Source organism: Nocardia noduli (assembly GCF_019038455.1).
GTDB classification, from domain to species: Bacteria; Actinomycetota; Actinomycetes; order Mycobacteriales; family Mycobacteriaceae; genus Nocardia; species Nocardia noduli.
This window is the reverse complement of the sequence record NZ_JAFMPL010000047.1, coordinates 1-54,330: the sequence shown is the minus strand read 5'-3', so window position 1 is coordinate 54,330 and position 54,330 is coordinate 1. Positions and strand designations below refer to the sequence as shown.

The window sequence follows — 54,330 nt, the reverse complement described above, 5'->3', positions numbered from 1 at the left end:
ACCGTCCACCCCCACCTCGCCCCCCACGGAGCGAGTCTTACGAGCGACCGTTCGCGGCCGTCTCGCGTCCGAGCGGTCGAGACAATGCGACGCAGTCGCGAGTATCGACCGCTCGGACGCGAGACAAAGAGGGCCGCGAACCCCGCGGCCCCCGGGCCGCCAAATACCAGAAAGGGTCGGAATTGAACGCCAGCCAGCTGGAGCAGAGCGACCCGGGGATCAGCACCGATGTGCTCAGTGCTCCCCTGCGGGTGCGCTTCGACTACACACGGTCGGTCGGTCCGACCATCGGCGCGTTTCTCACCGGTTTGCGTGCCCGCAGGGTCGTCGGTGTGCGCGGTTCGGATGGGCGGGTGCTCGTGCCGCCGTCGGAATACGATCCGGTGACGGCCGAACCGCTGACCGAATTCGTCGACGTCGCCGATGTGGGCACCGTCCAGTCCTGGACCTGGGTGCGCGACACCCTGCCGGGACAGCCGTTCGACCGCCCGTTCGCGTGGGCGCTGATCAAGCTGGACGGCGCGGATTCGGCGCTGCTGCACGCCGTCGATGTGGCCTCGCCGGAGGATATCGTCACCGGACTGCGTGTGCGGGCCAGGTGGGCCGAGCGGACCGAGGGCAGCATCAGGGATATCGTCTGCTTCGAACCGGGTGAAACCTCGACCGCCACACCGGATTCCGATACCGATGCCGAACCGGTCACGATGCTCACCACCCCGGTCGATCTCGACTACAAGCACACGGCTTCGCCCCAGGAGAGCGTCTACCTGCGCGGACTCGCCGAGGGCAAACTCATCGGGGCCCGCACCGACGCCGAGGGCAAGGTGTACTTCCCGCCGCGCGGCGCGAACCCGACCAACGGGCTGCCGACCAACGATTTCATCGAACTCTCCGATCACGGCACCGTCACCACGTACTGCATCGTGAACGTGCCGTTCCTCGGACAGCGCATCAAACCACCGTACGTGGCCGCGTACGTACTGCTCGACGGAGCCGATATCCCGGTGTTGCACCTGGTGCTCGGCTGCGACGCGAGCGAGGTCCGCATGGGTATGCGGGTCAAGGCGGTGTGGCGACCGCGCGAGGAGTGGGGTTTCGGCCTGGAGAACGTCGACCACTTCGAACCGACCGGCGAGCCCGATGCCGACTACGACACTTACAAGCATCACCTCTGAGAGGCGCTGTCCCCATCATGAATGAGCGTTCCACCGACATCGCGGTCGTGGGCTTCGCCCACGCGCCGCACGTGCCGGAAACCTACGGCACCACCAACGGTGTCGAGATGCTGGTGCCCTGTTTCCAGCAGCTCTACACCCGTCTGGGCATCACCAAGACCGATATCGACTTCTGGTGCTCGGGCTCCTCGGATTTCCTTGCCGGGCGCGCCTTTTCGTTCATCTCCGCGATCGATTCGATCGGCGCGGTGCCGCCGATCAACGAATCGCACGTGGAGATGGACGCGGCTTGGGCGCTGTACGAGGCGTTCGTGAAATTGAAGTCGGGACAGGCCACCACGGCGCTGGTCTACGGCTTCGGCAAGTCCTCCGCGGGCACCTTGCGTCAGATCCTGACGATGCAACTGGACCCGTATGTGGTGGCCCCGCTGTGGCCGGATTCGGTGTCCATCGCCGGACTTCAGGCCCGCGCCGGCATCGATGCGGGACGCTGGACCGAACGGGATATGGCCGCGGTCGCCGCGGGTTCCGACGCCGATATCGAAAGTCTGCTCGCCACACCGTATGTGGCCGATCCACTGCGCGCCCACGATGTCGCGCCGATCACCGACGGTGCGGCGGCGATCGTGCTCGCGGTCGGCGACAGGGCCCGCGAACTCTGTGAGCGTCCGGCCTGGATCACCGGAATGGCGCACCGCGTCGACAGTCCGGTGCTCGGCGCACGGGATCTGACCGTCTCGCCTTCGACCTCCGCTGCGGCACAGCAGGTCACCGGCGGTGACACCAGCGGTTTCGATATCGCCGAATTGCACGCGCCCTACAGTCATCAACAGCTCATCCTGACCGAGGCGATCGGCCTGAAACCAGAGACGACAGTGAACCCGTCCGGTGGCGCGCTCGCGGCCAACCCGATGTTCGCCGCGGGGCTGGAGCGCATCGGCTTCGCCGCCGAGGCGATCATCGCGGGCACCGCCAACCGCGCGCTCGCCCATGCGACCAGCGGCGCGGCACTGCAACAGAACCTCGTGACCGTTCTCGATTCGGAGGCGACCCGATGAGCTTTCCCGCCGCCGTGCTCGGCACCGGACAAACGCATCACGTGACGAAACGAACTGATGTATCGATGGCGGGCCTGTGCCGCGAGGCCATCGATCGCGCCCTTCTCGATTCCGGTCTCACCATGGCCGATATCGACGCGGTCGTCGTCGGTAAAGCGCCGGACTTCTTCGAGGGCGTCATGATGCCCGAACTGTTCATGGCCGACGCGCTCGGCGCGACGGGTAAACCGCTGCTGCGCGTGCACACCGCCGGATCGGTCGGTGGTTCGACAGGCGTGGTCGCCGCCAATCTGGTGCAGGCGGGTGTGCACAAGAAGGTGCTCGCGGTCTCCTGGGAGAAGCAGTCCGAATCGAATGCCATGTGGGCGCTCTCGATTCCGGTGCCGTTCACCATGCCGGTCGGAGCGGGCGCGGGCGGATATTTCGCGCCGCACGTCCGTTCCTATATTCGCCGGTCGAACGCGCCGAGCCATATCGGCGCGATGGTCGCGGTGAAGGATCGGCGCAACGGCGCGAAGAATCCGCTCGCCCACCTCCAGCAGGCCGACATCACCCTGGATTCGGTGCTGGCCTCGCAGATGCTGTGGGATCCCATCCGTTTCGACGAGACCTGCCCCTCCTCCGACGGCGCGTGCGCCGTGGTGATCGGCGACGAGGAATCCGCGACCGCGATCGAAGCCACCGGCCAGAAGGTCGCCTGGATTCACGCCACCGCGATGCGCACCGAACCGACGACCTTCGCCGGACGCGATCAGGTCAGTCCGCAGGCCGGCCGTGATGCCGCGGCCGCGCTGTGGGAAGCGGCCGGTATCACCGATCCGCTCGAGGAGATCGACGCCGCCGAGATCTACGTCCCGTTCTCCTGGTTCGAACCGATGTGGCTGGAGAATCTGGGTTTCGCCGCCCCCGGTGACGGCTGGAAGCTGACCGACAAGGGTGAGACCGAGATCGGCGGACGGATCCCGGTGAATCCGTCGGGCGGCGTGCTCTCCTCCAATCCCATCGGCGCCTCGGGCATGATCCGGTTCGCCGAGGCCGCCAAGCAGGTCATGGGTAAGGCGGGTGACTACCAGGTCGCCGGTGCGCGCAAGGCACTCGGTCACGCCTACGGCGGCGGTTCGCAGTACTTCTCGATGTGGGTCGTCGGGTCGGAACGCCGATGAGCGCGGAGCACCCGGCCAGGGTGGCAGGGCGGGCCTCGCAGGCCGCGGTGCGCGCCAAGGACAAGGCGGCCTGGGTGGCGCTGTTCGCCGCCGACGGGATCGTCGAAGATCCCGTCGGGCCTTCGGGTTTCGACCCGGAGGGTAAAGGCCATCGCGGTGCCGAGGCCATCGCGGCATTCTGGGATCTGGCGATCGCGAAAACCGATTCCATCGAATTCCTCTTCGATGACTCGTTCGCCTGCGGGTCGGAGGTGGCCTTCACCGGCACCATCCGCACCCGTATCGGTGGGCATCAGATCGACGCGGAAGGCGTGTTCACCTACAAGGTCGACGACGCGGGCAGGATCGCCGCCCTGCGCGCGTTCTGGGAAGTCGACCGCGCGATGAGCACGACGAAACCCGTCGACTGAGTCCGCTGCCTTCCCCTCCGGCAGCGAAAGGGCCCCGAACCGGATTCCGGTTCGGGGCCCTTTGCTCGCGAGTGTCAGTGCGCGACCGAACCGGTCCCGTAGTTCACCGGGAATTCCTTGATGCCGTTGAGCCAGCCGGAACGCAGCCGCTTCGGAGCGCCGACCTTGGTGATGTCGGGCAGGTGATCGGCGATGGCGTTGAAGATCAAATCGATCTCGAGCCGCGCCAGGTTCGCGCCGATGCAGAAATGCGCGCCGGTGCCGCCGAAGCCGAGGTGCACGTTGTCCTTACGGGTGATGTCGAACTTCTCCGGATTCTCGAAGACGTCCTCGTCGAAATTCGCCGACCGGTAGAGCATGACCACCCGGTCGCCCTTCTTGATCTGTACGCCGCCGAGTTCGGTGTCCTCCAGCGCGGTGCGCTGGAAGGAGGTGACCGGGGTCGCCCACCGGACGATCTCGTCGGCGGCGGTGGCGGGGCGTTCCTTCTTGAACAGTTCCCACTGATCCGGGTTGTCGATGAACGCGTTCATACCGTGGGTGATGGCGTTGCGCGTCGTCTCGTTGCCCGCGACGGCGAGCATGATCACGAAGAAGCCGAATTCCTCTTCGCTGAGTTTGTCGCCGTCGATATCGGCCTCGATCAGCGTGGTGACCAGGTCGTCTGCGGGCTCGGCCTTGCGCGCGGCCGCCATCTGATAGGCGTAGCCGAGCACCTCCGCCGAGGCGGTCACCGGATCGGCGTCGCTCTCGGGGTCGTCGTAGCTGGTCATGTCGTTGGACCAGGTGAAGACCTTCATGCGGTCTTCCTGCGGGATGCCGATCAGCTCGGCGATGGCCTGGAGGGGCAGTTCGCACGCGACCTGAGTGACGAAATCGCCCGCGCCCGATTCGGCCGCCGCCTTCACGATGGATTCGGCGCGCGCCGTCAGCTCCTCGCGCAGGCTGTTGATGGCGCGCGGGGTGAAGCCACGGGAGATGATCTTGCGGAGTTTGGTGTGCTCCGGCGCGTCCTTGTTGAGCAGGACGAAGCGCTGGAGTTCGATCTGTTCGCGGGTGATCTCGTCGTTGAAACGCGGGATCGCGGTGTTCTCGTAGCTGGAGAACACATCGCTGCGCCGCGACACCTCTTTGACGTCGGCGTGCTTGCTGACCACCCAGAAGCCCTCGTCCTGGAAGCCGCCGGTGGTCGGGGACTTGGGATTCCACCAGACGGGCGCGGTTCGACGCAGTTCGGCGTATTCCTCTACCGGAACCCGCTCGGCGTAGATGGCCGGGTCGGTGACGTCGAACCCCTCCGGCACATTCGGAGCTGTTTCGAGCGACTTGCCGGCAGTCGCCAGCGGCTGGGCGTTCCCAGTGTCAACCACCAGATGTCTCCTTCGACAAACTGAAACACGTTCTACAATCATTGCAGCACAGGCGGACGGACTAGTAAAGAAGACCTGGCCGGATACCTGGCACACGTTTCAGTTTCTTGGACCTTACGAAAGGTTGGACATGGGCACACCCGTGATCGTCGAGGCCGCTCGCACCCCGATCGGCAAGCGCGGCGGACAGCTCGCCGGCCTGCACGCCGCCGAACTTCTCGGTCTCGCCCAGCGCGGACTGCTGGACAAGGCGCACCTGGATCCGGCTCTGGTCGAGCAGGTCATCGGCGGCTGCGTCACCCAGGCGGGCGAGCAGTCCAATAACATCGCCCGGGTCGCGTGGCTGCACGCGGGACTGCCGTGGCAGACCGCCGCGACGACCATCGATACGCAATGCGGTTCGGCACAGCAGGCCAACCACCTGATCGCGGGTCTCATCGCCGCCGACGCCATCGAGATCGGCATGGCCTGCGGCGTCGAGGCGATGAGCCGGGTCCCGCTCGGCGCCAATCTCGGCGAGAACGCGGGCCAGCGCAGGCCGGCGTCGTGGAATATCGACCTGCCCAACCAGTTCGAGGCGGCCGAACGTATCGCCAAGCGGCGCGGCATCACCCGCGCCGACGTCGACGAATTCGGCGTGCGGTCGCAGCGCCTCGCCGCCCAGGCGTGGTCGGAGGGCCGTTTCGACCGCGAGGTGCTGACGGTCACCGCACCCGTCGTCGACAAGCAGGGCACGCCGACCGGCGAGAAGGTGGACGTCACCCGGGATCAGGGCTTGCGCCTCACCTCCGTCGAGGCCCTTTCGACCCTGAAACCGGTCCTCGAGGGCGGGATCCACACGGCGGGAACGTCGTCCCAGATCTCCGACGGCGCGGCCGCGGTACTGCTGATGGACGAAAAGGTGGCGCAGCGAGAGGGTTTGCGCCCCCGTGCCCGCATCCTCACCCAGGTCGTGGTCGGCGCGGAGCCCGAGTTCCACCTGGACGGTCCGGTTCAAGCGTGCACCCGCCTTCTGGAACGTTCCGGGATGAAAATCGACGATATTGATCTGTTCGAGATCAACGAGGCATTCGCATCGGTGGCTCTTTCCTGGGTCTCCGTCCACAACCCGGACATCGATCGGGTTAATGTCAACGGTGGCGCGATCGCGATCGGGCATCCCGTCGGCTCGACCGGATCCCGTTTGATCACAACGGCTTTGCACGAGCTGGAGCGAACGGGCCGCAGTACAGCGATGGTGCTCATGTGCGCCGGTGGCGCATTGGCGACAGGAACGATCATCGAACGGCTGTAGGAATCGCCCCAATTCCCCGAAATAGTTGAACGTTCATCTTAAATCCCCCAAAACGTGTCGTACGCCACACAAAGCCCAGTTCACGCAAGTAGATGAGATGTCAGCTATTCTTTCGCTATCATCGACCGGTTGGGGAAGACCTTCTCAACGGGCTAGAACCGGGCCGTACCACGCCTTCACAAGAGACGTTGGGGTGACCCGCAAACGCGTCGGTCGCAGTGACTTCACCGGAGCGACACCTGGAAGCTTCAAGGAAATCCTGAATCAGGCGTAGGTTTTCAGTTACTGAGCCGCTAATATCAATGATACGTATCCGAGATAACGACTGTTAGTACAGCGAAGGGAATTGGGCGGCTCACAATGGCTGATTTCGCGGCGCGGCTGAACAAGCTGTTCGAAACCGTGCATCCCCCGGGGCGCAAGCCGCACACCAACGCAGAGGTGGCGGCTGCACTGACAGCCTCCGGGCATCCGATCTCGAAACCGTATCTCTCACAGTTGCGGTCGGGACAACGGACGAATCCATCGGATGAAACGGTGGCTGCACTGGCCAAGTTCTTCAAGGTCAAACCGGACTACTTCTTCAACGACATCTATGCCGCCAAGATCGATCATGATCTGGAACTGTTGTCCCAGCTGCAAGGCTATGGACTGCGGCGGCTGTCGAGCAGGGCGTTCGATTTGTCCGAAGAATCACAGAACCTCCTCACCTCGATGGCGGAGAAGCTTCGAGCGAGCGAAGGCTTGCCCGAAATCCCGCCTGACGGTACCGAATAGGCGCGTTCTCGCCGATCCGGAACTTCGTGTGCTCTGAAAAGTGCCCGTGACGTTGCGGTTCGGCGGTCGCGCGCTCCGGAGGTTCCGGGCGTGATGCCGGGCTCCCGAGGTCTTCGGACCGAGGGTTCCCGGCAAGTGTTGCATGGAATGCGGGTTCGGCCGATCATCATGGCCGGGCCCGCATTTGCGCTGCCGCTACGCAATTCTCGCGCACAACCAAACGTACGCACATCCTACCTTGCAAACGAATTCGACAACGCACCCCACTCTACTGTTGATCACCGGGCTTGGCCGCGCATTTCGCAAGACCCCGAGAGTCGGGGCAGGAATCGAGTGATGCCACGAACTCCCCGCGCCCCGAACACCTTGCCCGTGATCCTTAATGCGCGGTGCCGGTCGAGAATACGCCGACGCCGTAGCGGCTGTACGTTTCGCCCGATTAGGGACTTTAGTAATCAGCGACGGCAAAACACTCATCCGGATTCTGTCCATGTGGTTGTTCGAACTCGGTGCGGCCCCGGACTTCCCGTGTTCGGCCATGCTCCGAATACCGTACTAGCGGTATACGGAATTGCGCGCGCCGACGCGATCGGCCGACCGGAAGGATCGGGCGATCGCCCGGACCCACCCCCGTGCGCTGACCCCATCGGGCGGGGCGATCCACCGCGCGTCGATCACGATGTCACCCAAAGGGTTACGCGCCCACTCCGCGACACGCGCCGCACGCTCGGGAATCGAGCGCGGCGGCACTCCCGCCGCGACCGACTCGACACCGCCGCCGGACTGTAGGTAGAGCGCGTCCATGATCTGGGCCACCTGATCGGATGCCGTCAGCTGGGCGGAAGTACCGGGCCGACCGTGCGCGATCACCTCCGGGAAGCGTTCGATCATGGTCCGGTGCAGCGGTCCGATCCGCCGCAGTAGCAGCCGGGCCCGCAGCCACAACTCGACCACGATCCATATCGCACCGAATGCGACGAGCAGGGCGGCGACGGCGAATAGCGGCCAGCCCCAATCCGGTTGGCCGGGCGACGCACGGGGCGCGTCGGTGACGGCACGGCGGATCTGCGCCGCCGACAGCGCCGCGACGAGCGCGGCGCCGCTCGTGTAGATCGCGATACCTCGCCCCAGCGTGGTCCAATCCAGATTCCGGACACCGGTGACGACGACGAAAGCGCTGGCGAGCGCGGTGACCAGCCAACCGAACGTGAACGACCAGAACAGCGTGAGCGTCACCGTGACAGCGCCGACCCCGTATATACAGGTGGCGACGCGCCGCAGATTCACCCGCGACACCACCGGCCAGGCCGCCGCCGCGACCACCGATGTGGCGATCGCGAAGAGCTGCCACGCGGCGACGACGACACCGTCCGACAGCGCACCGGAGGCGAGTCCACGCGGAAGGAGATTATCGACGGCGAGGGCGATTTCGGGAACCGCGACGGTGGCGGCGAGCGCGACCGAGGCGACAGCGACGACGATCGCGACCCGTGCCGTCGTCGCGGGTTTCACCATGACCCGTCCCACCCGGGCGCCTGCGGCGATCCAGACCAGCAGGGCTGTCGACCACAGTGTCATCCGAGTGCCTCGTCGAATCGGAGGACCGAGACGCCCGCGCCCCGGCTGTTGAATACCCGCAGCCGCGTCATCAGCATGGCGGCGAAGGTCTCCGCCTCCCATTCGGCGAGTTCGTCGGCGCCGTCGTCCACGATCCGCTGGTGCGCACGCTGACTCAGCATGTAGGCGATGAGATCGTCACTGGCCTCCAGCACCACCTCGGAGGCGGGCACGCCCTCGTGATCGAAGACGATATGGCCCAATTCGTGGGCGAGCGTGTGCTCGCGGGCGGGCAGCGCGGTGGCGAGGACGATCACGTCCCGGTCGGGATAGAACCGGCGCTGCCCGCAGACCCCCGGCCCCAATCGCGCACTCGCGATCTCGATCTCGCGCCGCCGCTCGTCCGCGATCGACGCGACCACCTCGTCGAGGGTGGTGGCATCGGAATCGGCGGCCACCGCGCAGACGGCGTCGACCGCCGCCGCCACCCTGCGGTGCGACCGGGAACCGCTGCGTGTCCTGCTCTCACTCATCTGCCCCTCCTCACGATCTCGGTCCGAAGAATTCGGCGCGCGCGGCATCGACGCGGGCCTGGGCCGCGGCAGCGCCCTGGAAGCTGACCGCGCCGGAACCGACTCCCGCGAGCCCGAGGGCGAGCAGCCCGCCGACCACGGAGAGGATATTCGGCGTCGGCAGCCCGTCTGCCGAACTGGTCGGGCGCACATCGGGATCGAGGCCCGCCGGGATCCGGATGGACGACGCCGGTGGAGCGGCTGGTTGCGGCGGGTCCGGTGGTATCTCCGCGGGGGCCGGTAGTGCGACGACGGAAAGTGCCGAGAAAGGTTGCGGTACCGGGGGGATCTGTACCGGCGGAATGGCAAGTGGTACCGGGGGGATCGACGGCGTCGGCAGTGGAATGAGCAGCAGGAGCAGCGGCGTCGCCGAGCCGACGGCGGCCGAGCCGGTGAGGGCCGAACCCGTCGCGGCCGAACCCGTCGCCGCCGAACCGACCGCCGTCGAACCCGTCGCGGCCGAGCCGACTGCGGCTGAGCCGGTGCCGATGCCCGCGGAACCGACTGCGGCGGAACCGGTGCCGAGCGCGGCGGACCCGGTACCGAGAGCAGATCCGGTACCTGCGGCGGCTGAACCGGTACCGAGTACGACACCGCCCGAACCGGCACCGAGCACCGAACCGATTCCGGCGGAACCTGTTCCGAGAATGGCCGCGAGTCCCGCCGATCCGGACCCGAGGAATATTCCGCTCGAGCCGACGGCCGCTGAACCAGCGGCACCGTGGGTGCCGACCGGATTCACCGACGAGGCAATCGGAGTCGGTTCGGAGTCGTCTGGTGACTGTCCGGGAATGGTCAGTGGCTGCCAGTCCTCGGCGGGCTCGGCGACGGGTGCGCTCTCCCCCGCGCTCGCGCTGGAATCCGCGCTGCCGCTTCCCGGCTGGGCGACGGCCGCCACCGGACCGAGTAGCGCAATACCGGCAACCGTCCCGGCAACCATCGCCACCCGTATCGTGCGACCAATAGCCATGCGCCGGCCTTTCCCCTCATCGTTCGAGCGCAGATCTCCCCGGTCGCCACACCCTCCGGGTTTCGTGGATAGGCGCTCATAGTAAACCCCGGCCACCTGCCGTGCGCACGAGACCGCCCACCGCACTTCACTTCCGCGTGAAAACGACGACGGTCCCCGGCGATGCGAACATCACCGGGGACCGTCGTGGTTGTCGTGCTCAGGCGCCGTACACGGGCTCCGGCGGCACTCCCTTGGCAATCAGGTCGGCTACCACCGGGCCGAGTTCGGCTGGCGCCCAACGCGCGCCGCGATCCACCGCGATGCCGTGGCGCCAGCCGTCGGCGAGTGCGACCTTGCCGCCTTCGATCTCGAAAATCCGGCCGGTCACCGAGGCCGATTGCGCGCTGCCGAGCCAGACAACCAGCGGGGAGATGTTGTCCGGGGCCATGGCGTCGAAACCGCCGTCCTCCGGCGCGGCCATCATCTGGGCGAAAACGGTTTCGGTCATCCTGGTGCGCGCCGAGGGGGCGATAGCGTTGACGGTGACGCCGTAGCGGCCGAACTCGGCGGCGGCGGTCAGGGTCAGACCGGCGATGCCCGCCTTGGCCGCGCCGTAGTTGCCCTGACCGACACTGCCCTGCAATCCGGCGCCGGAACTGGTGTTGACGATGCGGGCGTCGACGGGCCTGCCCGCCTTCGATTCGCCGCGCCAGTATTCGGCGGCGTGCCGCATCGTGGCGAAATGGCCCTTGAGGTGGACGCGCACCACCGCGTCCCATTCGTCCTCGCCGAGGTTGACCAGCATCCGGTCCCGGACGAACCCGGCATTGTTGACCAGCACGTCGAGCCCGCCGAAGGTGTCGACGGCCTGACGCACCAGGGCCCGCGCACCCTCCCAGTCCGCGACGTCGTCACCGTTGGCGACGGCCCGGCCACCCAGTGCCTCGATCTCGCCGACGACCTGCTGGGCGGGCGTCTCGTCGGTCGCCGCGCCGTCCAGGGTCGAGCCGATGTCGTTGACGACCACATTGGCGCCCGCCGCGGCGAAGGCCAGCGCGTGCGCGCGGCCGATGCCGCGACCCGCCCCGGTGACGATCACGGTGCGCCCGGCGCAGATCTGCTCGTCCATACCTGTTGTCCTCTTTCGTATCCGGATACTTCTCAGGCCTTTTCGGGGGTGGACACGGCGCCGACCTCGGCGGTGGACGCGGCGAGGAAGGCGGGCCGTTCACCACCGCCGTGCACGAGCAGTGTCGCGCCGCTGACGTAGGCGGCGAGCGGCGAGGCCAGGAAGGCCGCGCACCGGCCGATATCCTCCGGGGTGGCCATCCGGCGGAGCGGAATGGTCTCGCTGACGGCGTCGATGCCGTCGCGGTCGCCGTAGTGCAATTCGCTGAGTTCGGTTTCGACCATGCCGACGATCAGCGAGTTCACCCGTACCAGCGGCGCCCATTCGACCGAGAGGGATTGGGTCAGGCTGTCCATTCCGGCCTTCGCCGCACCGTAGGCCGCGGTGCCGGGCGAGGCCCGGTGACCGCTGACGCTGGAGATCATCACGATCGAACCGCCTTCGGGCTGATCGCGCATGACCCCGTAGGCGGCCTGCGAAACCAGCAGCGGCGCCATCAGATTCAGCTCGACGATCTTGGTGTTGAAATTCTTGCTCGCCGTGGCCGACGGCGCGAACGGCGCGCCGCCCGCGTTGTTCACCACGTGGTCGAGCCTGCCGTGTCTGGCGACGATGGCGTCGACCAGGCCGCACACCGCGTCGGCGTCGCGCACATCGCAGGGCAGGTAGTCGATCTCGCGCGCGCCGAAGGCGACGGGTCGGTCGGCCGGACGCCGGGCGCAGGCCACCACGGTGGCGCCCGCTTCGAGGAATACCCGGCTGATACCGGCGCCGACTCCGCGCACACCGCCGGTCACGAGGACAACGCGTCCGGCCAGATCGATTTCGAGTGCCACCGTGCTAACCTACCAAGCAACTGCTTGCTTTGCCAATGGCGCCGACAGTGGACACCGAAGGCCCGGGACAACGAAGGACATCCGATGGGGATCAACCGTCACTCCGAATCGACCGGCATCGCCGTGGTCACGGTCGACTATCCGCCCGTCAACGCCATACCGACGGACGGCTGGTTCGCCATCGCCGACGAGGTCCGCGAAGCGGGGCGCGACCAGAAGACCAAGGTCGTGGTGCTGCGCGCGGAGAATCGCGGGTTCAACGCGGGTGTCGACATCAAGGAGATCCAGAGCAAACCGGGTCATCAGGCGCTCATCGACGCCAACCAGGGCTGCTTCGAGGCCTTCGCCGCCGTCTACGACTGCCCGGTCCCGGTGATCGCGGCGGTGCAGGGTTTCTGCCTCGGCGGCGGCATCGGCCTGGTCGGCAACGCCGATGTCGTGATCGCCTCGGACGACGCCACTTTCGGACTTCCCGAAGTCGACCGCGGCGCGCTCGGCGCGGCCACCCACCTGTCGCGGCTGGTGCCCCAGCATCTGATGCGGGCGCTGTTCTTCACCGCGAGCACCATCACCGCGCAGCAGCTGCATCACCACGGCTCGGTGTACCAGGTGGTGCCGCGCGCCGAACTCGACGCGGCGGCGTTGAAGGTCGCCGAGAACATCGCGGCCAAGGACGGCCGGGTGATCCGCGCCGCCAAGCGGGCGCTGAACGGGATCGACACCCAGGACGTGCACCGCAGCTACCGATACGAGCAGGGTTTCACCTTCGAATTGAATCTGGCGGGCGTCGCCGACGAGATCAGGGCCCGATTCGACGACGATCTGGCCGCACGTAAGAGCGGGGAGTAGGCACACACCATGCGAGACAAGCGAATGTCGCTCGACGAGGTCGTCGGCGAACTGCGCAGCGGCATGACCATCGGCATCGGCGGCTGGGGTTCCCGGCGCAAGCCGATGGCGCTGGTCCGAGCCATCCTGCGCTCGGACATCACCGACCTGACCGTGGTGAGCTACGGCGGCCCCGATCTCGGACTGCTCTGCTCGGCGGGCAAGGTGCGCAAGGCGTACTACGGATTCGTCTCCCTCGATTCGGCGCCGTTCTACGACCCGTGGTTCGCGAAGGCACGCACCTCCGGTGCGCTGGAGGCCCGCGAGATGGACGAGGGCATGCTGAAATGCGGGCTGGAGGCGGCCGCCGCGCGCCTGCCCTTCCTGCCGATCCGGGCGGGTCTCGGCTCGGACGTGTTCAACTTCTGGGACGGCGAATTGCGCACGGTCACCTCGCCCTATCCCGGCGAGAACGGCAAGCCCGAGACGCTCACCGCCATGCCCGCGCTGAATCTGGACGCGGCGCTGGTGCACCTGAATATCGGCGACAAACACGGCAATGCCGCCTACACCGGCGTCGACCCCTATTTCGACGACCTGTACTGCCTCGCCGCGCAGCGCCGCTACCTGTCGGTGGAACGCGTGGTGGAGACCGAGGAACTGGTGAAATCCGTTCCGCTGCCGTCGTTGCTGCTCAATCGCATGATGGTCGACGGTGTCGTCGAGGCGCCCGGCGGCGCGCACTTCACCCTGGCGGGCGACGACTACAGGCGAGACGAGAAATTCCAGCGCCACTACGTGGAGTCGGCCAAGACGCCGGAGGGCTGGCAGCAGTTCGTCGACACCTACCTGTCGGTCTCCGAAGACGAGTACCAGGCCGCCGTCCGCGCGTTCGCCACCAAGGAGGCGTGAATGTCCGAGATATCCACCGACACCGTCACCCGCGCCGAGATCTGCGCGGTCGCGTGCGCCGAGATCTTCGAGGGCGCGGGCGAGATCATGGCATCCCCGATGTCGCCGATGTCCATCCTCGGCGCACGCCTGGCCAAACTGACCACCGAACCGGATCTGCTGCTCTCCGACGGCGAGGCGCTGCTGTTCGCCGAGACTCCCCCGATCGGCGGAAAATCCCCCATCGAGGGCTGGATCCCGTTCCGCAAGGTTTTCGACGTGGTGGCCTCGGGCCGTCGTCACGTGGTGATGGGCGCCAACCAGGTGGACCGCCACGGCAACCAGAACCTGTCCGCGTTCGGGCCGTTGCAGCAGCCGACCCGGCAGATGTTCGGTGTGCGCGGAGCACCGGGCAACACTCTCAATCACGCCACCAGTTACTGGATTTCGCGCCACAACAAGCGGACGTTCGTGGAGACGGTCGATATCGTCAGCGGCGTCGGCTACGACAAGATCGACCCGGACAATCCGGCCTTCCGTTTCCACCACCTGCACCGGGTGGTGACCAACCTGGGCGTCTTCGATTTCGAGGGGCCGGATCACACCATGCGGGCCCGCAGCCTGCACCCCGGGGTCACCGCAGACGAGGTCGCGGAGAACACCTCCTTCGAGATCGCCGGACTGGCCGAGGCGGGCGAGTCGAGACGGCCCACCGCCGAAGAACTGCGTCTGATCCGGGATGTGCTCGATCCCGAGAAGGTTCGCGAATCCGAGGTTCCGGCATGACACCCGCGATCCGGACCCCGTTGACCGAACTCGTCGGCATCGAACATCCGGTCGTGCAGACCGGCATGGGCTGGGTGGCGGGCCCGAGCCTGGTCTCGGCGACCTCGAACGCGGGCGGACTCGGCATCCTCGCCTCCGCCACCATGACCTTCGCCGAACTCGAAGCCGCCGTCGCGAAAACCAAGGCGCACACCGACAAACCCTTCGGCGTGAACATCCGCGCCGATGCCACCGACGCGCCCGAGCGGATCGATCTGCTCATCCGGGAGAAGGTGGCGGTCGCCTCGTTCGCGCTCGCACCCAAGCAGGATCTGATCGCGAAACTCAAAGACGCGGGCGTCGTGGTGATTCCGTCGATCGGCGCGGCCAAGCACGCGGTCAAGGTGGCCTCGTGGGGCGCGGACGCGGTGATCGTGCAGGGCGGCGAGGGCGGCGGACACACCGGCCCGGTCGCGACCACCCTGCTGCTGCCCTCGGTCCTCGACGCCGTCGACATCCCCGTGGTCGCCGCGGGCGGTTTCTTCGACGGCCGCGGCCTGGCCGCCGCGCTCGCCTACGGAGCCGCGGGCGTCGCCATGGGCACCCGTTTCCTGCTCACCCAGGAGAGCACGGTGCCCGACGCGGTCAAACAGGAGTACCTGAGCAGGCAATTGCAGGACACCGTCGTCTCGCTGAAGGTCGACGGCATGCCGCACCGGGTGCTCAACACCGAACTGGTGCAACGCCTCGAACATTCCGGCCGCTGGCGCGGACTCGGCGCGGCCGTCGCCAACGCCGCCCGCTTCAAGGGCATGACCGGCATGAAATGGTCGACCCTGGTCCGCGACGGCCTCGCCATGCGCAAACAGAAGGACCTGACCTGGTCCCAGGTGGTCATGGCCGCGAATACCCCGATGCTGCTGCGCGCCGGACTGGTCGAGGGCGACACGCACGCGGGAGTGCTCGCGGCCGGACAGGTCACCGGCATCATCGATGACCTGCCCACCTGCCGGGAATTGATCGATCGCATCGTCACCGACGCGGCGGCGCGGATCGATGCGATAGGTGCGCTGAAAGCGGGAACCGCCGCGTCCGCCTGATACCTGACGGCGTCGCTCTCACCAGGGCAGGATGCCGTACTCGTCCTCGCCGGTCGCGCCCCAGCGGTAGCCCCACAGGGTGCCCGTGGGGCCGTCGGCGGGCAGGGTCGCCAGGCGCGCGACCACCTCGGCTCCCTGCGCGGCGGTGCGGAATCCGGTGTTGCCGTTCAGGTCGGTCGCGCAGTAGCCGGGGTTGGCCGCGTTGACCTTGATCGGCGTGTTCCACAGTTCCTTGGCGTACATCGCCGTGATCATGGTCAGCGCGGTCTTCGAGGTGGGGTAGGCGATCGCGGCCATCGGCCACATGGGGCTGCCCTCGTCCATCGTCATCGCGAACGAGCCGACCTCGCTGGATACGTTCACGATGCGGGCCGCCTCGGACCGGCGCAGCAGCGGCAGCACGGCATTGGTGAGGGCGACGATGCCGAAGACATTGGTCTCGAACACCTCGCGCAGGGTGCTCAGCGCGGTGGAGGACGGTTTGCCGTCGCCGTCGAGCCTGCCCGCGATTCCCGCGTTGTTGACCAGGATGTCGAGTTTGCCGAATTCGGCGTCGATATCGGCGGTGGCGCGGGCGATCGAGTCGGCGTCGGTGACGTCGAGTGGGATGAAACGGGCATCGGCTCCGGCCTCGGACAGCGCCGCCGCCGCGTTCTTGCCTCGGTCGGCGTCGCGCGCGCCGACCAGGACGGTTGTCCCGGTCGCGGCGAGCTGCCCGGCTGTTTCGAATCCGATTCCCTTGTTGGCGCCGGTGATCAATGCGATGGTCGTCATGGCTGCGAGATTTCCACCGCGGCCGAGCGCCCGGGAGGCTCGGCCGAAAGTGGTACCGCTTGTACCTCCCCCGCGACCACCCGGATCCTCGACACTGGATCGGTGACCGACAAAGGGGAACTCGCGGCATTCCTGAAAGCGCGTCGCGCCCGCCTGCGTCCCGGCGACGTGGGGTTGCCCGAGAACGGGCAGCGGCGCACTCCCGGCCTACGACGTCAGGAAGTCGCCCAGCTCGCCGGTATCTCGGTCGAGTACTACATCCGGCTCGAGCAATCCAGGGGCCCGCGGCCGTCGCAGCAGGTGCTGGCGGCACTGTCGCGGGCACTGCTGCTCACCGTGGACGAACGCGACTACCTGCTGCGCGTCGCCGGTCACCATCCACCGCCGGTGGTGGGACCGAATCGTACGGTGCCGGAATCGATCCGGATCATCCTGGACACCATGACCGAGACACCCGCCTACGTCGTGGACGCGACCTACGAGGTGCTCGCCTGGAATCGTGCGGCGATACCGTTCATCGGCGATCTGGCCACCGTCCCCGACGCCGAACGCAATATCGTGCGCTGGACGTTCCGCACGGCGGCCGATCATCCCCGATGGTCCGACGAGGACACCGTCGCCTTCGCCCGTTCGACGGTCGCCGACCTGCGCGCCGCCTACGCCCGCTACCCCGGCCACCCCGCCCTCGCCGCGCTGGTCACCGAATTACTCGGCACCGCACCGAGATTCGCGGCGATGTGGCACGACCACGAGGTCGAGATCCGGCGCACGCACCGCAAGCAGGTCGCCCATCCCGAACTCGGGGCGTTGGAATTCGAATGTCAGGTACTGCATATCAGCGATACCGATCAGCGCATGATCGTGTACTGCGCCACGCCGAATTCGCCGACCGCCGAGGTATTTCGGGCGTTGTCGGCGACGCGATGAACGCGGACGGCGTAGCACCGTGGGCGCCACGGATATCTGAAAGCCGCGCCGCAGGAAGTCGACGCGCGATGGGCGTGGACGCGTCCCGGCGGCCGGGGCGCGGAACACCGCGCGGACGCGGACAGGTTCTGCCGAGTTCGGCGATGAGCAGATAACCGTGGTGGCGCGGCACACCGCGCCACCACGGTCGCTGAATCAGTGATCCAGGCGCTCGATGATGGTCGCATTGGCGGTGCCGCCACCCTCGCAGATGGTGAGCAGACCGTAGCGGCCGTTGACCCGCTCGAGTTCGTTGAGCAGGGTGGCGAACAGTTTCGCGCCGGTCGCGCCGAGGGGGTGACCGAGGGCGATCGCGCCACCGTTGACGTTCACCTTGTCCGGGTCGGCGCCGGTCTCCTTCAACCAGGCGAGCACCACGGGTGCGAATGCCTCGTTGATCTCGACGACGTCGATATCATCGATGGTGAGACCGGTCTTCTCCAGCGCCCATTTGGTGGCCGGGATCGGGGCGGTCAGCATGAAGATCGGGTCGGCGCCGCGCGCGCTGACGTGGTGGATTCGCGCGCGCGGTGTGAGTCCGTATTCCTGGACGGCCCATTCCGAGGCGAGCAGGGTGGCGCTGGCGCCGTCGGAGATCTGGCTGGCCACGGCGGCGGTGAGCGGACTGCCCTCGGCGAGCGCGGGCAGCGAGGCCATCTTCTCCAGGGTCGTCTCGCGCGGGCCCTGGTCGATCGAGAATTCGCCGACCGGCACGATCTCGTTGTCGAAACGGCCGTTCTTGATGGCGTCGCGGGCGCGCTCGTGGCTGCGCAGCGCCCAGCGCTCCATATCCTCGCGGCTGATCCCCCACTTCTCGGCGATCAACTGCGCGCCGCGGAACTGGGACACCTCCTCGGTGCCGTACCGGTGATCCCAGCCCTCGGAGCCGACGAACGGCGAATCGAAACCGTATTCCTTGCCCGCCAGCATGGCCGCGGAGATCGGGATCCGGCTCATGTTCTGCACGCCGCCCGCGACGATCACCTCGGCGGTGCCGCTCATGATGGCCTGCGCGCCGAAATTGATGGCCTGCTGCGAGGATCCGCACTGGCGGTCCACCGTGACGCCGGGCACCTCTTCGGGGAATCCGGCGGCAAGCCACGCGGTGCGCCCGATATTGCCCGCCTGCGGTCCGACATTGTCGACGCAGCCGACGATGACGTCGTCGACGAATTTCGGGTCGACCGGATTGCGGTCGAGCAGACCACGCAGCGCGGCGGCACCGAGATCGGCCGGGTGCACCTCGGCGAGCGCGCCGTTGCGCTTGCCGACCGGGGTGCGCACGGCGTCGATCACGTAGGCGTCCCGGAGCGGGGCGTAGGGCCGACGGGCGGATGGTGCAGACATGGAATCTCCTACTCGGACTTGCCCTCGGGTACGACCGACCCGGAGCCGATGGCTTGCGAAGCCGTTGGGACGGTGAGCCCGTCCAGCACGATGGTCAGGTATTGCTTGGCGAGGTTGTCGACGGTGATGGGACCGCCCGGCTGGTACCACCGCACCGCGACCCACACGGTGTCGCGCAGGAATCGGAAGGTGAGTTCGACATCGAGTTCGGCGCGGAAACTGCCGTCCTCGACACCGTTGATCAGCACGCGGTGCCAGAGTTCACGGAATTCGGCGTTGTATTCGGCGATATAGGCGAACCGTTCCGAATCGCGCAGGCGCTTGGCCTCGGTCTGGTAGATGGCGACAGCGGAGTGGAATCGGTCGAACGATCCGTAGGACGCGATCACCAGGGCTTCCAACGTGTCTCGCGCGCTCAGTCCGGCGGCGACGATCTCGCGATAGCGCCCGAACAGGTCGTCGAGGAAGCCGCGCAGGATCTCGTCCACCATGGATTCCTTGGAATCGAAGTGGTGGTAGAGACTGCCGGATAGGATTCCGGCCGCGTCGGCGATATCGCGGACGGTGGTCGCACGCAGTCCCCGCTCGGCGAAAAGTTCGGCCGCCATCGACAGCAACTCGTTGCGGCGCGCTGATTTCGTGGAGTCCGGTGCGGTCACCACGTCATAGTACAACCAAGCATTTGCTTGGTGCCAGCGCCGTCAGCGTGACGAATAGCGCAACGGCGAGGACATGGAGAGATCGGCGAGCAGCCGCTCACAGATGACCACCGGGGAGATACCCGCCCGCGCCATCCGGGTCACCAGGGCGAGGCGGCGTTCGCAACTGTCCCATTCGACGGTGAGCGGTCCACGTTCCGGGCCCGCGTCCACGGTCGCCATGACCCGAGGCGGGCCGTGCGAGGTCGGTTCCTCGATCAGCTTCAACACGATGCCGCGCTGCCAGGCCCGATAGGTGTCCATATCCGCGCCGACCACCAGTTTGTCGGTCGCCGCGCACAGCCCCTGGGCGATCTCGTCGGCGAAGGCATCGCGGTCGAATCGGACCCTGCGACTCCTGTGCACGAGTTCGAGCAGGTCCGCGCGCACCTCGCGCATCAACGCCATCTGCCGCTGTCTGCGCCGATCCCGCGCGGAAGGCACACCGTCCTCGGGATGAAGCCCGATCCGCCGCCCCCGTTCGTGTACCCGCTCGGTATCGGCCCTGAGAGCCGCCCGCGGATCACGCACGACCTCGGCTTCGTCCACCGCGAACTGCTCGAGAAAATGCGCGGCCCGGCACGCGACGGCGCGGGCGGATTCGTGCCGCATGATTTCGGCACCCAGCGTCAGCGCCGCGAGTACGAGCCCTTCCAGTCTGCGCCTGGCCAGCACGACATCGCGCACCAATTCGAGTTCCAGTTGTTCGCGGGCGCCCGGGCCATCAATGCCCATAGCCATCGCCCCTTACGGGAGTGCGTGATCCGACCGATCCCAGCATCCCACACCCACCGACCAACCGCCCCCGGTTTTTCCCTGATCAGCACGCGGTCCGAGGGTTCTCACGAGACGTGTTCAGCGTCGTTCGCGCCTCCGCGACGACCCACGGTGGTTCCGATTGCCGACCGATGTCCAGGTACCGATCGGCTCGGTCTCGAGGTGAGCGGCCTGCACGGACACTCCCGACTCGTTCGGACAGGATTCCGGCCTGCGCGGACGACAATGTCCGCTCAGGCCGGGCCCCCTCACGCCCGCTGACTGCTGACCGAGACCACCTCGCCGGTGAGGTACGACGTGTAGTCGCTGGCGAGCATGGCGATGGTCGCGGCGACCTCCCAGGGTTCGGCGGCGCGGCCGAAGGCTTCGCGTTCGGAGAGGTTGTCGAGGAGTTCGGTGGAGCTGACCTTGTCGAGGAAGGCGTGGCGGGCGATGCTCGGGGCGACGGCGTTGATGCGGACGCCGAGTTCGGCGGCTTCTACGGCGCTGCACCTGGTCAGGGCCATGACGCCGGCTTTGGCGGCGGCGTAGTGGGCCTGGCCGTATTGGGCGCGCCAGCCCAGGACGCTGGCGTTGTTGACGATGATGCCGCCGTGGCCCGCGTCGCGGAAGTAGGCGAGAGCGGCGCGGGTGCAGCGGAAGGTGCCGTTGAGGGTGATGTCGAGGACGCGGTCCCACTGGTCGTCGGTCATGTCGACGACGGGGGTCTCGCCGCCGAGGCCCGCGTTGTTGACCATGATGTCGATGCGGCCCATGGCCTGGGTGGCACCGCTGATCAGCGCGTTCACCTGTTCGGTGCTCTGCACGTCGCAGGCGATGGCGGCGACGCGGCGGTCCGGGAATTCGCCTTTCAGTTCCACTTCGGTTTCACCGAGGCGGCGTTCGTGCCAGTCGGAGACGACGACGTCGGCGCCTTCGGACAGGAGTCTGCGCGCGGTGGCCGAGCCGATGCCGGTGCCCGCGGCAGCGGTGACGACAGCGACGCGGCCGGTCAGCAGGCCGTGGCCGGGGACGGGCTGCGGGGCGACGGACAGCGGGCCGGTCACGGTCGGGCCTCGCGCGGCAGGCCGAGTACACGTTCGGAGATGATGTTGCGCTGCACTTCGTTCGAACCTCCGTAGATGGTGTCGGCGCGGGTGAACAGGTACAGCCGCTGCCATTCGTTCAGATCGTCACTACCCGCGAGGAGTCCGGCGGGACCCAGCACCGCCATGGCGAGTTCGCCGAGGCCGCGGTGCCAGTTGGCCCACAGCAGTTTCGCGACCGAGGCCTGTCCACCGTCGTCGACGCCGCTGCCTTCCATGGTCCGCAGGGCGTGGGCGCGCAGGACGCGGAGTCCGACCCAGGCGCGGTCGATGCGGTCGGCGATGAGGGGGTCGTCGGCCGCGCCGGTGCGGCGCGCGAGGTCTTCGATATCGGCGAGTTCGCGGGCGAAGCGGATCTGCTGACCGAGGGTGGAGACGCCGCGTTCGAAGGTGAGGGTGCCCATGGCGATGCGCCAGCCGTCACCGGGGGTGCCGACGACCAGGTCGGCGGCGGTGCGGGCGTCGTCGAAGAAGACCTCGTTGAATTCCGACGTGCCGGTGAGCTGGACGATCGGCCGCACTTCGATACCGGGCTGTTTCATGGGAACCAGCAGGTAGGACAGGCCCTTGTGCCGGGTCGAACCCTTCTCGGTGCGCGCCACGACGAAACACCAGTCGGCGACGTGCGCGAGGGAGGTCCAGATCTTCTGGCCGTTGATCGACCATTCGTCGCCGTCGAGGTGGGCGGCGGTGCTGACGGCGGCGAGATCGGATCCGGCGCCCGGTTCCGAGTAGCCCTGGCACCACAGTTCGGTGACATCGCGGATGCCGGGCAGGAACCGGTCCTTCTGCGCCTGGGTGCCGAACGCGAGGACGGTCGGGCCGAGCAGTTCCTCGCCCATGTGCGAGACCCGCGCGGGGGCGTTCGCCTTGGCGTATTCCTCGTGGAAGATCACCTGCTGACGCACGGTGGCCTCGCGCCCGCCGTATTCCTTCGGCCAGCCGAGGCAGGTCCATCCGGCCGCGGCGAGGTGCCGGTCCCAGGCGAGGCGTTCGTCGAATGCCTCGTGTTCCCGGCCCGGTCCGCCGAGTCCGCGCAGCTCACGGAACTCACCGCTGAGATTCTCCGCCAACCACTCGCGCACTTCTGCCGAAAACCGCGCGTCGGACGCGGCGGTATCGGAGTCTGAGGTCTGGATCGCAACCACGACGGTAGGATAACCTACCAAGCACTTGCTTTGTTAGATTGTCGACCTGATCGGTCCGGCGACCCCGGATCGACCGGCGATGGGCCAGCACGAACGGTGAGGACAACCGTGACACCCCCTGCACAGACGACACCGATGGCGCTGCACGACGCCGCGCGCCTGTTCGGCGACACCCCGGCCGTCGCGGACGGTGCGGTCAGGCTCGACTGGATCGAGTTGCTCGGTGCCGTTCAGGAGGTGGCGCGCGCGCTGATCGCGCGGGGCGTGCGGCACGGCGATCGGGTGGCGATGTGGGCGCCCAATACCCACCACTGGGTCGTCGCGGCATTGGCCGCCCACTACGTCGGGGCCGGGCTGGTTCCGCTGAACACCCGCTATGTCGCCGACGAGGCCGCCGATGTGCTCGCCCGTGTCGACGCGAAGGCGCTGTTCATCGCGGGGACTTTCCTCGGCCGGGACCGGGTCGCGGAATTGCGCTCGGCCGCACCGGATCTGGAGATACCCACGATCGTGGTGATTCCGGTGGAGCCGGACAGTGCGGTGGAATCGGAAGCGACCGTGCTGAATTGGTCGGAGCTGGCCGATATCGCCGAACAGGTCACCGTCGAGGACGCGCGCAAACGGGCCGAGGAGGTGAGCCCGGACGACATCTCCGACATCCTGTTCACCTCCGGCACCACCGGGCGCAGCAAAGGCACCCTGGTCGCCCACCGGCAGGCGCTGTCGGTGGTCAGGGGATGGGCCGAATGCGCGACGCTGCGCGGCGACGACCGGTACCTGGTGGTGAATCCGTTCTTCCACAATTTCGGGTACAAGGCGGGCATCCTCGCCTGCCTGGTCACCGGGGCGACGATCGTTCCGCAGGCCACCTTCGACGTGCCCCAGACGATGCGCCTGATCGGCGAGGAGCGGATCACCGTACTGCCCGGACCACCGACGATCTACCAGACCATCCTCGATTTCCCCGACCGCGCAGAGTTCGACCTGAGTTCGCTGCGCGTCGCCACCACGGGCGCGGCGACGGTGCCGGTGGTACTCATCGAGCGGATGCGATCCGAGCTCGACATCGACATCGTCGTCACCGCGTACGGGCTTTCGGAGGCCTCCGGATTCGGGACCATGTGCAAACCCGACGACGACGCCGCGACCATCGCCAACACCTGCGGCGGGCCGATCGCCGGTTTCGAATTGCGGATCGGCGACGCGGGCGAGGTGCTGTTGCGCGGACCCAATGTGATGCTCGGCTATCTCGATGATCCCGAAAACACCGCGGCGACCATCGATGCGGACGGATGGCTGCACACGGGCGATATCGGCGTGGTGGACGAGCGCGGATATCTGCGCATCACCGACCGGCTCAAGGATATGTACATCTCCGGCGGGTTCAACGTGTATCCGGCCGAGGTCGAGCAGGCGTTGGCCCGGCTCGACGGTGTCGCCGAATCCGCGGTGATCGGCGTGCCAGATACCAGGATGGGCGAGGTCGGCAAGGCCTATGTGGTGCGCAAACCCGGATCGACGGTGACCGAGGAACAGGTGCGCGCCCACACCAAAGCCGTGCTCGCCAATTTCAAGGTGCCGCGATTCGTCGAATTCCGGGATCGATTGCCCTACAGCGCCGCCGGGAAAGTGCTCAAGCGCGAACTACGTGAGGAGAAGTGATGTCGGACGAGAACGGTGTATCCGTCGGGGCGGCGGGGCCGGAGAATCCAGAGGGTGAGGTCGTCACCTACGAGACGCGCGGACCTGTCGCGATAGTCACCTTGAACCGGCCCGACTACCGCAACGCGCAGAACTCGGTGATGACCTACGCCATCGACGCCGCTTTCGTCCGGGCCGTCGAAGATCCCGACGTCAAGGTGATCGTGCTGGCGGGCAACGGCAAACATTTCAGCGCCGGGCACGATATCGGCACACCGGGGCGCGATCATCACGTGCGCTACCCGAACAAGGCGACGCTGTGGTGGGACCACGTGGACCGGGTCGGCGGCGACCAGCGTTTCTCCCGCGAGACCGAGGTCTACCTCGGCATGTGCAGGCGCTGGCGCGAGATCCCGAAACCGACCATCGCCATGGTGCAGGGCGCGTGTATCGCGGGCGGACTGATGCTGGCCTGGGTCTGCGATCTGATCATCGCCTCCGACGACGCGTTCTTCTCCGATCCCGTCGTCCGCATGGGTATTCCCGGCGTGGAGTATTTCGCGCACCCGTGGGTCATGGGTCCGCGCGCCGCCAAGGAATTCCTGTTCACGGGTGACCGTTTCGACGCCGCGCAGGCCAAGGAATGGGGCATGGTGAATCGGGTGGTTCCGCGCGCGGAGTTGGAAGAACGCACGCTGGAACTGGCCGAGAAGATCGCCACCATGCCGCAATTCGGTCTCGCGCTCACCAAGAAGGCCGTCAACCAGGCCGAGGATCTGATGGGTATGCGCAGCGGTATGGATTCGGTTTTCGGACTGCACCATTTCGCGCACGCGCACAATGCCGAGATCGGGGCCGATTCGCTGGGCGGCATGAACGCCAAATCGATGAAGGCCGGAGCGACGACCGCCGACAAGGCCGCGCAGAACGGGACACCGTAGTGGATCTGGATCTCGATCGGGCGACGCGGGAATTCCAGGACGAGGTCCGCGAATTCCTGGCCGTCGACAAACCGAAGACACCGCTGCCGTCGATGGATACCAAGGCCGGTTTCGAGGCACACCGCGACTGGGAACGCACCCTCGCCGACGCGCGACTGTCGGTCGTGTCGTGGCAGCGCGAATACGGCGGGCGCGACGCGTCGCTGCTGGAGTGGGTGCTTTTCGAGCAGGAGTACTACGCGGCGGGCGCACCGGGGCGGGTCAGCCAGAACGGCATCTTCCTGCTCGCGCCCACGCTGTTCGAACACGGCAGCCGGGAACAGCTCGAGCGCATCATGCCCAGGATGGCGCGCGGTGACGATATCTGGGCGCAGGCCTGGTCCGAACCCGAGGCGGGCAGCGATCTGGCCGGAATCCGGTCGACGGCCAAGCGCACCAAAGGCGGCTGGCTGCTGAGCGGACAGAAGACCTGGAGTTCACGCGCGTCCTTCGCGGACTGGGCCTTCGGCCTGTTCCGCAGCGATCCCGAGGCCGAACGCCATCGTGGACTCACCTACCTGATGTTCCCGCTCACCGCCGACGGCGTGACGGTGCGGCCGATTCCGCAGCTGGACGGCGAACCCGGTTTCGCGGAGATCTTCCTCGACGACGTGTTCGTCCCCGATCGCGATGTGATCGGCGAACCGGGCGAGGGCTGGCGGGTGGCGATGAGCACCTCCAGTAACGAGCGCGGCCTCTCGCTGCGCAGTCCCGGCCGTTTCAGCGCCACCGCGCAGCGGCTGATCGACCTGTGGCTCGAACTCGGCGACCGCGCCAACACCGGTCAGCGCGATGCCGTCGTGGACGCCTGGATCGGCAGCGAGGCCTACCGCCTGCACACCTTCGGCACCGTCACCCGGTTGAACGAGGGCGGCAAACTCGGCGCGGAATCGTCGATCACCAAGGTGTTCTGGTCCGAACTCGATATCGCCATGCACGAAACCGCGCTGGAAGTCCTCGGGGACGCGGGCGAATACGCGAGTCCGTGGACCGACGGCTACCTGTTCTCGCTGTCCGGCCCGATCTACGCGGGTACCAACGAGATCCAGCGCAATATCATCGCCGAGCGGCTGCTCGGATTACCGAGAGGGAGCAGCCGATGAGGTTCGCGCTCAGCCCGGAACAGCTCGATTTCGGTACCAGCCTGCGCAAATTACTCGACGCCGGTCACACCCCGGCCGCGGTGCGCGCGTGGGCGAACGGTGATCCGCGACCGGGCCGCGCCCTGCTGCGGCAGTTGGCCGGTGCGGGCGTGCTCGGCCTCGCGATCGAGGAGGCGCACGGCGGTGTCGAGGCCGAGCCGATCGACCTCGTCGTCGCCTTCCAGGAATTCGGCCGCGCCGCCGCGCCCGGTCCGGCGGTGGAGACCGCCGCGGCGATACCCGCACTGCTACAGGCACTTCCGCAATCCGACCTCGCCCCCCGCTGGCTGCCCGATTTCGCGGACGGCGCGGCCTTGGGCACCGTGGCATTCGCCATGCCGGGGCGCGGTCCCGTCGCACTGGACGCCGATATCGCCGACGTCGTGCTGTTCGTCGACGGCGACAAACTGTGCACGGCGCGACGCACCGGACCCGTGCGCTCGATCGATCCGGCCCGCCGCCTGTTCCAGGTCGCCGCGGACGAAGTGCTCGTCGAGGGCGAGCAGGTACTCGACGCGGGGGCGGCGGCATTCGACGCGGGGGCGCTCGCGGCCGCGGCGCAACTACTCGGGGCCGGGCGGGCGCTGTTGCACGCGTCGACCGAATACACCAAGCAGCGCAAGCAGTTCGGCAAGCCGATCGGCGAATTCCAAGCGGTGAAACAGAAACTGGCCGATGTGCTGATCGGCCTGGATCTGGCCGAACCGCTGCTGTTCCGCGCGGCGCTCACCACGACCGAACCGACCAGGAGCCGCGACGTGTCGGCCGCCGTGATCGCCTGCGGTGACGCCGCGTACGCCGCCGCCCGCGCCGCGCTCCAGGTGCACGGCGCGATCGGCTACACCGCCGAATACGATCTGTCGCTGTGGCTGACCAAGGTCACCGCCCTTCGGTCCGCCTGGGGCACACCGGATCTGCATCGCGCGCGGATCGCACGGGCGCTGCGTGACGAGACCCTGCTCGAGCGCGCGTTGCGGGGCACCGCGTGAGCGCCGCCGAGCACCGGGAATTCACCGCCTCCGTGCGGGCCCTGCTGACCAAACACGCGACCAGCGCCGCCGTGCGCGCGGGGATGGACGCGGAGCCCGGCTACGACCCCGCACTGTGGCGACTGCTGTCGGAGCAGATCGGCGTCGCGGCACTCGCCGTCCCCGAGGAATACGACGGCGTCGGGGCGGGACTGGTCGAATCCTTGCTGGTCGTCGGCGAATTGGGCCGCACGCTGGCGAATGTTCCGATGCTCGGTTCGGCCGTGCTCGGGGTTCAGGCCGTGCTGCTCTCCGGTGACGGCGACGCCGCAGCTCGGCTGCTGCCCGGTGTCGCGGCCGGTTCCACCATCCTCGCGGTGTGCTGGGCGGGCGCGGACGGCTGGGACGAGCCCGGTATCCACGCCGACGGGGAAACACTGTCCGGCACCGCGCATTACGTGCTCGACGGCTTGCACGCCGACACTTTGATCGCGGTGACCACCTCGGGCCTGTTCGAGGTGTCCGCCGATGCCGAGGGGGTGTCCAGGCGCGGGGTGGCGACCATGGATCCGACCAGGAAACTGGCCGAGATCACCTTCGACGAGGTGCCCGCCCGCAGGCTCGGCGACCGCGATCCCCTCGTGGTCGCGGCGCGACTGCGGGAGGTCGCGTGGGCGGCGGTCGCGGCCGAACAGGTCGGCGCGGCACGGCGGTGTCTGGAACTGACCGTCGAATACACCGGATCGCGGGTCCAGTTCGGCCGGGCGATCGGCGGTTTCCAGGCGCTCAAGCACCGGATGGCCGATATGTACGTGCTCGTGGAATCGGCCGAGTCCGCCTCACAGGCCGCCACCGCGGCGGTGGCCGAGGGCAGCGAGTCGGCGGCGGAGGACGTCTGGGCGGCGCGTATCCACTGCTCGGAGACGTTCACCACGGTCGTGTCGGAAATGGTGCAGATGCACGGCGGTATCGCCATCACCTGGGAGCACGACGCCCACCTGTTCTTCAAACGGGCGCACGGTGACGCCCAACTCTTCGGCACACCGCGCAGGCCGCTGACACCGTCGGTCTGATCGATTCACAGTTACCCCCAGGGGTCCGACACTCCTGGGGATAACTTTGCAAGTTGCCGTGAGCGGAAACCCATCGCGGCGGGATCGATCCGATCGCGGTCCACGGTCTGGACCTCCAGCGAGTACCCGCGGCCGTAGCGCGTCACCCCCGATCGGCCCAGCGTACGGGTGAAGTGACAGCTCTCACCGAGAATAGATAGTTAGCTTATGTAATAATATTTAGGTGCGGCTCCCCCCGGTGACTCCCATAGAAGACAGCGTGGTCGACCTCCTCGTCACCGCGGGTAGGCTCACCCGGCTGGCCGGGGCGAGCGGCGGCGACGATCTACCGCGTGCCGTCCTACGGGCACTCTCGGTGCTCGAGGAACACGGCGCGATGCGGGTCAGCGAATTCGCCCGAATCGATCGATGTTCACAGCCGGCGGCAACGGCGCTGATCGGCAGACTCGTCGCGGACGGATACGCCACCCGAGGCAAGGACCCGGAGGATTCCCGGGCCGTCGTCGTCACCCTCACCCCGGCCGGACGTGACCGCCTCCACCATGCGCGCCGCCGCTACGGCGCCACCTTCGCGAGCAGGCTGACCGAATTCGATCCGGCACGTCTCGCCCGCATGGAGACCGATCTGAAGGACCTGCTCGACGCACTGAAGAGCGCTCCGCCACAGCACTATTCGACCTAGAGGTGATCCCATGACAGTGACCGCGCCCGACGCCGATCTCACCGCGCGCACCGCGCCGAGATCCGGACAGCCCAAAGCCGTCTGGGCCGTCGCGTTCGCCAGCGTCATCGCCTTCATGGGCATCGGACTCGTCGATCCCATCCTGAAGCCGATCGGCGAACAGCTGCACGCCTCGCCGTCGCAGGTATCGCTGCTGTTCACCAGCTACATGCTGGTGACGGGGGTGGCCATGCTGATCACCGGCGTGGTGTCGAGCCGCTTCGGCGCGAAGAAGACCCTGCTGGCCGGGCTCGCGATCATCGTCGTGTTCGCCGCGCTGGCGGGCATGTCGAACACTGTCGCGCAGATCATCGGATTCCGGGCGGGCTGGGGTCTGGGCAACGCCCTGTTCATCGCCACCGCGCTCGCCACCATCGTCGGCGCCTCCACCGGCGGCGTCTCACGCGCGATCATCCTCTACGAGGCCGCGCTCGGAATAGGCATCGCGACCGGTCCGCTGGTCGGCGGCGTGCTCGGCGGAATCAGCTGGCGCGGACCATTCTTCGGCGTCTCGGTGCTGATGGCCATCGCTTTCGTCGCCATCGTCACCCTGTTGCCCGACGGACCGAAACCGGCCCATCACACCTCGATCACCGCGCCTTTCGCGGCGCTGCGCCATCGCGGCCTGCTGACGGTCAGTATCACCGCGCTGCTCTACAACTTCGGCTTCTTCACCCTGCTCGCCTACACCCCGTTCCCGCTCGACATGGGCACCTACGCCATCGGATTCATCTTCTGCGGCTGGGGCATCCTGCTCGCCGTCGCGTCGGTCTTCCTCGCCCCTCGCCTGCAAAAGCGGTTCGGGACACTGCCGATGATGGGGGTCTCGCTCGGACTGTTCGCCGCCGATCTCGCGGTCATGGCCGTCTTCGCCGAACACAAGCCGGTGCTGATCGCGGGAACCGTCGTCGCCGGCCTGTTCCTCGGCGTGAACAACACGCTGATCACCGAGGCCGTCATGATCTCCGCTCCGGTCGAGCGAGCGACCGCGTCGGCCGCGTACAGCTTCGTCCGCTTCGCGGGCGGTGCGGCGGCCCCCTACCTCGCGGGCAAACTCGGCGAGCACAATATCGGCCTGCCGTTCTGGGTCGGTGCGGCGTGCACGGCGGCGGCGGTGCTGGTGCTGGCGTCCGGGCGAGCGGCACTGGCCCACCTCGACGACCACGATCCGGCGGCGCACAGCGTCGACGAGGCACGGGCGATCACCGTCGGCGACTGACCCGGACCGGATCACGTCGACTCACGCGGCATATCGGTCAGCCGCCGTCCTGGCCGATCGCCGCCCGGAAATCCGGATGAGCCCGGACGAACGCGAACCTCTCGTCGTAGATCGGGCGGAACACCACCTTTCGGGCGCTCCTGCCCAGCAGCAGCACGCATACCTACGGGACTCGCGCGCGGCGGGCCGGATTTCTCCATTCACCATCGGCCCAGGACACCGATCCGGCCGGGACCACGGCGTCGTGGCAGATCGGCGGACGTGACACCGGCACCGGGCGCCGCCCGGTGAGGAAATCGCGGAGTAGCGTCGAGCGGTATGGGCGATGCGCAGCGTGGGCGGGTCACACTGGAAACCGGCAAGAAGCGGGTCAGGGTCTATCTGGGCGGGCATCTGGTCGCCGACTCCATCCGGCCGGTGTTGGTGTGGGAGAACCCGCACTATCCCGCCTACTACCTGCCCGCCGCGGACGTGTTCGCGACGCTGGAGGCCAGCGGTACGAGCAAACACTCCCCCAGTCGCGGTGACGGCACCGGATACGACGTCGTCGTCGCCGGGATCACGGCGGAGAACGCCGCGTTGCGCTACCACGATTCGCCGATCCCCGAACTCCAGGAGCTGGTGCGGCTGGAGTGGGACGCGATGGACGAATGGTTCGAGGAGGACGAACCCGTCTACGTACACCCCCGGAATCCGTATTCGCGCGTGGATATCCTCGCCAGCTCACGCCATATCCGCGTCGAGATCGACGGCGTCACGGTCGCCGATTCACGCGCCGCGCGCATCCTGTTCGAAACCGGGCTTCCCGCACGGTATTACCTTCCGCTGACCGACGTTCGCACCGATCTCCTCTCGACCTCCGACACCCACACGAGCTGCCCCTACAAGGGCAATGCCGACTACTGGAACGTCCGCGTCGGCGACACCGAATACGCGGACTACGTGTGGATCTACCGCACCCCGGTCGCGGAGAGCCAGAAGATCGCCGGGCTCGCCTGTTTCTACAACGAGAAGGTCGACATCTACGTCGACGATGTTCTCCAGGAACGGCCGAAGACGCCGTTCAGCTGATCGAACGAGGCGGCAGGGTGCCGGTTCTCCGCCAAGCGAGTTGTGGACGTGGTGAATCCGGCAACCGGATAGTTCGGGTGCCCGCGTGGATCGTCGTACGCCGACGGCCTCGGGACAACCGACCGGAGAACTCCCGTCGAGATCATCCGCGCGTTCCTCGTCGCCCGCCATCGACGCTGGCGCGGGTACACGCGCGCGCGTGACGTTTCCGCCTGGCGGAAGCTCACCGGTACCCGGCGAGACCGTCGGCGAGTTCGCCCCGGTCGTTGTCGCGGTGTCCGGCGAGGGCCTGCTGGAGGGCGAAAGTCGCACGGATAGCGGCGATGCGCCGTACGAGATCAGGACGGCTCGAAGGTGGGGTTTTCGCGCCATCGGTGACGGCGGGGTCGGACATTTCGACGAGCCTGCTCAGGAATCGATTGCCGAAGGTCGCGCCCAGGGCCGCGTAATCCTCTGCCTGGTCCGCGAAGCAGGCGGAATCCCAGTCGACGATGCCGACGAGGCGAGGACCGGTGGAACTCTTTTCCCAGAGCAGATTCTCGCCGCCGAGATCGCCGTGGACTAGTGCGTTCGTGCGGTACGGCAGCGAGTCGAGCGCGGCCAGTTCGACATCGGCTCGGAGGCGGCCTTCAGCTGACATGAGGGGGTACAGGTGGGTGCGGATATCGGCGGCGAACCGGGCCCAGCGGTCGGGGTGAGCGAGAGGGATCGTCGCGGGCCACGCTGAATCGGGCGGCGGTGTCGGCGCGAGGCGAGCCGGTGCTGCGCCGGGCACGTCGGCGGGTAACGGCTCGACAGGGCCGACGTCGGCGGGTGCGCAATTGGCAGGACCGACACCTGTCAGTGCGCAATCAGCAGGACCGACGTCGCGCGAAGGTACCGTCGGGCCCGACGATTGTCGCCCGAACTCGAACCCGGTGGACGGGGCTGAGCGGACGGTATCGACGTCGCAGCCGAGTACAGAGCGCTCGCCGGCCACCGAGTACAGAGCGGTGAGTACGGCGTGACAAGCGCGCACCACGGCTTCCAGCACGGCCGGGTCTTCGAGGGTGGCGGGGTCGAGCGGTGCACCGGGAACTCGTGTCGTGACAAGATACGCGGTATCGCCGGATATGTTCAGCGCCAAGGGTTTCGGGACACCGACGCCGATACCGATACCCGTGAGCGCGGCCAGTCGAGCCGCACGATGAGGGAGCCGTCGCGCGGCGGCGGATGTTCGGGCCAGGCAGACGACGATCTCGGAACCCATGACGACGGTGTGGAATTGGCCTTCGCGCACTTCCGTCACCTCATCGCCGCGCAGCAGTCGGGCGAGTAGCGTGCGATGGCGGTCGAGTACCGCGCGGGTCGCGCTGTGGTCGAGCCGACGGGTCATACCGCGATGAGCGGGGTTTCGTCGGCGGTGTGGCGGTACCTGCCCGGGGCCAGACCGTATTCGCGTTTGAAGGCTTTGGCGAAGGCGAATTCGGAGGTGTAGCCGACCTTTCGGGCGATCGCACTCAGGGCCGCGTCGGTGTCGCGGAGCAGACGGGCGGCGGTGAGCATGCGCCAGCGGGTGACGTAGGCGAGTGGGGGTTCGCCGATGGTGGCGGCGAATCGGCGGGCCAGGGTGGCGCGGGAGACGCCCGCGATATCGCTGAGATCGGGGACCGTCCACGCGCGGGCGGGTTCTTCGTGCACCGCGCGCAGGGCGACGGCGACGGCCGGGTCGGCGAACGCGGCGGCCCAGCCGGTGGCGTGCTCGGTGGCCTGCTGGTCGAACCAGGAGCGCAGGGCGAAGAGCAGCAGCATTTCGAGCAGAGCGGGGACGACGGCGTCGCTGCCGAGTCTGGGTTCGGTCATCTCGGCGGCGAGCAGGTCGACCGCGCCGCGCAGCGCGGGATCGCGGCGGGAGTCGGCCGGGAGGTGGATGAATTCGGGGAGTTCGTCCAGCAGTGGGTGGCTGCGCTGCCTGCCGAGTCCGTATGCGCCGCAGAGCAATGCGGTCTTCGCCCCCGAACCCGGGATGTAGCGGGGTTCACCGGGGATCGCGACTTCGGTGACCGGGCTGTCGAGGTCGTCGACCAGGCAGTGGTCGGCGCCGCGCGGCATGAACAACACGTCGCCCGTCTCCAGTGCGAGGGGCACACCCGTCGCGGGCATACGGCTGCGCCTCTGCGGCGACTCCGGGAGGTTGGAGGGCGCGACCACACCCGATGCCGAGGAGACCGGCGTCGTGCCGATCGTCGCCGACCCCGGCTCCAAACCGAACGTCGCGGGCCCGACGCTGCCCGGACGTGATCCGATCCGCGATGACCGAGCACCGGCACGATTCGCAGCCCCGGTGGGCGATGTTTCGAGAGTTCCTGCACCGCTGGATGATTCGGGCACGCTCCGCAGCGACGCCACGGTCACACCGGCGGGCGGGACCACGTAGCACGACCCCTCCAGCACGACGTGGAACCCCGCACCGGGCACCACCGGGTACTCCCGCCCCCACGGCGCGTGCCGGACGAACATGCCCGAGGCCGGGTTGCCGGTACGGATCGCGGCAATGGTCTCGCTGAGGATGTCCACCGCACCAGCCTAGCGCCGATATGAGTGTTTCGGATATCGAAGAGAGTGATTCAGCCATTCAAAGGCTCACCCGGCCGCCATACGGTGAGTTCATGACAACGACGAAAACCACCACCATCGCCGTCTACGGTGCCTCCGGCATCACCGGCGGCCACATCCTCGGGGAACTGCGCCGACGCGGACTCGCCGCGATCCTGGTCGGCCGGGACGCGGGCCGATTGCGCGCGGCCGCCGACGCGGCGGAACTGACGGACGCGCGGATCGCGGTGGCCGATCTCGGCGACCACGACGCGCTGGTCGCAGCCTTCTCCGGTGCCGACGTGGTGATCAGCGCCCTGCCCGCCTACGTGGACAACGGCGAACCGGTGCTCGTCGCCGCCATCGACGCGGGCGCGCACTACACCGACGTGTCGGGCGAACAACTGTTCCTGAAGCGGGTTCTCGACGTGTACTCCGCGCGTGCCGAAGCCGCCGGGGTGACGGTGATCTCGGGGGTCACCGACAACAGCCTGCCCGCCGACCTGCTGGCCTACCTGACGTCGCGCCGGGTCGCGGGCCCCGCCGACATCGTCATCAGCCACCTGAGCAAGAGCGGAGGAAACGGGTCGAAAGGCAGCGCGCGAACGGTTCTCGCCGGACTCGACTGGTTCCGTTCGGGCGGCTGGCATTACGCGGACGGCGAATTGCGCACCGGCACGACGGCCCGGCACCCCGAGATGACCTTCCCCGGCGACAGCGTGCCGACCGCGGTATCGAAATTCCCGCAGCCGCCGGTGCTCACCATCCCCCGTCATTCGGAGGTCTCCTCCGTCGAAGGCGTGGTCGCGACCTCGATTCTCGACCAACTCGGCGGGTTCACCGCCGAGATCGTCGACTCCCTGCCCGAGACACCGAGCGCGGACCTGCGCTACGACCTCGTCGTCGACGCGTACGGGGCCGACGGTGGACGGGTCCGTGGCGTGGTCAGCGGGGTGGACTCCTACCGCGACTCCGGTCTGATGACGGTCGAGATCGCGGTCGGACTGGCCGGAGGCGAGGCGAAACCGGGCGCGCTCGCACCGGCGGAGGCGTTCGACGCGGTGCGGGTCCTGGACTCGCTCGAACAGTTCGGCATCACGTGGCGGATCGAGTGACAGCGCGGCTGTCGGGCATAGTCGGGTGATGACCGAGAATCGACCCGACCTGGCCGCGGCATTGGATCTGGCTCCGCATCCGGAAGGCGGCTGGTATCGGGAAACCTGGCGCAGCGCCGTGGAATTCGTCCCGGAGGGATATGCCGGACCGCGGGCGAGCGCGACCGGAATCTATTTCCTGCTGATGCCGGGAGAACGGTCCGCCCCGCACACGGTCACCTCCGACGAGGTGTGGCTCTGGCACCGGGGCGGGCCGCTCGTGCTCGATATCGGCGGGGAAGAGGTAATACTCGGGCCCGACGTCGAGCGGGGGCAGGTGCTCCAAGCGGTGGTGCCGGGCGGGGTCAGCCAGGCGGCGTGGCCGTCGGGGGCGGAATACGCGCTGGTGAGTTGTATCGTCTCGCCCGGATTCGACTTCGCGGATTTCCGGCTCGACTGAATACCCGGCCTCAGCGGTCATTCGCGCCGCGAACGGGCAGGAACCCGCGTTCCCGGCCGCAGAATGTCCGCTGCGGCCGGGGTGCACTCACCGGACCTCGACGACGCCCTCGTCCACCGCCCACTTGATGGTCTTCTCCAGATGCGGGCAGGAGTCGGGACGGCCGGGCGCATTGCCCTTGGCCGCCAGTTCGGCGTAGACGGGGCAGTGGGCGGCGGGATTGTCCGTCCACTGCACCGAGGTCTGATGCGAACTCGCCTTGCGCACCAGCACACGACTGTGGCAGGTGTGACAGGTCAGCGGCGTGAGCCCGTCCTCCAGGTAGCGCTTCCTGTCGGCGACGGTCTGGGACTGCACTTCGGCTCGCCGCGCGGGCTGATCGGCGAAATCGGGTGCCTTGGCCCAGGTCGACGACATCAGACACTCGCCTCCGCCTGGGCCGCCTCGGCCGCGTCGGATTCGGCCTTGCGCCGCAGATTCTCCGCGACCTCGGCCTCCCACGCCTCGTTGGCCTTGGTGGTGTCGACCTCGAATTCGAAACGCTGGGTCATCTTGTCGGTGACCTCGGCCAGGTCGACGTAGAACTGGTCGTACCAGCGGCGCAGCTGGTAGACGGGGCCGTCCTCCTCACAGAGCAGCGGATTCTCGACCTTGGACTTGTGCTTCCAGATCTCGACATCCTGGAGGAAACCGACGCTGATGCCCTCGGTCATCTTCGCCGCCAGTTTGTCGGCGGTCGGGCCGTCGACGCCCTGCGGCTTCTCCAGCGTGATGCCCCACTGGAGTACGAACGAATCCTGCGTGACCGGGTAGTGGCAGTTGATCAGGACGCTCTTGACCTCGTAACCGCTGTAGACATTGACCAGCGGGTTGATCATGTAGGAGGGTCCGAAATAGGACGCCTCCGATTTCAGCAGGGTGTCGCCGCTGTACTTGGAGGCCATGCCGATATCGGGCCTGCCCTTGGTCTCCAGGAACTGGGTGGCGATATGACCTTCGAAGACGTTCTTGAAATAGGTCGGGAAGGCGAAGTGGATGTAGAAGAAGTGCGCCATGTCGACCACGTTGTCGATGATCTCGCGGCAGTTGGCGCCCTCGATCAGCATCGAATTCCAGGTCCAGTCCGTCCAGCCGCTGTCGAGTTGCTCGACCGGGCCGCCCTTCTCGTCGGTGTAGGGGCCGACGATATGGGGGATGGTGACCTCCGGCGGCGGCTGACTGCCCTCGTGGTCGTGCCAGACGAACAGCTGACCGTTGCGTTCCAGCGTGGTCCATTTGCGAGTCCGAGCCAGCGGCGGCACCCGGCGCGCGTACGGAATCGCCGAGCATTTGCCGTTGGTGCCCGACCAGCGCCAGTCGTGGAACGGGCAGGCGATATCGTCGCCCTTCACCTCGCCCATCGACAGGTCGCCGCCCATATGCCTGCAGTAGGCGTCCAGCACCCGCAGTTCACCCTCGCTGTCGGCCCAGACCACGAGTTTGGTGCCGAAGACGCTCACCGCGTGCGGCTTGCCGTCCCGGAAGTTCTTGGCAAGGCCGATGCAGTGCCATCCCCGCGCATACCGGGTCGGCACCGAGCCGACATCCAGTTCGCGGACTTTCGCACCGCTCCCCTGTGGGGTAACCGCCATCGCGAATCCTCCTCCTTCTGTACTAGAACACGTTACAAAAATGTCGCGTTCGACGCCAGCGATTCCGCTCACATCCAGCACATGTCCTTGTTTTACCCGCGTGGAACACCGGTTCTCGACATAAATAAGAACCTGTTCTAGTCTCAGAGGCAAATGAGTACCGGTTACCAATCCGACCAGGCAGGAGCAGGTCCCGAGATGACGCAAGAAGTGACCGAACGGGTCGAAGCGCTGTTGCCGACACTGCGCGAGAAGGCGCAGGAGGCCGAGGACCTGCGGCGGCTGCCCGACGAGACCGTCAAGGCGCTCCAGGAGACCGGATTCTTCCGGTTGTTGCAGCCCAAGCAGTGGGGCGGCTACGCGGCCGATCCCGTCGTCTTCTACGACACCGTCCGCAAGATCGCGAGCGCGTGCGGTTCCACCGGATGGGTCGCGGGCATCATCGGCGTGCACAACTGGCATCTGGCGCTGTTCTCGCAGCAGGCGCAGCAGGATGTCTGGGGTGAGGACACCGAGGTCCGCATCTCCTCCTCCTACGCCCCGATGGGCGCGGGCGTGGTCACCGACGACGGTTACACCGTCAACGGCTCGTGGGCCTGGTCCTCGGGATCCGACCACGCGGACTGGGTGGTCGTCGGCGGCCCGGTCATCAAGGACGGCAAACCCGTCGACTTCGGCAGCTTCCTCATCCCCCGCTCCGAATACCGCATCGACGACGTCTGGAACGTGGTCGGCCTGCGCGGCACCGGCTCCAACACCATCGTGGTCGAGAACGTCTTCGTGCCGCGGCACCGCTTCCTCAGCTTCCGCGCGATGAGCGAACTGAAATCGCCCGGCCTGGAACAGAACACCGACCCGGTGTACAAGATGCCCTGGGGCACCATCCATCCCACCACCATCTCCACGCCCATCGTCGGCATGGCCTACGGCGCGTACGCCGCGCACGTGGAACACCAGGGCAAGCGCATCCGCGCCGCCTACGCCGGGGAGAAGGCCAAGGACGATCCGTTCGCCAAGGTCCGCATCGCGGAGGCCGCCAGCGATATCGACGCCGCGTGGCGTCAACTCTCGGGCAATATCGCCGACGAGTACGCGCATATCGTCGCCGGTGAGGAAGTGCCGTTCGAGTTGCGGCTGCGCGCCAGGCGCGACCAGGTCCGCGCCACCGGGCGCGCCATCGCCTCGATCGACAAGCTGTTCGAGAGCTCCGGCGCCACCGCGTTGGCCAACGGCACACCGCTACAGCGGTTCTGGCGAGACGCCCACGCCGGGCGGGTGCACGCCGCCAACGATCCCGAACGTGCCTACACGGTCTTCGGCTCCGGCGAATTCGGCCTGCCGATCACCGACACCATGGTCTAGGAGGACCTTGTCGTGACCTCGACGGTGGAACTCACCTACGAATCCACTTCCCGGTACGCCCAGGTGCGTCCCGATCTCCGACTGCACTACCACGAGGCCGGGGTCGGCAACGGGCCGACGATCGTGCTGCTGCACGGCGGCGGCCCCGGCGCGTCCTCCTGGTCGAATTTCTCCCGCAACATTCCGGTGCTGGCGCGGAATTTCCACGTGCTCGCGGTGGACCAGCCGGGATTCGGGCGCTCGGACAAGCCGACCGAGCACCCGCAGTACTTCGTGCACAGCGCCTCGGCGTTGAAGGATCTGCTCGATCACCTCCGGATCACCGAACGCGTTCACCTGCTCGGCAATTCGCTCGGCGGCGGGGCCGCGGTGCGTTTCGCCCTCGACTACCCCGAACTCGCGGGCAAACTCGTGCTGATGGGTCCGGGTGGGCTCAGCGTGAACGTCTTCGCGCCCGACCCGACCGAGGGCGTGAAGAATCTGGCGAAGTTCAACTACGAACCGACCAGGGCGAATCTGGAAGCGTTCCTGCGCATCATGGTCTTCGACCAGTCGCTGATCACCGAGGAACTGATCGATGAACGCTTCGAATCGGCGCGGCAGCCCGAATCGTTGGCGGCGACGAGGGCGATGGGTAAATCGTTCTCCGGCGCGGATTTCGAACAGGGCATGCTCTGGCGCGAGGCCTACAAACTGCGCCAGCCGGTGCTGTTGATCTGGGGCCGGGAGGACCGGGTCAACCCGCTCGACGGCGCGATCGTGGCCACCAAACTGCTGCCGAGGGTGCAGCTGCACGTCTTCGGTGGCTGCGGACACTGGGCGCAGCTGGAGAAATTCGACGAATTCAACCGGCTGGCCTCGGATTTCATCGCCGGTTCGCGCGGCAAGGAGCGATGATGGACCACGATCGCGCGGCGCTCGCGGACACCGGCCGAGCGTCCGGCAACACTCAGGAGAAGTGATGGGTATTCGATCACTGGGGTATCTGCGCATCGAGACCGCGAATATGGCGGCGTGGCGCGAATACGGGCTCAAAGTGCTCGGCATGGTCGCGGGCAACGGCTCCGATCCCGAGTCGCTGTATCTGCGGATGGACGAATTCCCGGCCCGGCTGGTCATCGTGCCGGGCGAGCGGGATCGGCTTCTGGTGTCCGGCTGGGAGACCGCGAACGCCGGTGAACTCCAGGATGTCCGGGATCGGCTCGACGCGGCGGGGGTGCCCTTCAAGGAGGGCACCGCGGCGGAGAAACTCGACCGGCGCGTCGACGGGCTGATCCGGTTCGAGGATCCCTCCGGCAATACGCTGGAGGCCTTCCACGGGGTCGCGCTCGAATCCCGACGCCTGGTCACCCCGTACGGGCACCGGTTCGTCACCGAGGAACAGGGTCTGGGCCACGTCGTCCTGAGCACCACCGACGACGCGGCCGCACTGGTCTTCTACCGCGACGTCCTCGGCTTCCGGTTGCGCGATTCGATGCGGATGCCGCCGCAGATGGTCGGGCGTCCGGCCGACGGCGAACCGGCCTGGCTGCGGTTCTTCGGCTGCAACCCGCGCCATCATTCGCTGGCCTTCCTGCCGCTGCCGACCCCGAGCGGGATCGTGCACCTCATGCTGGAGGTGGAGAACGCCGACGACGTGGGTCTGGCGCTGGATCGCGCGCTGCGCAAGAAGGTTCCGATGTCGGCGACGCTCGGACGGCACGTCAACGACAAGATGCTGTCGTTCTACATGAAGACGCCCGGCGGTTTCGACGTCGAATTCGGTTGCGAGGGACTCGAAGTCGAGGACGAGTCGTGGATCGCCAGGGAATCCACCGCCGTGAGCCTGTGGGGTCACGACTTCACGGTCGGCATGAAACCGCAATGACGGACGGGGTCGGCGAAACCGTGGCGGGCCCGGCGGCCGGCCCGGTGATCGACGCGCGCCAGTTCCGGAACGTGCTCGGCCAGTTCTGCACCGGCATCACCGTGATCACCACCTTCGACGGCGACGGAGCCCCCGTCGGTTTCGCGTGCCAGTCCTTCGCGGCGCTGTCGCTGGAACCGCCGCTCGTCCTGTTCTGCCCGACCAAGAACTCGCGGTCCTGGGCGGCGATCGAACAGTCGGGGCGGTTCTGCGTCAACGTCCTCGCCGAGGAACAGCAGCCGACCTGCGCCCGGTTCGGCTCCCGCGAACCCGATAAATTCGCCGGAATCCCTTGGCGCACCTCAGATTCGGAACTACCGCTGCTCGACGACGCGCTGGCAACCATCCAGTGCACCGTCGACAGCGTGATCGACGGCGGTGACCACTACATCGTCATCGGCCGCGTGCAGGCCCTGTCGGAATCCACCGATTCCGGCAGACCGCTGCTGTTCTACCGCGGCCAGTACACCGCCATCGAACCGGACAAGACCACCCCGGCCCCCTGGCGAGCCGACCTGGACCACTTCCTCACCACCACCACCCTCGACACCTGGCTCTGATCACAGCGAACAGCCGCGCGTTGCCCGCGCGGCTGTTCGATGTTCGGGGTCAGGCGGAGGCGGCGCGGAGGGCGAACCAGCCGGTGGTCGGGTCGGCGTAGCCGTGGTAGAGGAGGGGGATGCCCTGGTCGACGTCGAAGTGGCGGTAGATGGCGAGCATCGCCTGGCGGACGGCGTAGTCCTGGAAGTCGTCGACGCGGCGGGGGCCGATGGGGTGTTCGGGGAGCAGGGACAGGCGGGCCATGTCGTCGGAGTCCGCGGTGTCGAGGCCGACGGGGATCGGGTCGTCGATGAGGTGGTCGTGCAGGATGGCGCGGGTGCGGTCGTAGTCGGGCAGGCGGGCGGACAGGGTGGGAAGGGCACGGAATTCGGCGCGGACCGAACTGTGCGGATCGACCTGGGTCTGGATCAGGGTCATCAGGTCCGGGCGCGGCATCGTCAGGCCCGCGCGCAGCGGTGTCTGTTCCAGCAGGTGCAGGATGCAGCCGCCGTGGACGAGTGGTTCGGGGACCAGGAATGCCGCCAGCACCGGATCGGCGTATTCGCGGCAGGTGAGACAGGCTTTCACCTGGGTCGGATCGGTCATGCTGATCTCCCTCCGAGAGGGGGCGTCGATCGCTCGCTCCGACTCGCGGGCGACCACCGAGAGCAATGCGTTGAGCGCCGAACGCGCGTATATCCCGCACCGCCCGACCAGATCTGCCCTGTCAGTATAGGGGCGCGGACAACCCCCGCGGCAGGTCCGCGAAACAACGATCAGGCGCGCGGACGCAGGGTGACCTCGGCGCAGGTCGCCGCGTCGGGGGATTCCTCGGCCAGGAATACCGTCTGCGCCATCATCCGGAATCCGGACATCTGCTCACGGAAGACCTCGATGGATTCCTCCGGATGCACCGAATCGATCACCGCGTGCGGACCGAACGCGTTGAACTGATGACTCACCCCGCGCGGAATCTGCATATCCATGAACGAACAGGGCGGCACGATCACGTTGTATCGCGGTCGGTGCACGCCGGGCGGGGTGTCGGGCAGATCGTCGGTGAACCGTTCGGGGCGGAACGGGGTCACGCCTTCGACGTGATTCACCTCGAACGGCGACAGACTGCTGACCCGGATCCGGGTGTCGGGTCCGGTCATCATGCGCACGAAACGCAGGCCGGTGTGCAGGTGCATGCGCGAACAGATACCGCGTTCGCCGACATCGTAGAAATCCATCAGGTATCGGTCGGCGAAGAATCCGTCGAAGGGTTTCTCGATCATGTAGACATCGCCCTCCTCGAAGGTCTGCGAGCGGACGATCCCGTCGGCGTCGGGTGTGGTCGCGGCGCGCAGGGTTTTCGCCTTCCTGACGATCTCGGCGAAGGTCTGCACGACCACGAGGGCGACCTCGGCGGGGAAGGTCGCGACGGGTGTCACGGTGTTGCGGCCCGCGTCTTCGAAGTCGGCCACCTCGTGGATCTCGTTCTCGTCGTCCGCGGTGTTCTTGATCCGGGGATCGGACATGGGGTGGTGGCTCCTCTCACGGACCGACGTCGAATGCTCGCAACCACAGTTCCAGCGAGAGCACCAGCCACAGCTTGCCGCCCTGACGTGGCAGCAGCGCACCGTCCCCCCGCAACCAGGCTCGGATGGTGTCCTCGCGGAACAGTCCGCGAGCCCGCGCGGAGCGGCCGAGCAGCAGATCGTGGCCGAGATCGCGCAGCGGACCGGCCAGCCACTGCTGCACCGGCACCCGCATTCCGCTCTTGGGTCGGTCGACGATGGTCGCGGGCAGTAGATCCCGGACCGCCTCCTTGAGAATCCATTTCTCGGTGGCGCCCGCGAGTTTGAAACGCGGCGGAACCCGGAAGGCGTGGTCGATGACGGCGCGGTCGAACAGCGGCGCGCGTCCCTCCAATCCGCTGGCGGCGGTGAGCCGTTCGACCTTGGTGAGGATGTGGTGCGCGCCTTTGGTGCGCAGATTCGTGTGCAACAGCTGGTTGAGCAGACTCGTCATCGCGCCCGCGGTGAGGGTGGGCGCGAGCAGGTCGGTCAGGGGCGGTGCGTCGGTGAGCGCGGCGAGCACATCGGGGCTGAGCAGGACCGGGAGGTCGCCGTGGCATTTGCGGTAACTGTCGAGGTAGGCGCGGGCCCTCGCGGTCGGATCCGGATCGTCGCGGGTGAGTTCGAAGATCAACATGGGCAGGTTCTTCGGACCGCCGAAGACCGGATCTCCGCCCTCGCCGTTGAGCACGACCCGCGCGCCGTCGGCGGCCGCGGCTTCGGCGAGCAGCAGATTGGGGACCGTCAGCGGATCGCCGACCGGGCAGTCGAGCAGTGCCACCGTCTCGGCCAGCCGGGCCGCGACGGTCTCCCCCGGCACGGTCAGCACGCGATGCTCGGTATGGCAGTGCGCGGCGACGAGCCCGGAGTAGGCCAGTTCGTTGGGGGTGGTCCCGGTGAAGGCGATCGAATACGAACGCACCGTCTGATCGTGGTTCTTGGCGGCGAGGGCGGTGACCAGACTGCTGTCGATACCGCCCGAGAGCAGCACGCCGACCGGTTCGCCCACCGGCAGGCGTCGCACGGTGGCGTCTTCCAGGAGGGCGCGCAGGTCGAGCGCGTGCGCGGCGGCGGAGCGGTCGTCGGTCGTTTCGGCGGGCTCCCAATAGGTTTCCTCGACGGAGGTTCCGTCGGGACGCAGGCGGAGGCAGCGACCGGGCAGGGCCTCGTGAACGTCGCGGAAGAGGGTTTCGCGGCCGGGGAGGTAGGCGAAGGTGAGGAACGAGCGCACGGCGGGCAGGTGCAGGCCGGTGCGCAGCGCGGGCCAATCGGCCACGGCGCGAATCGAACCCGACGCGGCCCACGAACGGCCCGCTCGAGCGTAGAAGAGGGTGCGGGTGCCGACGTGGTCGCGGAACAGCACGAGATCCGGGCCGTCGGCGACGGCGAGGACGAACATGCCGTCGGCACGGGCGATTCCGGCGTTGCCGAAACGCGCGTACATCCGCAGCAGCAGTTCGCCGTCCGGGGCATCCGGCGGTGGCGCGTCGGCGCCGAGCGCGGCGCGCAGTTTCGCGGCGTTGAACAGGGTGACCGCGCCGACGGCGGTGAGCTCACCCGAGGTGAAATATCCGGCGGGAGCGCCGGATCCGGGGAGCAGGCCAAGGGCGTGGCGGGTGGTCACGGCGACCGGATCGCCACCGACAGCCCGGACGGCCCCCGACGGATCGTCCGAGGTCAGGAACGCGCACCAGCGAGACATGGCTCTCCCCTAACCGAAATCGCCGCCGTCGTCATCGGAGTCGTCACTCCAGGAGCCGTAGTCGTCGGAACCGCTGTCGGAACCGGAGGGCTGCGTCGCCGCCTGTCTGCGCAATTCGTCCTCCTCGGCCGCCGACATGAAATCCGGGGGCATGATCAGACCGCCGAGCAACGCGCCGCCCGCCACCGCGGCGAGGATCGCGCCGAGCCTTCCGCCGAAAGAGGAACGGTTGACGGTGAGCAGTCCGTCGCTCCACAGGGTTCGCCCGTACCCGGATTCCCTCCCGTACAGCACTGTCCCGTTGCTGAAGACGCGCTTCACCATGCTGCGGCCCAGCGGTTCATCGATTCCGGAATTGCCGCGGTCGTCTCGCCAGGACACCGTGGTGCCGGGCCCGCGCGAACGCCACTCCTGCCGACCGTCGGAATAGCGCCGGTGCACGGTGCCGTCGGTGAGCAGTTCATCGGAATAGGTGACTTGCCGTCGCACCGACATGAGCAGCCCCTTTCATGCGGTGGGTTTCATGCGGTGGGTTTCATGCGGTGGGCCAGGTCAGGAAACCGGTCGTGCGGACACGACCCCACTGCGTCGAGGCGCCGCGCGGGCGGACCTCGCGCACGAGGCGGTGCACGGTGCGCAGGAGCGAGGCCGGGCGGACCGCGTCGACCTCGACATATCTGTTCCGGCGCAGCCACGCGCTTTCCCAGGGGTCGACCGTGGATTCGAGATCGATCGGGGCGGTCGCCGGTGCGGGCTGGGCGTCCGCGGGGTCGGGACGCGGGGAGGTCGGATCGTCCGACGGTGGGCGCGGGTCCGTCGTCCGGTCGACCTCGTCTTCCGACCGGGCGGACCGGGAGGTGGAAACCGGCAGGTGGGTCGAGTGCAGGGAACCCGCCTGACGGGGGCGAAGTCCCAGCGGCACCACGCGCACTCCGTCGGGGATCGGGGTCAGGGCGCGCACGCGATCGGGGAAAGTCAGGCCGTGGGCGCTCGCGTCGTGGAGTAGATACACGGCTGACCCTTCGACCAACTCGAGCATTCCCGCGACGCGCGGATCGAGCGGGAGTTCGGCGGCGCTCAGCACCGGGCAGGCTGATTCCATCGGAACACCGTTGGCGCGCAACATCTGCGCGATGTCGTCGGATTCGCAGATCAGCAGGCGAGGCAGGCCGTAGTCGAACAGATCCGGTTCCGGGGTGTGCCGACCTGCGGGGCGGGGGCGAGCCGGTCGCGGTGTCAGCAGACCGGGGATCGGGCCGTGCTCGCGCAGCGCGGTGCGGAAGTCGTCGTAGCTCACGGGGGCGGCGACGGTGAAGGCGGGACGCCGGAGTCCGCGCGGCACCGGGAGCAGCACGCGGCAGACCTCGTAGTAGAGCTGACGTTCGGTGAATCGGATATCGCTCGGCGCACCGGCGCGGAGGGCGGCGACGCGCAGCGCCCGGCCGAGCACCTGCGCTTTCACCCGGTCGGCCACGTGAGGAAACCTACCGCGCGGGCGCGCTGACGATCCGGGTCGGAGGCTTCCTCGACCCGGCGCATCGCGCTGTCCAGTGCCGCGAGCAGTTTGGCCGGCGGCACCGCGGCCAGCGGTGACCACCAGCCGTCGGCGAGCCAGGCGGTCTCCGCCTCCGACAGCGGTTCGCCGCGCAGTCGTGACACGTCGGTCTCCGACGGCTGCCCGTCACGCAGGCACAGCGCCTTCGGTTTGCCGATCAGCGCCCGAGGAGCCAGACCGACCGGCACCGCCCGCGAGCCCAGCGCGGCGCGGGCCTCGCTCGCGAAGGCGATACCGGGCACGCTCGCGTCGTGCAGCACCAGAACCGGGACGCTCGGCGGCAGCCGATCGATCCGATTCGACAACACCATCCCCCAGGTCTGGGACACATTGTTGGCCGAAAGGCAGGTGAGCACATGGCGATCCGGGCACAGCACCGCGATCCGGGGGCTCGCCGGGGCCGGCGGCATATCGGCGCGCTCGTTCACCGAGCCGGGCGGCGGGTAGCCGTAGACCTGCAACCACCGGCCGACCACCTCCTTGTGGAACCGGTCGTAGGGCACCGGCATCCGCACCGGGGCCCGACGCAGGTAGCGGGGGCGGAGCGCGGTCAGCAGCAGATTCACCAGTATCAGCGCGCCGATACCGACACCGATGACGACCAGCACGGGGAACAGGCCGGTCAGCGCGAGGACGAAGGTGGCGATACCGATCGGCACCGACAGCAGGAATCGCCGCCCGATGTATTTCGCGCGCAGATCCGGCAATTTCCTGCGCGAGGCCGCGTACCAGAGTTGCGGTGTCGTGTACCGCAGATTCCGCCCGTCCCCGAGCCGCTCGGCCAGCTTGCGCACCCGGATGTCGTGCAGGCCGAGCACACTTTCCTTCGGTTCCAGCGCGAACACCCGGCGGCATTTCGAACACCGCCGGTCACCGCGCTCCCGGCGCAGCAGGTTCTGGCTACAGTGCGGACAGATCATCTGTCATCCATCCGCACACGCCACGGCCCCGCCGCCGACGAAACTGGATCCTCACAGGTACGGCATACCCGATCAACCGCAATAGCGCGACCGCAGTGCGCGAACCGCCGATGACACCCCGGACAATTCCCGGCAACTCCGGCCGATCAGGCGTTGGCGGCCTGTTCGCGGCGCAGTTCCAGGGCGATGTCGATGAGTTGGTCCTCCTGGCCGCCGACGAGTTTGCGTTTGCCCGCGCGGACGAGCATTTCGGCGGCGGAGACGCCGTAGCGTTCGGCTTGACGTTCGGCGTGCTTGAGGAAGCTGGAGTAGACGCCCGCGTAACCCATCATCAGGGCTTGGCGGTCGAGCAGACATTCCTGGGGCATGACGGGGCGGACCACGTCCTCGGCGGCGTCGGCGATGGCGAAGAAATCGATACCGGTCTTGACGCCGATCTTGTCGCAGACTCCGACGAAGGCTTCGACAGGGGTGTTGCCCGCGCCCGCGCCGAAACGGCGTGCGCTGCCGTCGATCTGCTTGGCTCCCGCGCGCACCGCGTACACCGAATTCGCCACGGCCAGGTCGAGGTTCTCGTGGCCGTGGAAACCGACCTGGGCGTCGTCACCGAGTTCGGCGACCAACGCCGAGACGCGGTCGGAGACTTCGTCGAGTACCAGCGCGCCCGCCGAATCCACCACGTAGACGCACTGGCAGCCCGCGTCGGCCATGATGCGGGCCTGTTTCGCCAGCGCCTCGGGCGGCTGGGTGTGCGACATCATCAGGAAGCCGACGGTTTCCAGACCGAGTTCGCGAGCCAGGCCGAAATGCTGGATGGAGACGTCGGCTTCGGTGCAGTGCGTGGCGATGCGGCAGATGGAGGCGCCGTTGTCCTGGGAGATCTTGATGTCCTCCTTGACGCCGACGCCGGGCAGCATGAGGACGGCGATCTTGGCCTGTTTCGCGGTCTCGGCCGCGATCTTGACCAGTTCCTGTTCGGGGGTCTTGGAGAACCCGTAGTTGAACGAGGAGCCGCCGAGTCCGTCACCGTGGGTGACCTCGATGACGGGCACGCCCGCGCTGTCGAGCGCGGCGACGATATTGCGCACGTCCTCACCGGTGAACTGGTGGCGCTTGTGATGGGATCCGTCACGCAACGAGGTATCGGTGACGCGGATGTCGAATTCGGTCCAGAGGGTCATGGTGGAAGCTCCTATACCCGAGCCGAGACGATATGCTGTGCCATGACCTCGCCCACCTGGGTGGCCGCGGCGGTCATGATGTCGAGATTGCCCGCGTAGGGCGGCAGGAAATCACCCGCGCCCTCGACCTCGACGAAGACCGAGACCTTCGCCATGCCACCGGATATCACCGACGGCGGATCGAATTGCGGGTCGTTGAGCAGCCGGTAGCCGGGCACGTACTGCTGGATGTCGGCCACCATGCGGTGCACGGATTCGGAGATGGCGTCGGTGTCGGCGTCCTCGGGAATCGCGCAGAAGATGGTGTCGCGCATGATCATCGGCGGGTCGGCCGGATTCAGGATGATGATCGCCTTACCGCGTTCGGCGCCGCCGATGGTCTCGACGCCGCGCGAGGTGGTCTTGGTGAATTCGTCGATATTGGCGCGGGTGCCGGGCCCGGCCGACACCGAGGCGACCGACGCCACGATCTCGGCGTACGGCACGGCGACAACGCGGGACACGGCGGCGACGATCGGAATGGTCGCCTGCCCGCCGCAGGTGATCATGTTGACGTTCGCGGCGTCGATATTGCCGCCGAGATTCACCGGCGGCACCACGGCGGGGCCGACGGCGGCGGGGGTGAGATCGACGGCCCGGATACCGGCTTCGGCGTAGCGGGGCGCGGCGGCCCGATGCACATAGGCCGAGGTGGCCTCGAAGACCAGGTCGGGCAGTTCGGGCTGGGCGAGCAACCAGTCGACGCCTTCGTGCGAGGTCTCCAGTCCGAGACCGGCGGCCCGCTTCAAACCCTCGCTCTCCGGGTCGATCCCGATCATCCAGCGCGGCTCGATCTTCTCCGAGCGGAGCAGTTTGTAGAGCAGATCGGTACTGATATTGCCGGACCCGACGATCGCGGCGGTGACGGTCCCGTGATCGGACACGATTGGCCTCCTGGGGGGCAGCCGGCGGCGCCGGCAGGGTTGAAGGTCTAGGTGAATTGCAGTCGGACGGAGCCGAGTCCGGCGAAGTCCGCGTGGAAACTGTCGCCGGGACGGACATCGATCGCGCGCGTGCACGACCCGGGCAGCACGATGTCGCCCGCTTTCAGCCGTACGCCGAAGGAGGCGACCTTGCGGGCCAGCCACGCGACCGCGATGACCGGATCGCCGAGTACCGCGTCGCTGCGGCCTTCGGCGACGACCTCGCCGTTGCGGGTGAGCACCGCGTCGATCGCCTTGATATCGATATCCTTCGGCACGACGCGTTCGCGGCCGAGGACGAAACCGGCGGAGGAGGCGTTATCGGAGATGGTGTCGCACAGGCCGATATTCCAGTCCTTGATGCGCGAGTCGATCAGTTCGATCGCGGGCGCGTAGGCGACGGTCGCGGCGAGCACGTCCTGCTCGGTGCAGTCCGCGCCGGGCAGATCGGCGCCGAGCACGAAACCGACCTCCACCTCCACCCGGGGGAACAGGTAGCGCCCGGTGTCGACCGGCGCCTCCTCGAAGACCTCCATATCGGCGAGCAGATGACCGTAGTCGGGTTCGTCGACGCCCATCATCTGCTGCATCGCCTTCGAGGACAGGCCGACCTTGTGGCCGACCACTTCGGCGCCCGCGGCGATCTTGCGCCGGATATTGATGAGCTGGATCTCGTAGGCATCGACGACGTCGATATCGGGATGTCGATCGACCAGCTTGTCGATGGCGACGCGTTCGCGTTCGGCGACATCGAGTTCCTCGGCAAGTTGGATCCGTACCGCGTCGGACAGCACGCTAATTTCCTTCCGCTGTGATGGAGTCGAGGGCGATCGCCCGCTCGGATACCGCGACCGGATCGGCGGCGGCGTTGGCTCCCGCCCTGCGACCGGAGAAGACGCAGTCCGAGAGGGAAAGTCCGCTGACGTAGGAGTCCGAGCAGATGCCGACCGCGGTCCGTCCGGCGGCGAAGAGCCCGGGGATGGTCTCGCCGGTGGTCGACCGGACCGCGCCGGTGTACTCGTCCACGACGACGCCGCCGAGGGTGAGCATCGGACAGGGGTTGATGACGCTCGGGTGGATACCTACATCCAACAACCAGAACGGCGCGGTCCGTACGGGTTCGGTGAATTCGGCGGGTTTGCCGACGGGGTCCGGTGTGCCGTTCTCGATGGCGGCGTTGTGGGCGGCGACGGTCGCGCGCAAACCGGCCGGGTCGATACCGGCCTTCGCCGCGACGGCTTCCAGGGTGTTCCCGCGCACGGCCCGCCGCCGCGTCGCCTCGAACTGGGCGCGCTGGAACCAGGCGCCCTGTTCGCCGATCTGCGAGATCGCCTTGCGCATCAGTGGGTCGTCGGCGAGGACCCAGCCCTTGCCGTCGTGTTCGGTGATGAGGGCGTGCCCGACCGCCGCGCCGTAGCGGGTCTCGTCGATGACCCTGCGTCCCGCGGCGTCGACCAGGACCGCGCCGGTGAACGAACTCGGCGGGAGCAGGAATCGCCAGGCGGAGATATTGCCCATCCGATCGGTGGCCGCGCCGACCTCGCGCGCCATCAGGATGCCGCTGCCGTCGTCGCCGCTGCTGCCCAACGCGAGACCGTGGCGATACAGCGGGCCGTATTCGGCCATCATCGTGCGATTGGCGATGAAACCGCCCGCGCTGAGCACGACACCGCGACGCGCGAGCACCCTGATTGTCTTGCCGTAGCGGCGATCGAGCCGGTCGAGCTGTTTCTCCAGCGCTCGGCGCAGTGGCGGGTAGTAGATGCCGGGTTTGGCCGCGACCTTCGCCATCCTGGTGTAGCGATCGCGTACCCGGCCGGGCGCTTCACGCAGCGAGAGACATTCGACCCCGATCACCGCGCCGTTGTCATCGGTGATCAGCGCCGTTGCCCGCGTGAGGGTTTCGACGCGCACACCGCGACGGGCGGCGGAAGCGTGCAGCGGCCCCGTGAGTTTCTTACCCGAAGTGCCCCTGCCCTTGACCCGGTGACCGCGCTGGGCGGGTTCGGCGACCTCGCGGCCGTAGCCGGAGACCTCGCTGCCGGAGTGATACAGGTAGTAGCTGTCGTTCGGATAGGAGGTCTTGTACGGACACAGCGAGGGTTCGAAGGGCACGCCGTGTCCGGTGAGCCAGTCGATCATCGCCGGGCTCTGGTCGACGAAACGGCGCAGGGTCTCCGGCGCGACGGCCGTGCCGACCTCGCGGCGCAGATAGGCCAGCATCTGTTCGGCGGAGTCCTCGACCCCGGCCGCTTTCTGGACCCAGGTGCCGCCACCTGCGTAGATGATGCCGCCGGACAGGGCAGACGCGCCGCCCCCGGTGAACCGCTCGAGGACGAGCACCTGCGCACCGGCCGCCGTGGCTTCCAGCGCGGCCGACGCACCCGCCGCGCCGTACCCGACGACGACCACGTCCGCGGTCAGGTCCCATTCGAGGCCCATATTCACTCCGGTCTGAAACTGAAACGAGTTTCCCGTCTAGTGGAATGCCTAGCAAGTCTTCTGCCACACAACATAGACCAGAGGCGCCATCATTCTATAACGTGTTCTACATGACTGATCGGGAATATGACGTGGTGGTGGTCGGCAGCGGCGCCGCGGGCATGACCGCCGCACTCACCGCGGCGCACCACGGGCTCAGCGTGGTGATCATCGAGAAGGCCGCCCACTACGGTGGTTCGACGGCCCGTTCCGGCGGTGGCGTGTGGATCCCGGGCAACAAGGCGCTGAAAGCGTCGGGGCGACCGGACGACCGCGACGTCGCCCGCACCTACCTGCACAGCATCATCGGCGACGTGGTGCCCAAGGAGCGGATCGACACCTATATCGACCGCGGCGCGGAAGCCTTCGACTTCGTCCTCGATCACACTCCGCTGAAGATGCGCTGGGTGCCCGGTTACTCCGACTACTACCCCGAAGCGCCCGGCGGCAAGGGCGAAGGCCGCTCGTGCGAACCCAAACCCTTCGACGCCAAGATCCTCGGCGAGGAGCGGTTCAACCTGGAACCGCCCTACGCCAAGGCGCCGCTCAACGTCGCGGTGACCCAGGCCGATTTCGTGCGACTCAATCTCATCCGCCGCCACCCCAAGGGCATCATGCGGGCCATGCGGGTCGGCGCGCGCACCTACTGGGCGAAATTCACCAACAAACACCTGATGGTGATGGGGCAGGCCATCATCGCGGCCATGCGCAAAGGTCTGCTCGACGCGAATGTGCCACTGCTGCTGAACACCCCGCTGACGAAACTCGTCGTCGAGAACGGCGCGGTCACCGGGGTCGAGGCCGAACAGAACGGCGAGACCGTGCGCTTCACGGCCAGATACGGCGTGGTACTGGGCAGCGGCGGTTTCGAGCACAACGCCGAGATGCGCACCAAGTACCAGCGTCAGCCGATCGGCACCGAATGGACCACCGGCGCGGCAGCCAACACCGGCGATGGCATCATCGCGGGCATGGAAGCGGGCGGCGCGGTCGGCTTCATGGAGGACGCCTGGTGGGGCCCGACCGTCTTCAAGGGCGGCAGGCCGTGGTTCGCGCTGGCCGAACGCAATCTGCCCGGCTGCATCATGGTCAATCCGGACGGCGAGCGGTTCGGCAACGAATCCGCGCCGTACGTCGAGGCCGTGCACACCATGTACGGCGGCGAATACGGTCAGGGCGACGGGCCGGGCGCGAACATTCCCGCGTGGCTGGTCTTCGATCAGCGCTACCGCAACCGCTACATCTTCGCCGGACTCCAGCCCGGACTGCGGTTCCCGTCACGCTGGATGGAGAACGACAACATCGTCAAGGCCGACAGCCTCGAGGAGTTGGCGAGCACGATCGGAGTGCCCGCGGAGAACCTCGCCGCGACGGTCACCCGGTTCAACACCTTCGCCGAATCCGGCAAGGACGAGGATTTCGGCCGTGGTAACAGCCATTACGACCGCTACTACGGCGATCCGACCGTGAAGCCGAATCCCTGCCTCGCCGGGCTGGTGCAGGGGCCCTTCTACGCGGCCAAGATCGTGCCGGGCGACCTCGGGACCAAGGGCGGCCTGGTCGCCGACACCTCGGGCCGGGTACTGCGCGAAGACGATTCGGTCATCGACGGGCTCTACGCCTCCGGCAATTCGAGTACCCCGGTCATGGGCCACACCTATGCCGGGCCCGGCGCGACCATCGGTCCCGCGATCACCTTCGGCTACCTGGCCGTCCTCGATATCGCCGAACGCAAGAAGGCGGGTTCGGCCAAAGCCGCCGCCGAGGCCTGAGCCCCGCCATCGCGCACGCCGCGGTTCGGCTTCCGCCCCCGACACAATGGACAGGCGGACCGTTCCGCGGCGGTGTTCTGTCCACACCTATCCACAAAGGGAGAACCGATGCCCATCGACCCGAAGATCGCGCTCGGCGCCGAACTGCCCGACCTCGCGTTCGCCTGGACGCCCTCCGATATCCAGCTCTACCACCTGGGTCTCGGCGCGGGCGCGCGCTGGACCGACCCCGCCGAACTGCGCTACCTCGACGACCGCGCCCCGCAGGTGCTGCCGACCTTCGCCGCCGTCGCACCGACCTTCCACGACACCGAACCGCCGACGGTGGTCTTCCCCGGTATCGATATCGACCTGGCGAAAGTGGTGCACGGCTTCCAGGAGGTGCGGCTGAACGGGCCGATCCCGACCTCGGGCAAGGCCACCCGCAAGGCCCGCATCACCGAACTGTGGGACAAGGGATCCTCGGCCGTGGTGGTGCAGGAGCACACGATCGTCGGCTCCGACGGTGAGACGCTGTGGACCAGCCGTTCCTCCATCTTCGCCAAGGGCGAAGGCGGTTTCGGCGGCGAGCGCGGACCGAGCGCGAAATCGGAACTGCCCGACCGCGCACCGGATTTCGACGTGACCGTGCCGACCCTGCCGCAACAAGCCCTGCTCTACCGCATGTCCGGCGACCGCAATCCCCTGCATTCGGATCCCGGGTTCGCCCGCGGCGCGGGTTTCCCGAACCCGATCCTGCACGGACTGTGCAGCTACGGCATGGTCTGCAAAGCCGCCACCGACACCGTCCTCGACTCCGACGCCGCCCGCGTCACCGGATTCAGCGCCCGCTTCGCCGGGGTCCTGTATCCCGGCGAAACCATCCGCGCGCGAATCTGGCGAGCGGACAACGCGCTCACCATCGCCGCGACGGTGGTCGAGCGGGACGACGCCCCGGTCCTCGGAGACGTCACCCTCTGGTTCGAATAGGCCAACAACACGAGACGGTCCGGTAGGCGCTCGGTTCGGAAACCGGGTGTCTACCGCCTCGGTGACGCGGTTGCGGTGCGGGGTCTGCGTGCTGCCAGGCCCTGGATGATCGTGCCGTACAGCAGGATCACCAGGATCGGGGCGGCGATGGGGGCCCAGGCGAGGCGGAGGG

The 54,330-nt window shown here is 67.5% G+C and carries 53 protein-coding genes; 27 read left to right on the top strand and 26 right to left on the bottom strand.

Annotation, left to right across the window (positions count from 1 at the left end):
- The first annotated feature begins 182 nt into the window (after positions 1–182).
- The 4 genes from JZ792_RS23375 to JZ792_RS23360 are packed head-to-tail and all read left to right on the top strand — an operon-like array spanning position 183 to position 3,806.
- Positions 183–1,175, top strand: coding sequence for a Zn-ribbon domain-containing OB-fold protein (locus JZ792_RS23375; protein ID WP_254190206.1), 993 nt, complete (start codon positions 183–185; stop codon positions 1,173–1,175).
- 17 nt (positions 1,176–1,192) lie between these two features.
- Entirely contained in the window at positions 1,193–2,233 is a 1,041-nt protein-coding gene (locus tag JZ792_RS23370; protein WP_216913333.1) for a thiolase family protein, read from the top strand.
- Positions 2,230–3,396 (top strand): thiolase family protein, encoded by a 1,167-nt coding sequence (locus JZ792_RS23365; RefSeq protein WP_216913330.1) that lies wholly within the window; start codon positions 2,230–2,232, stop codon positions 3,394–3,396. Before JZ792_RS23370 ends, JZ792_RS23365 begins: the two co-directional genes overlap by 4 nt.
- The gene (locus JZ792_RS23360; RefSeq protein WP_216913327.1) at positions 3,393–3,806 is read left to right on the top strand and encodes a nuclear transport factor 2 family protein; all 414 of its coding nucleotides are present in this window, start codon (positions 3,393–3,395) and stop codon (positions 3,804–3,806) included. The genes JZ792_RS23365 and JZ792_RS23360 overlap by 4 nt, the downstream gene beginning before the upstream one ends.
- Before the next feature lie 74 nt (positions 3,807–3,880).
- On the opposite strand, the gene JZ792_RS23355 is transcribed toward JZ792_RS23360, so the two are convergent.
- Positions 3,881–5,176, bottom strand: a complete 1,296-nt coding sequence (locus JZ792_RS23355) for a cytochrome P450 (RefSeq protein WP_438804365.1) — start codon at positions 5,174–5,176, stop codon at positions 3,881–3,883.
- Between the two features lie 130 nt (positions 5,177–5,306).
- Here JZ792_RS23355 and JZ792_RS23350 point away from each other — a divergent pair, with 130 nt between their 5' ends.
- Positions 5,307–6,470, top strand: coding sequence for a steroid 3-ketoacyl-CoA thiolase (locus tag JZ792_RS23350; protein ID WP_109525173.1), 1,164 nt, complete (start codon positions 5,307–5,309; stop codon positions 6,468–6,470).
- Between the two features lie 360 nt (positions 6,471–6,830).
- Positions 6,831–7,247, top strand: a complete 417-nt coding sequence (locus tag JZ792_RS23345; RefSeq protein WP_011207048.1) for a helix-turn-helix domain-containing protein — start codon at positions 6,831–6,833, stop codon at positions 7,245–7,247.
- A 555-nt stretch (positions 7,248–7,802) separates the two neighbouring features.
- On the opposite strand, the gene JZ792_RS23340 is transcribed toward JZ792_RS23345, so the two are convergent.
- The 5 genes from JZ792_RS23340 to JZ792_RS23320 form a co-directional block, all read right to left on the bottom strand.
- Complete coding sequence (locus JZ792_RS23340) at positions 7,803–8,825, bottom strand: hypothetical protein (protein ID WP_216913324.1); 1,023 nt, start codon at positions 8,823–8,825, stop codon at positions 7,803–7,805.
- Complete coding sequence (locus JZ792_RS23335) at positions 8,822–9,337, bottom strand: ImmA/IrrE family metallo-endopeptidase (protein WP_109525171.1); 516 nt, start codon at positions 9,335–9,337, stop codon at positions 8,822–8,824. Before JZ792_RS23335 ends, JZ792_RS23340 begins: the two co-directional genes overlap by 4 nt.
- Positions 9,338–9,347: 10 nt before the next feature.
- On the bottom strand, positions 9,348–10,346 hold the full coding sequence (locus tag JZ792_RS23330) for a TrbL/VirB6 family protein (protein ID WP_216913322.1): 999 nt from the start codon (positions 10,344–10,346) through the stop codon (positions 9,348–9,350).
- A gap of 199 nt (positions 10,347–10,545) precedes the next feature.
- Entirely contained in the window at positions 10,546–11,457 is a 912-nt protein-coding gene (locus tag JZ792_RS23325; protein ID WP_216913320.1) for an SDR family oxidoreductase, read from the bottom strand.
- A 32-nt stretch (positions 11,458–11,489) separates the two neighbouring features.
- A complete protein-coding gene (locus JZ792_RS23320; protein ID WP_216913317.1) occupies positions 11,490–12,293 on the bottom strand; it encodes an SDR family oxidoreductase in 804 nt (267 codons plus the stop codon).
- Positions 12,294–12,377: 84 nt separating this feature from the next.
- Here JZ792_RS23320 and JZ792_RS23315 point away from each other — a divergent pair, with 84 nt between their 5' ends.
- The 4 genes from JZ792_RS23315 to JZ792_RS23300 are packed head-to-tail and all read left to right on the top strand — an operon-like array spanning position 12,378 to position 15,877.
- Complete coding sequence (locus JZ792_RS23315) at positions 12,378–13,142, top strand: enoyl-CoA hydratase family protein (RefSeq protein WP_216913315.1); 765 nt, start codon at positions 12,378–12,380, stop codon at positions 13,140–13,142.
- A gap of 9 nt (positions 13,143–13,151) precedes the next feature.
- Positions 13,152–14,033: a CoA transferase subunit A gene (locus JZ792_RS23310; protein ID WP_216913312.1), complete on the top strand. Its 882-nt coding sequence runs from the start codon at positions 13,152–13,154 to the stop codon at positions 14,031–14,033.
- Positions 14,034–14,798, top strand: a complete 765-nt coding sequence (locus tag JZ792_RS23305) for a CoA-transferase subunit beta (RefSeq protein WP_216913310.1) — start codon at positions 14,034–14,036, stop codon at positions 14,796–14,798.
- Positions 14,795–15,877, top strand: coding sequence for an NAD(P)H-dependent flavin oxidoreductase (locus JZ792_RS23300; protein ID WP_216913308.1), 1,083 nt, complete (start codon positions 14,795–14,797; stop codon positions 15,875–15,877). The genes JZ792_RS23305 and JZ792_RS23300 overlap by 4 nt, the downstream gene beginning before the upstream one ends.
- Positions 15,878–15,895: 18 nt before the next feature.
- Here the strand turns inward: JZ792_RS23300 and JZ792_RS23295 are convergent, their stop codons facing one another.
- A complete protein-coding gene (locus JZ792_RS23295) occupies positions 15,896–16,651 on the bottom strand; it encodes an SDR family NAD(P)-dependent oxidoreductase (RefSeq protein WP_216913306.1) in 756 nt (251 codons plus the stop codon).
- A 102-nt stretch (positions 16,652–16,753) separates the two neighbouring features.
- Between JZ792_RS23295 and JZ792_RS23290 the strand changes: the two genes are divergently transcribed.
- A complete protein-coding gene (locus JZ792_RS23290) occupies positions 16,754–17,578 on the top strand; it encodes a helix-turn-helix transcriptional regulator (protein ID WP_216913304.1) in 825 nt (274 codons plus the stop codon).
- Between the two features lie 195 nt (positions 17,579–17,773).
- Here JZ792_RS23290 and JZ792_RS23285 read toward each other — a convergent pair whose 3' ends face one another.
- From JZ792_RS23285 to JZ792_RS23265, 5 genes are all read right to left on the bottom strand, one after another.
- Complete coding sequence (locus JZ792_RS23285) at positions 17,774–18,964, bottom strand: acetyl-CoA C-acetyltransferase (protein WP_216913302.1); 1,191 nt, start codon at positions 18,962–18,964, stop codon at positions 17,774–17,776.
- Positions 18,965–18,972: 8 nt separating this feature from the next.
- Positions 18,973–19,572, bottom strand: a complete 600-nt coding sequence (locus JZ792_RS23280) for a TetR/AcrR family transcriptional regulator (RefSeq protein ID WP_216913341.1) — start codon at positions 19,570–19,572, stop codon at positions 18,973–18,975.
- Positions 19,573–19,665: 93 nt separating this feature from the next.
- On the bottom strand, positions 19,666–20,397 hold the full coding sequence (locus JZ792_RS23275) for a hypothetical protein (RefSeq protein ID WP_216913300.1): 732 nt from the start codon (positions 20,395–20,397) through the stop codon (positions 19,666–19,668).
- Positions 20,398–20,687: 290 nt separating this feature from the next.
- On the bottom strand, positions 20,688–21,485 hold the full coding sequence (locus tag JZ792_RS23270) for an SDR family oxidoreductase (protein ID WP_216913298.1): 798 nt from the start codon (positions 21,483–21,485) through the stop codon (positions 20,688–20,690).
- Complete coding sequence (locus tag JZ792_RS23265; RefSeq protein ID WP_216913296.1) at positions 21,482–22,672, bottom strand: acyl-CoA dehydrogenase family protein; 1,191 nt, start codon at positions 22,670–22,672, stop codon at positions 21,482–21,484. The genes JZ792_RS23270 and JZ792_RS23265 overlap by 4 nt, the downstream gene beginning before the upstream one ends.
- A gap of 108 nt (positions 22,673–22,780) precedes the next feature.
- On the opposite strand from JZ792_RS23265, the gene JZ792_RS23260 reads away from it, so the two are divergent.
- The 8 genes from JZ792_RS23260 (at position 22,781) to JZ792_RS23225 (ending at position 31,487) form a co-directional block, all read left to right on the top strand.
- Positions 22,781–24,334, top strand: a complete 1,554-nt coding sequence (locus tag JZ792_RS23260; protein WP_308165412.1) for a FadD3 family acyl-CoA ligase — start codon at positions 22,781–22,783, stop codon at positions 24,332–24,334.
- On the top strand, positions 24,334–25,254 hold the full coding sequence (locus tag JZ792_RS23255) for an enoyl-CoA hydratase (RefSeq protein WP_216913294.1): 921 nt from the start codon (positions 24,334–24,336) through the stop codon (positions 25,252–25,254). Before JZ792_RS23260 ends, JZ792_RS23255 begins: the two co-directional genes overlap by 1 nt.
- Entirely contained in the window at positions 25,254–26,396 is a 1,143-nt protein-coding gene (locus JZ792_RS23250) for an acyl-CoA dehydrogenase family protein (protein ID WP_216913292.1), read from the top strand. Before JZ792_RS23255 ends, JZ792_RS23250 begins: the two co-directional genes overlap by 1 nt.
- On the top strand, positions 26,393–27,424 hold the full coding sequence (locus tag JZ792_RS23245; RefSeq protein ID WP_216913290.1) for an acyl-CoA dehydrogenase family protein: 1,032 nt from the start codon (positions 26,393–26,395) through the stop codon (positions 27,422–27,424). Before JZ792_RS23250 ends, JZ792_RS23245 begins: the two co-directional genes overlap by 4 nt.
- Entirely contained in the window at positions 27,421–28,476 is a 1,056-nt protein-coding gene (locus JZ792_RS23240; protein ID WP_216913288.1) for an acyl-CoA dehydrogenase family protein, read from the top strand. The genes JZ792_RS23245 and JZ792_RS23240 overlap by 4 nt, the downstream gene beginning before the upstream one ends.
- Before the next feature lie 238 nt (positions 28,477–28,714).
- On the top strand, positions 28,715–29,158 hold the full coding sequence (locus tag JZ792_RS23235; RefSeq protein ID WP_308165411.1) for a MarR family winged helix-turn-helix transcriptional regulator: 444 nt from the start codon (positions 28,715–28,717) through the stop codon (positions 29,156–29,158).
- A gap of 10 nt (positions 29,159–29,168) precedes the next feature.
- Positions 29,169–30,416: an MFS transporter gene (locus JZ792_RS23230; protein ID WP_216913284.1), complete on the top strand. Its 1,248-nt coding sequence runs from the start codon at positions 29,169–29,171 to the stop codon at positions 30,414–30,416.
- Between the two features lie 318 nt (positions 30,417–30,734).
- A complete protein-coding gene (locus JZ792_RS23225; protein ID WP_216913282.1) occupies positions 30,735–31,487 on the top strand; it encodes a DUF427 domain-containing protein in 753 nt (250 codons plus the stop codon).
- A gap of 223 nt (positions 31,488–31,710) precedes the next feature.
- Here JZ792_RS23225 and JZ792_RS23220 read toward each other — a convergent pair whose 3' ends face one another.
- Positions 31,711–32,862 (bottom strand): phosphotransferase family protein, encoded by a 1,152-nt coding sequence (locus JZ792_RS23220; RefSeq protein ID WP_216913280.1) that lies wholly within the window; start codon positions 32,860–32,862, stop codon positions 31,711–31,713.
- Positions 32,859–34,043 carry a helix-turn-helix transcriptional regulator gene (locus JZ792_RS23215; RefSeq protein WP_308165410.1) on the bottom strand — a complete coding sequence of 395 codons (1,185 nt, stop codon included), beginning with the start codon at positions 34,041–34,043 and terminating at the stop codon, positions 32,859–32,861. The genes JZ792_RS23220 and JZ792_RS23215 overlap by 4 nt, the downstream gene beginning before the upstream one ends.
- Positions 34,044–34,135: 92 nt before the next feature.
- Here JZ792_RS23215 and JZ792_RS23210 point away from each other — a divergent pair, with 92 nt between their 5' ends.
- Positions 34,136–35,176 (top strand): saccharopine dehydrogenase NADP-binding domain-containing protein, encoded by a 1,041-nt coding sequence (locus tag JZ792_RS23210; RefSeq protein WP_216913278.1) that lies wholly within the window; start codon positions 34,136–34,138, stop codon positions 35,174–35,176.
- Between the two features lie 28 nt (positions 35,177–35,204).
- Positions 35,205–35,615: a cupin domain-containing protein gene (locus JZ792_RS23205; RefSeq protein ID WP_216913276.1), complete on the top strand. Its 411-nt coding sequence runs from the start codon at positions 35,205–35,207 to the stop codon at positions 35,613–35,615.
- An 87-nt stretch (positions 35,616–35,702) separates the two neighbouring features.
- Here JZ792_RS23205 and JZ792_RS23200 read toward each other — a convergent pair whose 3' ends face one another.
- A complete protein-coding gene (locus JZ792_RS23200) occupies positions 35,703–36,032 on the bottom strand; it encodes a hypothetical protein (RefSeq protein WP_216913274.1) in 330 nt (109 codons plus the stop codon).
- On the bottom strand, positions 36,032–37,246 hold the full coding sequence (locus JZ792_RS23195; protein WP_216913272.1) for a 3-ketosteroid-9-alpha-monooxygenase, oxygenase component: 1,215 nt from the start codon (positions 37,244–37,246) through the stop codon (positions 36,032–36,034). Before JZ792_RS23195 ends, JZ792_RS23200 begins: the two co-directional genes overlap by 1 nt.
- A gap of 198 nt (positions 37,247–37,444) precedes the next feature.
- Between JZ792_RS23195 and hsaA the strand changes: the two genes are divergently transcribed.
- The 4 genes from hsaA to hsaB all read left to right on the top strand — a co-directional run bounded on the left by hsaA (position 37,445) and on the right by hsaB (position 41,074).
- Complete coding sequence (gene hsaA / locus JZ792_RS23190; RefSeq protein WP_216913270.1) at positions 37,445–38,608, top strand: 3-hydroxy-9,10-secoandrosta-1,3,5(10)-triene-9,17-dione monooxygenase oxygenase subunit; 1,164 nt, start codon at positions 37,445–37,447, stop codon at positions 38,606–38,608.
- Positions 38,609–38,620: 12 nt separating this feature from the next.
- The gene (gene hsaD / locus JZ792_RS23185) at positions 38,621–39,505 is read left to right on the top strand and encodes a 4,5:9,10-diseco-3-hydroxy-5,9,17-trioxoandrosta-1(10),2-diene-4-oate hydrolase (protein ID WP_216913268.1); all 885 of its coding nucleotides are present in this window, start codon (positions 38,621–38,623) and stop codon (positions 39,503–39,505) included.
- Positions 39,506–39,569: 64 nt separating this feature from the next.
- Positions 39,570–40,475: an iron-dependent extradiol dioxygenase HsaC gene (gene hsaC / locus JZ792_RS23180; RefSeq protein WP_216913266.1), complete on the top strand. Its 906-nt coding sequence runs from the start codon at positions 39,570–39,572 to the stop codon at positions 40,473–40,475.
- A complete protein-coding gene (hsaB, locus tag JZ792_RS23175; RefSeq protein WP_216913264.1) occupies positions 40,472–41,074 on the top strand; it encodes a 3-hydroxy-9,10-secoandrosta-1,3,5(10)-triene-9,17-dione monooxygenase reductase subunit in 603 nt (200 codons plus the stop codon). Before hsaC ends, hsaB begins: the two co-directional genes overlap by 4 nt.
- Positions 41,075–41,123: 49 nt before the next feature.
- On the opposite strand, the gene JZ792_RS23170 is transcribed toward hsaB, so the two are convergent.
- From JZ792_RS23170 to JZ792_RS23125, 10 genes are all read right to left on the bottom strand, one after another.
- Positions 41,124–41,660 (bottom strand): hypothetical protein, encoded by a 537-nt coding sequence (locus tag JZ792_RS23170; protein ID WP_216913262.1) that lies wholly within the window; start codon positions 41,658–41,660, stop codon positions 41,124–41,126.
- Between the two features lie 170 nt (positions 41,661–41,830).
- Complete coding sequence (locus JZ792_RS23165) at positions 41,831–42,577, bottom strand: hypothetical protein (RefSeq protein ID WP_216913260.1); 747 nt, start codon at positions 42,575–42,577, stop codon at positions 41,831–41,833.
- Between the two features lie 16 nt (positions 42,578–42,593).
- Entirely contained in the window at positions 42,594–44,318 is a 1,725-nt protein-coding gene (locus JZ792_RS23160) for an asparagine synthetase B family protein (protein WP_216913258.1), read from the bottom strand.
- A 9-nt stretch (positions 44,319–44,327) separates the two neighbouring features.
- Positions 44,328–44,813, bottom strand: a complete 486-nt coding sequence (locus JZ792_RS23155) for a hypothetical protein (RefSeq protein WP_216913256.1) — start codon at positions 44,811–44,813, stop codon at positions 44,328–44,330.
- A 40-nt stretch (positions 44,814–44,853) separates the two neighbouring features.
- A complete protein-coding gene (locus JZ792_RS23150; protein WP_216913254.1) occupies positions 44,854–45,792 on the bottom strand; it encodes a hypothetical protein in 939 nt (312 codons plus the stop codon).
- The gene (locus JZ792_RS23145; protein WP_216913252.1) at positions 45,777–46,793 is read right to left on the bottom strand and encodes a hypothetical protein; all 1,017 of its coding nucleotides are present in this window, start codon (positions 46,791–46,793) and stop codon (positions 45,777–45,779) included. The genes JZ792_RS23150 and JZ792_RS23145 overlap by 16 nt, the downstream gene beginning before the upstream one ends.
- Before the next feature lie 146 nt (positions 46,794–46,939).
- On the bottom strand, positions 46,940–47,974 hold the full coding sequence (gene dmpG / locus JZ792_RS23140) for a 4-hydroxy-2-oxovalerate aldolase (protein WP_216913250.1): 1,035 nt from the start codon (positions 47,972–47,974) through the stop codon (positions 46,940–46,942).
- Positions 47,975–47,985: 11 nt separating this feature from the next.
- Positions 47,986–48,897 carry an acetaldehyde dehydrogenase (acetylating) gene (locus JZ792_RS23135; RefSeq protein WP_216913248.1) on the bottom strand — a complete coding sequence of 304 codons (912 nt, stop codon included), beginning with the start codon at positions 48,895–48,897 and terminating at the stop codon, positions 47,986–47,988.
- A gap of 47 nt (positions 48,898–48,944) precedes the next feature.
- On the bottom strand, positions 48,945–49,730 hold the full coding sequence (locus JZ792_RS23130) for a 2-keto-4-pentenoate hydratase (RefSeq protein ID WP_216913246.1): 786 nt from the start codon (positions 49,728–49,730) through the stop codon (positions 48,945–48,947).
- Position 49,731: 1 nt separating this feature from the next.
- Positions 49,732–51,378, bottom strand: coding sequence for an FAD-binding protein (locus JZ792_RS23125; protein WP_216913244.1), 1,647 nt, complete (start codon positions 51,376–51,378; stop codon positions 49,732–49,734).
- A gap of 101 nt (positions 51,379–51,479) precedes the next feature.
- Between JZ792_RS23125 and kstD the strand changes: the two genes are divergently transcribed.
- Both kstD and chsH3 read left to right on the top strand, forming a co-directional pair.
- Positions 51,480–53,189: a 3-oxosteroid 1-dehydrogenase gene (gene kstD / locus JZ792_RS23120; RefSeq protein WP_216913242.1), complete on the top strand. Its 1,710-nt coding sequence runs from the start codon at positions 51,480–51,482 to the stop codon at positions 53,187–53,189.
- A 108-nt stretch (positions 53,190–53,297) separates the two neighbouring features.
- Complete coding sequence (chsH3, locus tag JZ792_RS23115; RefSeq protein WP_216913240.1) at positions 53,298–54,158, top strand: enoyl-CoA hydratase ChsH3; 861 nt, start codon at positions 53,298–53,300, stop codon at positions 54,156–54,158.
- The last annotated feature ends 172 nt before the right edge of the window (positions 54,159–54,330 follow it).

Excerpts from the sequence above, each read along its gene's own strand:
- JZ792_RS23225 (WP_216913282.1), top strand. The coding sequence starts at position 30,735 with ATGGGCGATGCGCAGCGTGGGCGGGTCACACTGGAAACCGGCAAGAAG.
- JZ792_RS23125 (WP_216913244.1), bottom strand. The coding sequence starts at position 51,378 with ATGGGCCTCGAATGGGACCTGACCGCGGACGTGGTCGTCGTCGGGTAC.
- hsaA (WP_216913270.1), top strand. The coding sequence starts at position 37,445 with ATGACGCAAGAAGTGACCGAACGGGTCGAAGCGCTGTTGCCGACACTG.
- JZ792_RS23370 (WP_216913333.1), top strand. The coding sequence starts at position 1,193 with ATGAATGAGCGTTCCACCGACATCGCGGTCGTGGGCTTCGCCCACGCG.
- JZ792_RS23210 (WP_216913278.1), top strand. The coding sequence starts at position 34,136 with ATGACAACGACGAAAACCACCACCATCGCCGTCTACGGTGCCTCCGGC.
- JZ792_RS23195 (WP_216913272.1), bottom strand. The coding sequence starts at position 37,246 with ATGGCGGTTACCCCACAGGGGAGCGGTGCGAAAGTCCGCGAACTGGAT.
- JZ792_RS23205 (WP_216913276.1), top strand. The coding sequence starts at position 35,205 with ATGACCGAGAATCGACCCGACCTGGCCGCGGCATTGGATCTGGCTCCG.
- JZ792_RS23295 (WP_216913306.1), bottom strand. The coding sequence starts at position 16,651 with ATGACGACCATCGCATTGATCACCGGCGCCAACAAGGGAATCGGATTC.
- JZ792_RS23145 (WP_216913252.1), bottom strand. The coding sequence starts at position 46,793 with ATGATCTGTCCGCACTGTAGCCAGAACCTGCTGCGCCGGGAGCGCGGT.
- JZ792_RS23165 (WP_216913260.1), bottom strand. The coding sequence starts at position 42,577 with ATGTCCGATCCCCGGATCAAGAACACCGCGGACGACGAGAACGAGATC.
- JZ792_RS23285 (WP_216913302.1), bottom strand. The coding sequence starts at position 18,964 with ATGTCTGCACCATCCGCCCGTCGGCCCTACGCCCCGCTCCGGGACGCC.
- JZ792_RS23340 (WP_216913324.1), bottom strand. The coding sequence starts at position 8,825 with ATGACACTGTGGTCGACAGCCCTGCTGGTCTGGATCGCCGCAGGCGCC.
- JZ792_RS23330 (WP_216913322.1), bottom strand. The coding sequence starts at position 10,346 with ATGGCTATTGGTCGCACGATACGGGTGGCGATGGTTGCCGGGACGGTT.
- JZ792_RS23345 (WP_011207048.1), top strand. The coding sequence starts at position 6,831 with ATGGCTGATTTCGCGGCGCGGCTGAACAAGCTGTTCGAAACCGTGCAT.
- dmpG (WP_216913250.1), bottom strand. The coding sequence starts at position 47,974 with ATGACCCTCTGGACCGAATTCGACATCCGCGTCACCGATACCTCGTTG.
- chsH3 (WP_216913240.1), top strand. The coding sequence starts at position 53,298 with ATGCCCATCGACCCGAAGATCGCGCTCGGCGCCGAACTGCCCGACCTC.
- JZ792_RS23255 (WP_216913294.1), top strand. The coding sequence starts at position 24,334 with ATGTCGGACGAGAACGGTGTATCCGTCGGGGCGGCGGGGCCGGAGAAT.
- JZ792_RS23275 (WP_216913300.1), bottom strand. The coding sequence starts at position 20,397 with ATGGGCATTGATGGCCCGGGCGCCCGCGAACAACTGGAACTCGAATTG.
- JZ792_RS23325 (WP_216913320.1), bottom strand. The coding sequence starts at position 11,457 with ATGGACGAGCAGATCTGCGCCGGGCGCACCGTGATCGTCACCGGGGCG.
- hsaC (WP_216913266.1), top strand. The coding sequence starts at position 39,570 with ATGGGTATTCGATCACTGGGGTATCTGCGCATCGAGACCGCGAATATG.
- JZ792_RS23360 (WP_216913327.1), top strand. The coding sequence starts at position 3,393 with ATGAGCGCGGAGCACCCGGCCAGGGTGGCAGGGCGGGCCTCGCAGGCC.
- JZ792_RS23315 (WP_216913315.1), top strand. The coding sequence starts at position 12,378 with ATGGGGATCAACCGTCACTCCGAATCGACCGGCATCGCCGTGGTCACG.
- JZ792_RS23350 (WP_109525173.1), top strand. The coding sequence starts at position 5,307 with ATGGGCACACCCGTGATCGTCGAGGCCGCTCGCACCCCGATCGGCAAG.
- JZ792_RS23200 (WP_216913274.1), bottom strand. The coding sequence starts at position 36,032 with ATGTCGTCGACCTGGGCCAAGGCACCCGATTTCGCCGATCAGCCCGCG.
- hsaB (WP_216913264.1), top strand. The coding sequence starts at position 40,472 with ATGACGGACGGGGTCGGCGAAACCGTGGCGGGCCCGGCGGCCGGCCCG.
- JZ792_RS23305 (WP_216913310.1), top strand. The coding sequence starts at position 14,034 with ATGTCCGAGATATCCACCGACACCGTCACCCGCGCCGAGATCTGCGCG.
- JZ792_RS23170 (WP_216913262.1), bottom strand. The coding sequence starts at position 41,660 with ATGACCGATCCGACCCAGGTGAAAGCCTGTCTCACCTGCCGCGAATAC.
- JZ792_RS23245 (WP_216913290.1), top strand. The coding sequence starts at position 26,393 with ATGAGGTTCGCGCTCAGCCCGGAACAGCTCGATTTCGGTACCAGCCTG.
- JZ792_RS23230 (WP_216913284.1), top strand. The coding sequence starts at position 29,169 with ATGACAGTGACCGCGCCCGACGCCGATCTCACCGCGCGCACCGCGCCG.
- JZ792_RS23310 (WP_216913312.1), top strand. The coding sequence starts at position 13,152 with ATGCGAGACAAGCGAATGTCGCTCGACGAGGTCGTCGGCGAACTGCGC.
- JZ792_RS23335 (WP_109525171.1), bottom strand. The coding sequence starts at position 9,337 with ATGAGTGAGAGCAGGACACGCAGCGGTTCCCGGTCGCACCGCAGGGTG.
- JZ792_RS23280 (WP_216913341.1), bottom strand. The coding sequence starts at position 19,572 with ATGGCGGCCGAACTTTTCGCCGAGCGGGGACTGCGTGCGACCACCGTC.
- JZ792_RS23365 (WP_216913330.1), top strand. The coding sequence starts at position 2,230 with ATGAGCTTTCCCGCCGCCGTGCTCGGCACCGGACAAACGCATCACGTG.
- JZ792_RS23220 (WP_216913280.1), bottom strand. The coding sequence starts at position 32,862 with ATGACCCGTCGGCTCGACCACAGCGCGACCCGCGCGGTACTCGACCGC.
- JZ792_RS23155 (WP_216913256.1), bottom strand. The coding sequence starts at position 44,813 with ATGTCGGTGCGACGGCAAGTCACCTATTCCGATGAACTGCTCACCGAC.
- JZ792_RS23300 (WP_216913308.1), top strand. The coding sequence starts at position 14,795 with ATGACACCCGCGATCCGGACCCCGTTGACCGAACTCGTCGGCATCGAA.
- JZ792_RS23160 (WP_216913258.1), bottom strand. The coding sequence starts at position 44,318 with ATGTCTCGCTGGTGCGCGTTCCTGACCTCGGACGATCCGTCGGGGGCC.